The organism is Collimonas arenae (genome assembly GCF_000786695.1).
Taxonomy (GTDB): Bacteria; Pseudomonadota; Gammaproteobacteria; order Burkholderiales; family Burkholderiaceae_D; genus Collimonas; species Collimonas arenae_A.
In genome coordinates this window covers 2,535,741-2,593,411 of record NZ_CP009962.1, presented here as the reverse complement: position 1 = coordinate 2,593,411, position 57,671 = coordinate 2,535,741, and the positions used below count along the sequence as shown (strand labels likewise).

The following is a 57,671-nucleotide window of genomic DNA, read 5'->3' as shown; positions in this document are numbered from 1 at the left end:
ATGCCATTGCGTGACGATCGGCCGCTTTTCATATTGTCGCAGCAAGGTAAAGCTGAAATGGCTGCCGTCGCCGGCAAAGCCATGTTCGCGCAGGATATCCTCGATAATTTGCGGGAAAGTCTTTTCCAAAAACATGCGGCAACGCCTGATGTTGCGCAGCTGGGCGAGCCGCGATTCCAGCACCACTTCATAGGTGGTCACGTCTTTGTTGTTGTCGAGTTCGCCAAAGCTGGTGATGACGCCCTGAATCTTGCGGCCCGCACCTAACGCAGGGAGCCCGGCTAACTGAGGGGGATTAATCGTAAAGGTGGCGGGCATGCCGACAAAGCTGGCGCGCGGCAAATCGGCGAGAGGATGGGTTAAACGAATCGCAAAACGGCTGGGCTGGCCCAACTCTTCAGTGCCTTCAAAACTGACAACGCTGAGATCCTTGGCACTGGCGCCGGCGCGCGGCACATCGAGCGCATAGGGTTGTAAAGCACCTGACTTCAGCGATGACACTATATCGTTCATACCCATGACTACCTCTTCCTGAGACGCGCGTTCTTGTTTGTATTTGTATTCTTGAAGGAAATAAGGGCGATAGCCCTGCACCCGGCAGGACTATCGCCCGTTCATACAGACTTACCTTAAGTCTTTGCTTTAGGCATTTGCGAGACCAGAGACAGGCCGATGTCCATCCCTTCAACCTGGAAGTGCGGCACGATGAACAGCTTGATGCGGAAGAAGCCTGGATTGTCTTCGATGTCTTCCACGATCACATTGGCTTCGCGCAGCGGATGCGAAGCTTGCAGATCGTCGCCCGGGTCGGTCATCTCGGTGACGAGATTCTTGATCCAGTTGTTCAATTCCAGCTCCAGCAAACGGCGGTCCTTGGTCGTACCGATATTTTCGCGCTGGATCAGTTTCAGGTAGTGGGCGATGCGCGACAGCAGGAAGATGTACGGCAGGCGCGCATTGATGCGGCTGTTGGCGGTGGCTTCCTTGGTGTCGTACAGGGCTGGCTTTTGCGACGAGTTGGCCGAGAAGAAGCAGGCGAAGTCGTTGTTCTTGTAGAACGACAGCGGAATGAAGCCGAGATTGGCGAATTCGAATTCGCGGGTTTCCGGAATCAGCACTTCGGTTGGGATCTTCGGCTGGTAGCCGGTGCCCAGGTCGTACAAGTGCACTGGCAAATCTTCTACCTTGCCGCCGGCTTGCGGGCCGCGGATCTGTACGCACCAGCCGTTCTTGATGAAGCTGCCGACCATGTTGGCGGCGAAAGCAAACGAGGCGTTTACCCAAAGATAGCGATTGTGGTCTGGACCCTTGACGGCTTCGGTGTAGTTGAATGCACGTACCGGAACGGTGTCCGGGCCATACGGCAGGCGGCCAAGCACGCGCGGCATGGTCAGGCCGATGTAACGAGCGTCATCGGTCTCGCGGAAACTCTTCCACTTGATGTATTCAGCGCGGTCGAAATAGTTGGCGATGTCCTGGATCGCCGCTACTTCTTCCATGGTTTCCTTGCCGAAGAAGGCCGGGCCGACTGAGCCTACAAACGGCATGTGGGCGGCAGCGGCGACCTTGGAGACGTTACGCAGCAAGGCCATGTCTTGCGGCGAGTTGCTGAACTCGTAGTTGGAAATGATGGAACCGATCGGCTCGCCGCCCGGTGTGTCGTATTCCTGGATGTAGGTGTGGCGGTACAAACCGCTCTGGATCACTTCCGGCGTGTCTTCGAAATCCTGATGCAGGGCATCCTTGGATACGTCCAGCACTTCGATCTTGACGTTCTTGCGGAAATCGGTGCGGTCGACCAGGAAGCGCAGGCCACGCCAGGCCGATTCAATCTGCTGAAACTGCGGCGAATGCATCACTGCATCGAGTTGCCGGCTGATCTGCTGGTCGAGGTGATCGATGTGGAAATCGAGCAGCGTCTTGTCGAGACGGTCAACCTTCTTGCTGGCGTCGGCCACCATGTTGAGGAACACGCTGACCGCACGCGCCATGCGCTCATCAGCTGGGGACTCCGAAAGAATGTCGTTATCCTGGAATGCCTCTAGCGGACGCGCCTTGTCGATCGGCTTCAGGTTGATCTTGTCGCACAGCGATTCATAGACGCTGCGGTTGTCGAGAACGACGGTCTTTGCCGCTGCCGCGGCTGCTGCCGGTACCTTGCTTTGTGGAGTTTCGTTGTTAGCCATGTTATTCCCCGTAATCAGTGTGTCATCAATTTTTCAATCGCGCCGCTAGCCAATCAGCTATGGCCTGGCTTGGTGTCGATCGAGGCGATACGGCTCAGGTCAGCGCGCAGGCTGCTGGAGAGCTTGTCATCCTTGAGAATTTTCTCGAGTTCACGACGGAAAGTGCCGTTGTCGAGCAGATTGGATTTCAGGTCGCGCAGCAAATTGCGCATGGCCATCATCGCCTGCAGTTCCGGAATCTGGCGCGCCACCTGCTCCGGGGCGAAGTCTTTCATCGTTTTGAAGTTAAGCGCCACGCTCATCTCCGAACCATCGCCAGCCAACGTGTTCTCGGCCGTGATCTTGGCTTCCGGATTGATATCGGTCAGCACCGCGTCGAAGTTGTTCTTGTTGATGCTGACCTTCTTGCGCTCGGCAAGCGGCGCATTTTCTTTGCCTGCGCTGTAGTCACCCATCACCAGCAATTTGAGCGGCAACTCGACGCGCTTCTGGGCGCCGCCAGTGTGTAGATCGAGGGAAATATTTACCCGCGCTTTGGGAATTTCCCGTTGAAAACTTTCGGCCATTCTATGCTCCTGTGAGAAGTGAAAACATCGAATAAAGAGAACTTAAAAAAGCCTATTAGATGCCCACGAACTAGCTATTGTCAATTTTATCTCGCCATAAATTGTTAAATTTAGTGAATCACAGAAACTTATGGACACTTGGAAAAAACATGGTAAAAATGGCAGGATAATACGAATCGAGTATAGGCCAATTCGTTTTTAGCAACTCTGGCACTCCATAGACAACAATTACATTATTTGACAGATTTAAACATGTAAGTAACTGAATTTAAGAGAATTTAAAACATCAGTACGTATTAGTATCATAATTTTTTGACAACTAAAACCTGTCAAAAATGACAGGTTTACTTATTGGGATTTGTGCTTCTAAATGTAGCTGCTTTTATATCTTTTTCAGTAAAAATAAGATCTTGAAATTTGCTTGAAATGTTAAATGTTCTTTAATGTCATTTTTTTGATTTCTGGCATTGTTACCACGAGAAAACATCCTGAAATCTCATGAATTTCAATGGGTAATGAACGAGTAAATGATTTTTGTACATTGAATGACAATTTTTAGATGTCGTTTGGCAATACGGAAAATAGTGTCATTGACGCAATAATGAGATCGCCGTCACTGATGTTCTGTTCTTTTAGTCATCCAGCGCCATCGGCAATCACACACACGACGGGAAGTCATGCGGATTTTTAAACCACTCTTTGGAGAGGGGGTCATTCTTACCCCGCAACATTTCCAGCAGCAGGAACTCTGGTCGCATTTCAGCGGGCGGCAACTGGCTTCATTGACCGTTGCCGAGCCCTGGGGTGTGGTCGATGTACAGATCGACGAAGAAACGCTCAGCGCCGGACGATTGAAATTATCGAGCCTGAAAGTGCGCCTCCCCGACAGCACCGTCATCGATACATCGGTAGCCGATGCCCTACCGCCGGCGCGCGATCTGGCGCGGGATATTCCGGCCGACAAACAAAGTGCGGTGGTAGTCGCCGCCCTGCCCTTGCTCAATGCCGAGGGTGGCAATTGCCGTTACGACGATGAAAAACTGGCGCGGCCGCGGCGGTATTTCCGCGAATTTGTGAAGACGCCGGATCTCTTCGGCGAAGGCGTGGAAGAACTGGCGGTGCAACGGCACGCTGTGCACTTGCTGTTTGACTTCGAGACGCAAGCGGACAACATGGTGTGTCCGATTGCCCGGATTGTGCGTAATGTGAGCGGGCAATTCGAAGTCGACCGCACCTATGTACCTCCATGCCTGCTCCTGTCGGCGCATCAGCGCCACACGGAGCGCGTCGCCCGCCTGACCGATATTTTGCTGGCCAAGAGTACCGCCCTGTCCAGCCGGCGCCGTGAACGCGTAGATCAGATCGCGGAATTCGGCGTTGCCGATGTCTCGCTGTTCTGGCTTTTACATTGCATTAACACGCATTGGCCGGATCTGTCGTTCCTGGTGAGCCATCCAAACCAGCCGCCAGAAAAACTATACGCATTGTTGGCGCGCCTGGCCGGCGCCTTGATGACGTTCTCGACGGCGACCACCCTGACCTCCTTACCGGCTTACGATCACAATCAGCAAGAACAGGTTTTCAGCAAACTGGAAGCGTTGATTCGGGAACTTCTGGACGCCATCATCCCGTCTCGCGTCATTCCGATCGGCCTGACGCAAAAGAGCCCGACGATCTGGAGCGGCCAGTTCCTGGACGAGCGGCTGCTGAAAGGCGCCGATTATTACCTGTCGGTGCAAGCGGGATTACCGGCCCTGCAACTGATCGAACATATTCCGAAATTGTGCAAGATCGGCAGTCCCGACGACATTGGCCACATCGTCAATGCCGCGCTGGCCGGTATCCCGCTGCGCGCAGTGCAACGCGTTCCGGCGGCGATCCCGGTGCGCCTGGAAAACCAGTATTTCGCCCTCGACTCCACCGATCCGGCGCACGCCAGGATGCTGGCGGCGCGCGCGTGCCAGATCTATCTGCCGTCATCGTTGCGCGACGCCTCGCTGGAATTGTTTGCCGTACTTACATCGTGACCTTTACATCGTGACCTTTATCAGATGACCTTCACACCATGACATCACTTACCTTCAATTCCCCGCTGCCTATACGCGCACTGCTGCGCGACACCGCACTTGAGGTCTCGCTTCTGGCACAGAAAGCGACGCCGAACACGATTACGGAATTACGCCGGGATTGCCTGCAGCTGGTCACCGCGCTGGACGACGCGTTAGAGCAACGAAAGGTCGCCATCGACGTCAAGCAGGACGTCATTTATGCACAATGTGGCCTGCTCGACGAAACCGTATTGCGCTATCTGCCCGAGACATCCAGGCAGGAATGGGACGCGGAGCCCTTGCAAGTAGAGCGCTTCCAGAACCATGATGCCGGCGAACGGATATACGAGCGCATCCAGGCCCGCATGCGGGAAACTCCGCCCAATGTCGAATTGCTGCAATGCTACAGCACTGTTCTCGGCCTCGGCTTCAAGGGACGATATGTGCGTACTGGCGACAAGGAGCGTACTGCGCTGATGGCCGATCTCGACGCTCAGCTCAACAGATTGCAGCGACAACCGGAACATAGCCTGATTGTCGACGCTTCGCACGGCAACCGGCTATTCGATTGGCTGTATCGATTATCGCCATGGGCGCTGGCGGGATTGACCGCAGTAGCAGCGTTACTGCTGTATTTCATTCTCGGACAATCGCTTGATCTGCAGTTGTCCCATTTGCTGCAACAGAAGCTGCAATGACCGACTTGAGTTTCGGATATCCCTACCGGGCGATAGTCGCGTTTGCTGCCGGTCTCGCTTTGATTCTGGTGCTGGGCGTTTTTAACCTGGCGCCGGAATTGAAATGGATTCTGGTCGTCCTGATTCTGCTGGTCGCAGTGGGGATGATCGCGCTTTGGTCCATACGGATTGCGCGTGCGCGCGAACGCAGCGCCGCGATGCTGGGTGCGCTCGGGGCGGTGACCGCTGATTTGCCCCACAGCCTGCGCACGCAAATGCCGTTGCTGCTGGTCATGGGCGATGGCCTGCCTCAGTTGTTCCTCAACGGCCTGGATAAACGCATGGCCCACGTCGGCGACGGCGCCATCTGGGTGCGCGTCGATCGCGCACAGGATCTGTCGCCCCTGTCACTGATCCTGCGGCAGTGGCGCGATGGCCGGGCGCCGGACGGTATTGTCCTTGCATTGGCCCCCGCCTTGTATGGCGACGATCATGCAGTGACGCATGCCCTGCGTCTGATACGGCAGGCTTGCAGCGATACCACGCGCATGCTGGGAACACGCATTCCCGGCTATCTCGCGGTGTATCAGCGATTGACGTCCGATCAGCGCGACCATGATGACGCAGAGCCGCTTTGGTACGGTTTATCCAGCGGCAAACCGATCAAGGATACCAGTGCGTTTGAATCCATCATTAAAGCCGCAGAAGGTCAGGCTCAGCGCGCGCACGGACAATCCGGCCCAGCCTGGCGCGCGGCCAGTCTACCTGATTTAATGCGCTGGACCCGGAATGTGGCGATGGTTGCCCTGCAGGACCGCAATCAGCCCGCAGCCCCGTGGCCGCTGTGCGGAGTCGCCTGGGTCGATTGTGGTCCAAGCACCAATCCACATTCTCCGTGGCACCGCCATTTGCAGGAACGCACGCATCTGACCCCGCCGCGCTTCGCTGCCAGCAATTCGCGCTGGCCACTGCCGCAGCCGTTGATTGAAGCCATGCCACAGCGCGCCTGGATCTCGCCCCGTTTGCGCGCATTGGCCCACTTGTTGTTCCTGATCGCTGCGGCGCTGGCCCTGGCAGGCTGGGCGGCAGCCAGAAACAATCATGCCTTGCTGGCGCAGGCAAGTGACAACATTGCGCGATTCGTCGAGGTCCCTGCGGCTAACGACGCAGCGCGGCGCGATGCCTTGTCAGCGCTGACTGCCGATCGCGACCGGCTGGAGCGTTATCAGCGTACCGGCGTGCCCTTGCACCTGGGCTTCGGGATGTACCGTGGCGCGGCTGTTTTGCCTGCGCTCAATGCGGCGATCGCGTCCTACCAGCCGCCAGCCAAGGAACCTACTATTGTGACGTTGGACAGCATGTCATTGTTCGCTTCCGGCCAGGCACAACTGAAGCCGGGATCGACACGATCCATGGTGGGCGCATTGGAAATGATCAAGGCCCATCCCAACAATCGCATCCTGGTCGCCGGACACACCGACAACGTCGGCAATCCCGCCAGCAATCAACAGTTATCGATAGCGCGGGCCAGTGCGGTACGCGACTGGCTGGTGGAAGCCGCGGAGCTCACACCATCGCGCTTTGCCATTCAAGGTTACGGCGACAGCAAGCCGATTGCAGACAATCAAACCGAAACCGGACGCGCGCGTAATCGCCGCGTTGAAATCACACTGGTACCGGATTCCCCCGGAACCTGATCGTGGCGCCTCAGCATAGGGGCTTTTTTGTAGCATTGTTTATCAACAAGGAGTGAAACATGGCAATTCCAGCATATATGTGGATCAAAGACGACGGCGGCGCGGACATCAAGGGTTCCGTCCGTATTCAAGGTCGTGAAGGCAGCGTCGAAGTAGTCGAGTTCGACCATGCGGTTGAAATCCCGACCGACGGCAATACCGGCAAACTGACCGGTACCCGCGTGCACAAGCCTATGATGTTCGTTAAAGAGTTCGACGCGTCGTCGCCGTATCTTTACAAAGCAGTCACCAGCGGCCAGACGCTCAAGTCGGTCGAGTTGAAGTGGTATCAGATTGACGATGCCGGTACTGAAAAAGAGTACTACAACATGAAGCTGGACAACGTCAAAGTGGTCTCGGTGTCTCCTAAGATGCACAACATCAAGGACCCGGCACGCGAGAAATACAACCACCTGGAACAAGTCGCGCTGCGTTACGAAAAAATCACCTGGTCTTACAAAGACGGCAACATTATTCATACCGACAGCTGGAACGAAGGCCGCTAATCGCTGAAAGCGATAGCCAGGAAGAAGCCTCTCGATTGTTCAGCCTCGGCCGACAAGTCGAGAAGCAACTTACTCTTATCGGGCGCCAGTCGCCCGGTATTTTCCATTTTATTTGCAGACGACGGCAATAGCGCATGAGCTTGAAGGAGCGGCAGTCATGAATACAGACAATTTCACAGGATTGCTGCGCTCTGGCGCTCTTCAGCCTTATCGTCTCGATGTGCCGCGCGCCGGCGTCAGCGGCAAAGCCCTTAGCGTGGTCAGTTTCGATGGCGTCGAAGAATTGGGTGAGCCGAGCCGCTTTGTGATCCGCATGACGCATCCCCAGTCTGATTTGCCCCGCTCCGCCTTTGTCGGCATGCCGGCGACCTTCACCATCAGCCCTCCTGCCCTACCCGGCCTGCCCGCCTTGGGCGCAGGCCGCAAGACCCAAGGCATCATCACCGGCTTTCGGCAACTGGACAGCAACCAGGACATCAGTACCTACGAAATGGTGCTGGAATCGCGTATCGCGCAGTTGCGCAACGTTACGCGTTGCCGGCTGTTTTTGGAGCAAACATTTCCTAAAATTATTGAAACCATCCTGCGGGAGCATGGCTTTGCCGGCGACAACAGCCACTTCAGTTTTACGTTGCTGCGCGACTATGAGAAGCGCCCCATCGTCACCCAGTGGCATGAGAATGACCTGGCGTTTATTCAACGACTGTGCCGCCGCAGCGGCATCTGGTTTCGGATCGATGCCGGCGAGTATGGGGAAATTATCCATTTCGGCGATGACTTCACGCATTACCGGCGCAGTCCGGCATTGTCAGCGCCATTGAGTCGGGATGCCGGACTCGAAAGCGTTGGCAGCGAAGCAGTACGATCATTGGAAACCCATGCCAAACAGATCCCGCAATCCTATATCGTCAGAGACTACAACCGCCTTGCAGCACCCGCCCCGATAGAAACCGAAGTCAACCTGGCCCGTAACGACAAGACTACCTTCGGTCAATCGTATGCCTTTGGCTCACTGCACCTGAGCAAAGAACAGGCCGAATGGGAAGGACGCTTGCGCCATGAAGCCGCGTTGTGCGAACAAGTCGTCTACAAGGGTAAAAGCAATGTGCTTGGCCTGATACCCGGGGCGGTGTTCCGCTTCACCAATAAAGTCTTGCCGGATGCCGAATATGGCCAGCTGATCACCAGGGTCACCCATCACGGCGCCAGAGATACCGCCTATCACAACGGCTATACCGCCATTCCGTCCGACCGCATTTATCGTCTGCCATTGAATGAAGAAGAGTGGCCGACAATCGACGGCACAGTCAGCGCCCGCATCGCCTCACCCGATCGTTACCCCTACGCCTACATGAACAAGGCCGGTGACTATATGGTGCAATTCGACTTCGACCGCGATCCGCGTCAAGCCGGATTGAATAGCTGCTGGATGCGCCTCGCCAAGCCATTCGCAGGAGGATTGCAAACCGGCTTTCATTTCCCGCTGATCGATGGGGTTGAAGTCGCCGTCGCCTTTCATAACGGCGATCCGGACAGGCCCTACATCGCCCATGTCCTGCATGACAGTCAGAACACAGACCTGATCACCAATCAGAACCGATGGATGAGCCGCAATGAAATCCGCACCCAGAGCAACAACAAGTTGCGGATGGAAGACTGGGAGGGTGAGGAACACGTCAAGCTGGCGACCGAGCACGGCAAGAGCCAGCTCAATCTCGGCCATCTGGTCGACGCGAAGAAGCAAAAGCGCGGCGAGGGTCTGGAAATGCGTACCGATTTTTGGGGAAGCATCCGTGCCACCAAGGGACTATTTCTTTCTGCCGACGCCCAACCAAAGGCCAATGGCCAGCAACTGGAGATGCAAGCTGCCGTTACCCAGCTGGAGCAGGCATTGCAGCAGACGCAGGCATTAGGCGGCGCAGTCAAGCAAGCGCAAGCCATTGCAGCAGACTTCGATCAGCAGCAGGCACTGTTGAATAACACGCTCAAAGATCTGAAGCAATCCGGCGCACTGTTTAGCGCCCCTGCCGGCATTGCCCTCGCCTCTGGCGATCATTTGCAATTATCCGCATCAAAAAATCTGATCGCCACTACCGGCGGCAATGCCGATATCAGCGTGATCAAGAAATTCACCGTCGCTGCTGGCGAAGCTGCCTCCCTGTTTGCGCAGAAACTCGGCATCAAAATCTTTGCGGCCAAGGGCAAGGTCGAGATTCAGGCGCAAAGCGATGAGATGGCATTAACCGCGTTGAAGGACCTGAAGATTGTCAGCGTGGAAGGCAAATTGATTCTTTCTGCTGAGAAGGAAGTCTGGATAGGCGCTGGCGGTTCCTACATCAAAATCCGGCCGGAAGCCATTGAGAACGGTACGCCAGGGGATATTTATGAGAGATGTGCATATTGGGGTAAGCCGGGAGCAGCTTCGATGCACATCCCTGCACCGCCACTTCCTGTGAGCGAATTTAATTACAGCGATAAATTCCCGTTTTCCCGCTAATCAAGGCTATCCCCATGCTGATCAGTTTTCCCTTTCTGCCAGAACCGAATGCCGTCACCGGATACGAGCTTGCCGCATTGGCAGAAGTCGCTAAGCTCGATGACTGCGAATCCGTGCACGGTACCTATCCACTAAGCTATCAACGGAGCTGGCACGGTGGCATTCACTTGCATCCGCAGACTATCGGTCAGCCAGTGCGTGCGATTGCCGACGGCACGGTGGTGGCTTATCGCCTGGCGGGGACAGCAGTGGAAGAAGGTCAAGATAACGGTTTTGTGCTTCTCAAGCACGAAACAGAAACAGGCAATGGCCGGCCGATAACCTTCTATTCGCTCTACATGCATTTAGCCAATACAAAAGATATCGGCCATGAAAAAGACAAGAGCAGAAGCGTAATGATTCCTCTGCTGCGACAGCCGGGATCTGCCGACATTGTTGCCGATGGGAAGACCAAGGTGTACCGGAAAGACATTCTCGGTTATTGCGGCAAGATGTATGGCCACACGATGATTCATTTTGAAATCTTCATGGTCAATGACGACTTCAACGCTTATTTTAACCATACCCAACTTGGCAAAGAAACCGTCAGCACCGATGGCGATGCGGAGTTGTGGGGCGATTGCTATTTCGTGATTCCGGCTGGCGGCAGGCTCTACGATAAAACCCATACGGCAACCGGCTCGACAGAAAAGCGTCTGTTTGTACGGGTAAGCTATGACAAAGGCAGTAAAACCACGACCGTCTGGCAAGACGAAGGCAAGGATAAAACGCCTACGCTTATTCCCTATCAGGATGTCCAGTCCGGCTATGTGGAGTCGGACTATGAATACAATTTATATAAAACGGCTACCGATCGTTATCCCGCCTGCCCCAGCGCCGGATATGAACTGCTGCGCTTCGGCAGAGTCATCGGACCGGATAAAGATAAACTGTCGAAAGAGCAGTCTGTCAATTGGCAGCCCATTGTCTATGCCCCCGGCAAATTGGGGTATGTCGATCTGAGTGCAGCAAACATTCTCAAACTCTCCGATGCCGATTTTCCGTCGTTTATGGGATGGACGAAAATCAGTGAAGGCGACAGCGTATTTGCCAACGACGGCATATGCGACATCAAAGCGATTCTCGATGTGCTGGCGGAAGCGGAAAAGGCCGGAGCCAAAAATCCGGGCGAAACACACGATAGCCTGGCCCCCTACTTGCAGAACAACGAAGTGACGCGTAAAAAACTACGCGGCCTGATCTGTGAATCACCGACCGAGTGGGATAAAGCAGGTAATGCCACACGCTACGCAAGATTACTCAAGCCAGGCGAACATTACGACGGCAATCCAGATGGCTACAAGAAATTTCTGGATTTCGTCGAAAAATTCCAGTTCTGGGACAAGACCGGATTGCCTACCAAAATATGGCATTTCCATCCGCTGGCGTTTATTGAGCAGTTTAGAACGTGTAGGTGGTTGAGTGAAAAAGAATTTAAACAATTCCTGCCCAAGATGGTGCTACGAGGAATGGGAGGAAAAGCGGCATGGGAAGCTGTACCAAAACCGAACGCAGATGAAAAAACCAATCCTGTTTTTACTATTCACCGAATTCCGCTTAACAAAACTTTTCGCAAATACGGCATAAATACGCCTTATCGCATGGCGGCTTTTTTTGGCAATTCGATACAAGAAACTCAATGGTGGAGCAAGCTGCATGAAAACAATAAGGCAGCGTGGTATTACCCTTGGGATGGTCGCGGTTTTTTGCAATTGACACATATCTACAATTACATTACCTACTGGAAATTTCGGGGGAGAAAAATAGATGTAATTATTGAGAACAAACTCAAAATGGCACAAGGGGCGGCTGAAAAAAAACGGGAAAACAGTTTCTTGACTGATAGCGTGTCAGGGGTGACAACGCAGATGAAAGAGTGGCGAGAATTAGTCGGAACGAACAATCCAGATATGGAAAATTCTAGTGATGCTGCTGATAGTGCTGGTGTTTATTGGGCTTGGATCAGTATGGCACGCTATGCCGATGGAACCATTAATATTGAACGTTGCAAAATACCCACTTCATCTGGTGAAAAAATTTATTACCGTAGCGAGGCATTCTGGAAGGCATCGGCTAGTGTTAATTTGCCGGGCGTAATTAATCAACCATATGATCATCGATTAAATGGCTTTATTGATCGTTGTGTACCTTGGGCACAGGCATTGGCAGTATTAACAGACATGCGCTTCCCAAATGTGAATGGCGTGTTGGAACTGGATTACCCAGAAGGACATGAACCAAGGCGGGAAAAATGACTTATCTTAAGATGATTTTATTATTTGGGTTGTTTAATTTTTATCAAACTGTCTATGCTGATAGTGATCTCACACACAAAACTCCGAGAGAATTACGTAGTGAAGAATTTGGAGGCTGCCGAATTAAATTGACTGACCCATATGATGGTCGCCTATCGGGAAATACTGGCCCCGGGCGATTAGATGGAAAATTTACTATTCTATATGAAGCAAAAATATTGCCTTCATCTGCCGAGAGGTTTGTTCCTGATGAAATCGGATTTCCTTTAACTTGTTACGACATTCACAAAAATAAAATTCAAGACTGGGCTAAATATGATGAAAAAAAGCACATGTGGATGCCTAGAATCATAGAGGCTATAGAAAGTGAACCTCGAAGATTTTTAAAAGCAAAACTCATTTACTCAAACAGTCAAAGATTTATCGCTGTTACGAATAGAGATGAATATCAAGATATGTATTTTTGTGTTGCGCAGCCACCTAAAGCGGTGTGTGGTAGTACGTCCATCATGCGATTGAACATCCCCAAGAGTAATGTTCTACCTTATCTTTTAAAAATTTTGTACAGTATTGAATTTATTGAAGACGCAGAGGATGTGACTTCCAAATGAACGGCTTCGGCAGAGTCATCGGACCGGACTAAAAATAAACTGTCGAAAGAGAAATCTGTCAATTTATGGGATGGACGAAAATCAGTGAAGGTGACAGCGTATTTGCCAATGATGGCATATGCGACATCAAAGCGATTCTCGATGTGCTGGCGAAAGTAGAAAAGGCTAGAGCCAAAAATCCAGGCGAAACACACGATAGCCTAGCCCCCTACTTGCAGAACAACGAAGTGGCACGTAAAAAACTACGCGGCCTGATCTGTGAATCACCGACCGAATAGGATAAAGCCAGCAATGCCATACATATGAAGACGCATGTAAAGATTTTAAAAAAAATGAGCTTAATCTTTTTTTTCGTAAGTACTATTGCTTATTCGCAATCGGAAATACGAATAGAAAAATCACATCTAGTTTTTTTAATACCGCCAAAATTTGTGGCAAAAAAAACACTAACAAACGGCAGCGGTGAATGTTTTGATATTTTCTCCAAGGATGAAAAAGAATTTATTGGTCAATTTTGTGTTTACTCCAATATGGCCGACGTAAGAGATCAAGGGATAGTTCCTTATCTTGATATTTCGGAGAGTGGCCGAAGAGATGATGAACCAAAGTCAGGTCTCGTCGTTACAACGGGTATGTCGTATTACCCGATGCAGGAGTTCAAGACCAAAATTGGTAAAGGATATAGCGCAGATGTAGATTGCGATACTGAAAATGGTCCCGTTTATCGCGCCAATTCTACTTGCCAAGTGGCATTTATTTCTCTTGAGCACGATAATTTTTTATATGGAAACTTAGTTGAGAAAAATAATGTCACAAAAAACAAATCCTCTCCAAAAAGGAATTAATTAATTTATGGAATCAATTTAAAAAATACTAAAATTTATATAATATTATTATTACAAATAATTGGCATTGGGAAGCGACTCTTGTTTTGGTGGTTCTTCGTCTATAAATGATTTGTTTGAGCGTAAAAACACACACAACCCAAATCACTAAAATTTTACTAGACAAATAAGATGGCAATGAATTTTTACATAAAACAAAATTCCACGGTTTTATATTTTTTATTCATTCTTTTTTATCTATTCATCCCTGTTCAAGCTGCTACTGTCAAACAGGTTGATGTCGGGGTATTTTCGTTCACATATCCTCAAGAGTGGCTTCCCCAAAAAAATGATCTTGATGGGATTGATTTTTACGTCAAAGGTAAAAATAAAAATGTCGATCCGATTTTATCAATTTATCGAGAAGATTCTGATATTAAAAATGTCGCGGGACTGATGAGAGATGAAAAAACTGGACAGTGGATTATTGCTGGCAGTATGAGCGGCAATACTCTGGTACAGAGTTTTTCTGTCAATGATATTGAAATTATAGAAGGCGTTGTATCTTGCCCTACTTCGGATAGCGCTGGATTTCACGCGATTGGTGCTCAATGTTATAAAGCATTTTTTATATGGAACAATAATATTTTATCTCTCATGAGTAGAGGTGAGTCTATATATAAAAATAATGCTGCTGCGCTCAAGAGATATTGGGGCAAATTCCATGAATTTAGCCGATCAGTAAAAATATCGGAACCCAGCAACAAACCTATAAGTGAGAAAGTGTACGCGCCGTGACAAGAAAAATTAATGGTACAGAAGGTGCTTGGAATAATAGGATTTATCGTTCATAAAATATTTTTTAAATATTAAGAGACGCATTGTGAAAATACTAATTCTACTTTTTCTATTGTCTGTAAGCAGTTTTACGATTGCCAAAGAATCATTGGCAAATTACTCCATAAAAGACTTTAATTTAAAATATTCACAAATATTTTATTCATCAGCAACATCAGATTTAGTAAGAAATGAAAATCCCATTATTTATAATATTTCATTTAACATGAAAAAATCCATAATGGGTAATAGCGAGGATTTTGGAACTCTTTGCTTTTCAGATTTACAGACATGTGCTCAAATCGATGCGACATCTCCACTCTATTTTAAGACGGGGGATGGAGAAATTCACCTGAATTCAATAACTGAAAATGTTAAAAAAATTTCCTTTAGAAATTGGTATGGCTTCGAAGCCTTCCCGCTTTGTGGAATAACAAAAAACTCTATTTCGTCGAATTATGGAGGACAGTGTTATGCAATTGTTTTAACAAATAATCATAAGACAATAGCTATACAATTTTTTCTAGGGGAAAATCAAGGTTGCAAAGATATTCGCAAATGCTTTTCCTTGCGAATGGGAATAATTAATCAATTTCTAAAATCAATTTCCGATAAATTTTTGTTGCCGCATTAATATAAAATATTTTCACCGTGGATATTCTTCACTTTCAGAATGTAAGTGATCTATTGGCGTTGAATTAACTCCAATTAATTTTAAAGTGGAGCAACGTGATGTTCGATAAGTTGATATTAATGCTTGGTATTACTAGTCTTTTTTTTGCTGAACCCTCAAATGCTCAGTCAAAAATACGAATAGATGAAAAATCAAATTTACGTGAAATTTGTGGATTTTCGTTCCCTAAAAATTCGCAATTGGTTGTTACAGCTAATCGTATTTTGGAAAGTTCATTGAAGAATAGAATAGACAATGATCGTTATAATGCTTGTCCCTTTTATATATATTTAAAATATCACAATCAAACAGCGAAAATTGATTTTAATAACCAAATGATGCTGCAGGATATCAAAGAATCTAGTGGCTATCCTTTGTATTTCGGCACTTTTGTTTATGAAAATAAAAACTGGCACTCGCTAACGCCTTCCTACGAAAAAAATTCAAAGATAGCTTTTAATGAATCAATTAAAGGAATATTAGTTACAAACACATTCTTTAAAGAAAAAAATAAAGATTTTTGTGTCGATGCTCTTTGGATTAATGAAGAAAAATGGATGATTACTAGTCTTTGCAACAAAAGCAAAGAAAGGGTTATAGCTTTTAGAGAAATATTTAAGGAAGTTTATTCTTTAAATTTTACTACTCAAAAAAAATGAAAAATATAATAACTAAGAATTTTATTTTTATACTTCTTTTTTCCACATTAAATCCCTTGCTTGTTGCGAAAGAATATAAAAACCTTGAATACATCAATTTTTACGCTATTGCAATACCAAAAATATGGAAAACTCTTAGAGATCCAGTAGATGAGAATTGTATGCTTGTTGGTAAAAATGTAGATTATAAAAAATCAAAATTCACAGCTAGCATATGCGTTTTGCACTTATCTCCCAAAGATGCACTTCGTGAAAGTGGTTTTTTTGTAATTGATAATAACTGGATTAAAGGTGGCAGCATGGATTCAGGGATGGCAAAAATTGAGTATAAAAAAGATTTCACCTCTATTTCCGGTTCGGCATCTTGTGGAATTTCGGATAGCGCTGGCTTCCATGCTGCCGGAGGAACATGTTTCACCTATTTAGTTTTTGGAGCTGACTATTCTGTGAGAATTGACGGTAATGGTGATATAAATTTAAATAATGATATTCAAAAAATAATTAAAACTTTAAAAATAAAGTGTCGATTACCAGAAAATATTATTAAAGAAATATTCTCAAATGATCATTGAATGTTGAGGTTTATTAGCTTTTTTCCAGATCCAAGCGATAACAGCGATGCTGAGATAACGGCCTTGGAGGTCTTTCCGAGAGACGTTCGCAATTTGTAGTGCGACCCGCCAGCAGTGAAACTAGGCTGCATGCTTCGGCCTGACGCTTGATGACCCGGCCTGAGGGCAGCCCGGCTACCGTACCGCACTAATGCACCAATTACTTTACTTAGGACTACTATGACCCTACGCGATTCCACCCATCTACTCCGCAAGCTCAATCCGCAATGCGCCAGCGCGCTGGAAGCTGCAGCCAACTTGTGCCATGCGCGTGCGCACGGTGAAATCACGCTGGAGCATTGGTTATTGAAGTTAATCGAACCGGGCAACGGCGATATTCCAACGATTTTGCGTCATTACGAGATTGATATCGATCAGGTATGGAATGCGTTACTGACTTCGCTGGAGCGCCTCCCCCATGACATGCGCGGCAAGCCAGCGCTGTCCCATACCTTGATGGATGTGTTGCAGCGTGCCTGGCTGGCGGCATCGATGTCGGACGATGCGCGCACGATTCGCTCTGCACATATACTGGCGGCGCTGGTCGATGCACCCCACAGTTTGCGCGCCACGGATGCGTGGCCGCTTATCAGCATGACTTCGGCGCAGATTCAGCGGCTCGGCAACGTGCTGGATGCGCGGTCCGTCGAGTCGCAAGTTGACGAAGCCGATGACAGCTTGCCTGCGGCAACTGACCCTGCCGCTAACCCGCCCTCTCCCGCCGCATCGAATCAAAACGCAACTCAAAACACTAAACCGCCCAAGGCTGCTGGCAATGCCGCGGCAACAGGTGGCGAAGCGCTCGCACGCTTTGCCATCGACCTGACGGCGAAAGCCGGCCGCGGCGAGATCGATCCGGTGTTCGGCCGCGATCGCGAAATCCAGCAAATGGTCGACGTGCTGGCACGGCGTCGCAAGAATAATCCGATCCTGGTCGGCGAACCGGGGGTTGGCAAGACCGCACTTGTGGAAGGCTTGGCGTTGCGTGTGGCGGAAGGTACTGTGCCGACCGTGATCCGCGAGGTACGTATCCTGACACTGGATCTGGGACTGTTGCAGGCCGGCGCCGGAGTCAAAGGCGAGTTCGAGCAGCGCCTGAAGAATGTGATCGATGAGGTGCAGCAATCGCCGGTGCCGATTCTGCTGTTTATTGACGAAGCCCATACGCTGATTGGCGCAGGCAACGCTGCCGGCGGCGCCGATGCGGCCAATCTGCTGAAGCCGGCACTGGCGCGCGGCGAATTGCGTACGATCGCGGCGACTACCTGGTCCGAGTACAAGGAATACTTCGAACGCGATGCGGCACTGGAACGGCGCTTCCAGGTGATCAAGGTAGACGAACCGGACGACGCCAACGCCACCCTGATGCTGCGCGGCCTGGCGAAACGTTATGCGACATATCACAACGTGCATATCCGCGATGAGGCGCTGACGGCGGCCGTCAAGCTGTCGCGCCGCTACCTGACCGGGCGGCAGTTGCCCGACAAGGCAGTCGACCTGATCGACACCGCGGCTGCCCGGGTAAAAATGGGATTGGAATCACCGCCCGCCGAACTTGAACGCGCTCGCGCTCAAGTAAGTGCGCTGGAACTGGAGATCGGCAAGCTCGCTGCTGATCAGGAGGCCGGTATTACCGGCCTGCAGGAGCGGCATGAGGCCTTGCAAAACACGATTACCGAGGCACGCAACGCATTTGAGCAATTGCAACAACGTTATGAGCATGAGCTGGCCCTGGTAAAAACATTGCAGGAGCGGCGTACTCAATTCCAGGAAGCCGCCAGCGCCGAAGATCATGAAGCGCGTGAAGCTGCACGAAAGACGCTGGATGCAGCACAACTTGCCCTGACCGAAGCACAAGGAAAGACGTCCATGGTGTTTGTTGATGTGGATGCGCAGGCCGTTGCCCGCGTGGTGGCGGAATGGACTGGCGTACCGGTCGGCAATCTGGTGGAAGACGAGCTGATAGGCCTGCTTTCCCTTGAGCAGACCTTATCGAGCCGAGTGGTTGCCCAGAACGAGGCATTGGCGGCACTGGCCAGCAGCCTGCGCACGGCCAAGGCGGGCTTGAAGAACGAACATTCGCCATTGGGCGTATTTCTGCTGGCAGGGCCGTCAGGCGTCGGCAAGACTGAGACCGCTTTGGCATTAGCCGATCTGCTATTCGGCGGCGAGGCTGCGCTGACCACCATTAACATGTCGGAATACCAGGAAGCGCATACGGTATCGCAGCTGAAGGGATCGCCGCCGGGTTACGTCGGTTATGGCCGAGGTGGCGTGTTGACCGAAGCGGTCCGGCAGCGCCCTTACAGCGTGGTGTTGCTGGATGAAGTGGAAAAGGCGCATCGCGATGTGCTGGAGATGTTTTACCAGGTGTTTGATCGCGGCACCATGCGCGACGGCGAGGGACGTGAAATCAATTTCTGCAATTGCGTGATTCTGATGACTTCCAACCTGGGTAGTCAGGAAATCATGGATATGACAGGCGGCGACCCCGCCATCTCCACGGCGCAATTGATGGAGGTGGTGCACCCGATTCTGTCAAACCACTTTCAGCCGGCTTTGCTGGCGCGCTTCCAGCCGATTCTCTACCGTCCGCTGCAGGCGGATGCCCTGTCCAATATCTTGCGGATCAAGCTCGACGCTATCGGCGCCCGTCTGCATCGTCAATATGGCATTCAGCTGACATGCGATGAAAGCCTGGTTGACGCACTGGCGCAAGCCTGCCTGCTACGTGAATCGGGGGCACGCAACATCGACAGCTTGCTGAATCAGCAGATCCTGCCGGTGGTGGCGCGCGAACTGCTGGTGAGGCTGGCAGCTGGCGGCATGCCGAACGAGGTACGTTTGACGCAATCGGCAGAAGGCAATCTGGTCGTGGAATTTCTGCCGAACGACAACGCTCCGGCCATTGCCCAAACAGCAGCCGTAGCCGCATCCGACAATAGCGATTAAGCGGAGAACTGTATATGTCAACCGGACCTTCGCTATACGATAAGTTGCTAGGGCACATAGGCGATATTCCGCTGAATGCCTACGACGACAAGACGCTGGAAATCCTCAGCGTCATGGAAAACCTGCGGCGCATTCTCAATACCCGGGCCGGCTCGCTCAAGCATTTGCCGGATTTTGGTTTGCCGGACCTGACCAATGTCTACCGCAATCTGCCGGCATCTGCACATCAGCTCAAGAAAGAAATGGAAGCGACGCTGTTGATTTACGAACCGCGCATCAAAGGTATCGAGATCGACGTACTGCCGGCCGATCCGGGCATGGTTATCAGTTATTTGATGACCTGCCATCTGCGCAAGCGTGGATTGGTTCGTTTCGGCACCCACTTCGAGCCAGAGGGACGGACCTTACTGCAATTGCGGTGAATTCCTGGCGCTATGAATTTTGTTCGGCGAGTGCAAAGTTCGATCTGCAATTAATCAATGTGCCGAGAGCGCTGAAGACGGAGCCGCATGATTTCTCATATCAGCGCATCTCACGCATTGGTGCGATTCAAACGCCGATGAATTTAATGCAATTAAGCAATATTTTCTAAAAACCAACCAACTGCAATTTGGCATTATTGCAACGCTCAAAAATCACATGCTTGCGCATGTGGCCTGAGGAAGAAGGACAATTCTCCGTTAATTTGATAGTAGAAATGAAAAACCCCTTGATTCCATTACGAAATCAAGGGGTTATCACTAATCTTGGAGGAGGCGGTGGGAGTCGAACCCACGATACAGGTTTAAGCCCATATGCTTCCTTAGCAGGGAAGTGCCTTCGACCACTCGGCCACGCCTCCAAGCTTAAACGGCTTTTAGTAACGCCGCGTTAAGGACACGAATAATAACTTTTCATAGGGCATCGGTCAATAACGCTATGCCAAATTAACAGCTTTTTTTGAAAATTTTTTTAATACCTCTAAAAACCTGATGTGCGCCCCCTGACGTGCACCCCCACCTCAGGCCGCTCGACATGGTTTTGAGAGGCTCACACGATTTAAGCGCTTTCCAGTCCAAAAGCCTTATGCAGAGCGCGCACTGCCAGTTCCATGTACTTTTCATCGATCAGGACCGAGATCTTGATTTCGGAGGTCGAGATCATCTGGATATTGATGCCCTCTTCCGACAAAGTACGGAACATTTGCGATGCGATGCCGACATGACTGCGCATGCCCACGCCGACCACCGATACCTTGGAGACCTTGGCGTCGCCGGTGATGCTGGCTGCACCGATACTGGCCTTCACCTTCTCGTTGAGCACGTCCATCGCTTTGGCGTACTCGCCGCGCGGCACGGTGAATGTGAAGTCGGTTTTACCGTCGACCGACTGATTCTGGATAATCATGTCGACTTCGATATTGGCGTCGGCGACTGCGCCCAGAATCTGATAGGCGATACCAGGGCGGTCAGGCACGCCCAGCACGGTAATCTTGGTTTCGTCGCGATTAAACGCGATGCCGGTAATGGTGGCTTGTTCCATCTTGGTATCTTCCTCAAACGAAATCAGGGTGCCGGAAACTGCTTCTTCTTCCAGCGGCATTAAAGGGTCGGTCAGCGACGACAGCACGCGGGTAGGCATCTTGTAGTTGCCGGCGAATTCGACTGAACGAATCTGCAGCACTTTCGAGCCCAGCGACGCCATTTCCAGCATTTCTTCAAACGTCACCGTGTTCAGGCGGCGCGCGTCGGATACAACGCGCGGGTCGGTGGTATAGACGCCGTCAACGTCGGTGTAGATCAGGCACTCGGCAGCTTTCAATGCCGCGGCAACCGCCACCGCCGACGTATCGGAACCACCACGACCGAGCGTGGTGATATTGCCGGCCTCGTCGACGCCTTGGAAGCCGGTGATGATCACGACTTTGCCGGCATCCAGGTCTTGCCGTACTTTGGCGTCGTCAATCGAACGGATGCGCGCCTTGGTATGGGCCGAATCGGTCTTGATCGCGACTTGCCAGCCGGCGTAGGAGACCGCTTGCTTGCCGATGGCTTGCAGCGCCATTGCCAGCAACGCGACCGAAGCCTGCTCGCCGGTTGATGCCAGCATGTCAAGTTCGCGCGGATCAGGCTGTGCGCTAATTTCCTTTGCCAAGCCCAGGAGGCGGTTAGTTTCACCGGACATCGCGGAAGGCACCACGACGATTTGGTGGCCGGCGTCATGCCATTTGGCGACGCGTTTGGCGACATTCTTGATGCGCTCGGTCGAGCCCATCGAAGTGCCGCCGTATTTGTGGACGATTAAAGCCATAGGGATTTTTGGTGGGTGCTAGTAACGGGCGTAGTGCAGGAAAAATAAAAAATCAACCCTTTAATGTACCCGCTACAGCCCATTATGACAAGTGCGTTACCGGCAAGAATTCCAGATAGCGTCTATGCGTCAAACCGAATATCTTGACTCAAGGGCAATATATTCGATTCCCAACGCAAGCTAATGTGCGAACCGGGTTCAACCGCCAGCACATGGCAATCAAAACCAACACCGGATGCAAACACGATTTGCTTGCCGCTACGCACCAAGGGCAGCCGTTCACGCTCCCAGGGCGGTACGTCAAAGGCTTGATAATGATATTTCAACGCCTTGGTGGGCCGGTTGAAGGCCAGCTTGAGCTTTTCTCCGCCAGCGCGATATTGGATTTGCAAGGCTTGCTCGCGCAGCCATTCGGCTGCAACGCCCTGCTCCGCCGGCTCAAAATGCATGATGCCGCCAAATGCGGGAAAGGCGATTTCAGTTTCGCCGCTCCAGCGAAAATCCTGCGGCTCGATTTCAGAGCGATCGGTATCGTCGCGCGGCGTCAGGAATACGCGGTTGCGATGACGCCGGATATGGCAATCGGGATGGGTCACGCACAGTTGGGCGTCGGCTTTCGCCTCCAGCAATTGCTGGCGCATTTCACTCAACCAGGCGCTGGAAGGCATGCGCAGATGATGCAGGCCGAACCAGTAGCGCAACAGGTTATCGATACGCTCCGAGTTGAGTTGGCGCAGGCGATCCATATCGAGACAAGCGCCGTCGGCGCACAGGGCCATGTCTTGCGCCGCCAGCGAAACCAGCAATTTTTGCGTGGTCTGCATGTGCCCGGCGCTGCGCGAGAAACGCTCTTGAAAACCGGGAAAATATTGCGCCAGCACTGGCATCACTTGCTGGCGCAAGGCATTGCGGGCATAGCGAGGATCGTGATTCGATTCATCGTCGACATAAGCCAGCTGCTGTGCAGCGGCATATTCTTCCATCGCCGCGCGCGAGACTTTCAGCAGCGGACGCACCATCAGCAAGGTGGCATCACCAAGCAAGGTCGGCGCTGTATTCCAGCTATCCATACCGGACAAGCCAGCCGCGCCGGAGCCGCGCAACAATTGCAGCAGCACGGTTTCCGCCTGGTCATCCAGATGATGCGCAGTCAACAACAAAGGAATTTGATGCTGGCGGCACAAAGCGCCAAGCGCCGCGTAACGGCCAATTCGGGCAGCTTCTTCTACGCCGTTTTTATCGCTGTCATGCAGCGCAATGGTTTGTGCATGGAACTCAACGCCCAGCCGCGCGCAAGTCTCGGCGCAATGCGCCTGCCATTGATCCGCGTTGGGACTGATGCCGTGATGGATATGAAAAGCCAGCAGCTTGACGCCATGCGCAATGGCGTAACTTGCTGCCGCGTGCAGCAGGACGCTGGAATCGAGGCCGCCGCTGTAGGCAATCGCCAGTCTGGCTGGAACTTGGGGATCACCGGCAGCGCGCGTGACTGCCAGCGCCGCCAGTGTATTTTCTAAGTACGCGTAGATACTTGATGCATGAAGATTCGACACGAGAATTATTCAGCAGCCAGCACTTCCTTGAATTTACCGTAGCTCATCAGCTTTTCATGGCGTGCATGCAGCAAATCCTTGGTTTTGACGCCTTGGAACTGGCGCAAGGTATCGGCCAGTGCGCGCTTCAACAGCGACGCCATCTGTTTCGGATCGCGATGGGCGCCGCCCAAAGGCTCGCTGACAATCTTGTCGATCAAGCCAACTGCTTTCAGACGGTGCGCGGTCAGGCCCAATGCATCGGCCGCATCAGCCGCACGCTCGGCGGTTTTCCACAAAATCGACGCACAGCCTTCTGGCGAAATCACCGAATAAGTTGCGTATTGCAACATCAAGACCGCATCGCCAACCGCAATCGCCAGCGCGCCGCCGGAACCGCCTTCACCGATGATGGTGGCGATCAGCGGCACCTTCAATTCCGCCATGGCGTACAGGTTATGGCCGATCGCTTCCGACTGGCCGCGCTCTTCCGCATCGATGCCGGGGAAAGCGCCAGGGGTATCAACAAAGGTGAAAATCGGCAAGCCGAATTTTTCCGCGACTTTCATCAGGCGCAAGGCCTTGCGATAACCCTCAGGTTTCGGCATGCCGAAATTGCGCAAGGCGCGCTCTTTGGTATCGCGACCCTTTTGATGGCCGATCACCATGCAAGCCTGGCCGTTGAAACGCGCAAGGCCGCCGATGATAGACAGGTCATCTGCATAACTGCGGTCGCCGTGCAGCTCATGAAAATCGGTAAAAATTTCGTTCACATAGTCCATCGTGTATGGACGTTGCGGATGGCGCGAAATCTGCGAAACCTGCCACGGAGTCAACTTGGCGTAGATATCTTTGGTCAGTTGCTGGCTTTTTTTCGACAAACGGTCGATTTCTTCCGAAATATCGACGGCGGAATCGTCCTGGACGAAACGCAGCTCTTCGATTTTGGCATCCAGCTCGGCGATCGGTTGTTCGAAGCCCAGAAATGTTGTCTTACTCATATTATTCCTTTATTAAACCATCACTACTGACGCACTACCAGCTAACTCACGGACAAACCACAGCCCAGCAATGACTTGTCTTTTTGTCAGTCGCCTGCTACTCAGTAATGCCTTGATATTCTGTAGATACCGGATCCAGACTACGCCAAAGATACCACGTTGCCACGGTACGCCAGGGCTCCCAGTTTGCAGATACCTCGCGTGCATCGCTACGCGAAACCGGCTCGCCCGAAAAATAATTGACACTGATGCCTTTAAGCAACCCCGGGTCATCCAAAGGCAAAATATTGGGCCGGAGCAAATTAAATATCAAAAACATCTCCGCTGTCCAGCGTCCGATGCCTCTGATTTGCGTCAGATCGGCGATGACGTCCTCATCTTCCATCTCTTGCCATTGCTCGGCATCGACCCTTTTTGCCTTGAAATGATCAGCAAGATCAAGAATATAGTCTGCTTTACGTTTCGATAAACCGCAAGCCGCCAACTGTTCAGGGCCTGCTTTCAATACCTGCGCCGGCGTGGTCTTGGGACAAACCAGCAAGAGTTTCTGCCATACCGATTCTGCCGCCTTGACCGTAATCTGCTGCCCCACCACAGAACGCGCCAGCGTGGTAAACGCCTCGCCGCGGCCAACCAGATGCAGATCGCCAAACTGCGGAATCAATTTACGCATGATGCGGTCACGCTTCATCAACTCGGCCTTGGCGTCTTCCCAATACGAAGGCACAAAAAAGCTGGAGTCGGCAGCTATCGTTTTTTGCATAGGTTTACGCCCTTCGCCATTCGGTTTGACCGCCGGGCTTATCTTCCAGCAAAATGCCATCGGCCAATAAATCCTTGCGGATCTGATCGGCCGTAGAAAAATCCTTGGCTATTTTTGCTGCTTGACGAGCTTGAATTTTGAGTAGGATATCTTGCTCCGACAATGCCGCTTGCGCAATGCCATTTCCGTCAATTTCACCGCCTGCAGTTAAATTGCTGCGCCCCTTCAAAAAATCTTCCGGCGTGCGCTGCAGCAAACCGAGCGTGCCCGCCAGATGCTGCAACTGACGCGCAGCTGCTGCAGATTTATTTTTATTCACTTCGTTGGCCAGATCGAACAGACCGGAAATCGCCATCGGCGTATTGAAATCGTCATTCATGGCGGCAGCCAGCCGCTGTGCGTGAGCGTCATCCCAATCAAGCGGCAAGGTATCCGCCGGCACTTCCTTCAAGGCAGTATATAAACGCGTCAAGCCTTGCTTGGCGTCATCCAGATTGGTATCGGCATAATTCAGGGGGCTACGATAATGCGCGCGCAGAATAAAAAAGCGCACCACTTCAGCATCGTACTTTTTCAGGACATCGCGAATCGTGAAAAAATTTCCCAACGACTTCGACATCTTTTCATTGTCGATGCGGACAAAGCCGTTGTGCATCCAGTAATTGACAAACTGATGGCCATGCGCGCCTTCTGACTGCGCGATTTCATTTTCGTGATGCGGAAACTGCAAGTCCTGGCCGCCTCCGTGAATATCAAACTGCTCGCCCAGCAATTGTTCCGCCATTGCAGAGCATTCGATGTGCCAGCCAGGCCGCCCCTGGCCCCAGCGTGAAGTCCACTTGACCTCTTCCGGTTCGCTGGCCTTGGCGGCCTTCCACAAGACAAAGTCGAGCGGATCGCGCTTGCCGACGTTAACGTCAACCCGTTCGCCTGCCCGCAGATCGTCGAGCGATTTGCCCGACAATTTTCCGTAGCCGGAAAAGTCGCGTACCGAATAATTGACATCGCCGTCGCCGCCTTGATAAGCCAGCCCTTTGTGCTCGAGCTTCTCGATCAGGGCAAGCATCTGCGGCACAAATGCCGTCGCGCGTGGTTCGTGGTCAGGCTTTTGAACGCCGAGCGCCGCCGCATCTTCATCCATCGCCTGGATGAAACGGCCAGTCAGCTGAGAAATGGTCTCACCATTTTCCACCGCACGCTTGATGATTTTGTCGTCGATATCGGTGATGTTGCGCACATAAGTGACGTCAAAACCGGACTGCCGCAGCCAGCGTTGCACCATGTCGAACACCACCATGACGCGGCCGTGACCAAGATGGCAATAGTCGTACACCGTCATGCCGCATACGTACATGCGGACTTTGCCCGGTTCGATCGGAGAAAACGGCTGCTTCTCACGCGCCAGCGTGTTATATATTTTCAGGTCGCTCATGGGAAGATGCGGCAAGGGGTACAAAAATAAAATGAGGACTTACGCAAAACCCCGCCAACGGCGTTATGTCCAACCTTGCCGCCTTGCCGTACAGGTATCCTGTTGACGTTGGCGTGCCTTGCTGGCGAAATTTTGCGTCAGTCCTAACAATACAAAAATAAAGCACAGAAATATTGCATGCCGTTCCACGCATCCACGCACTTTCAGTACGCAACGCCAATACAACAAGGCCGTCAAAACTCTTTTGCAGTGTTTAGTTTGATAAAATGTTGCTTTTCGCCGCAGTATATCATTACTGAAAAGCGAAAATGCACCACTTGAAGTATGAAAACGGCACCCCTTACATGAAGGATTTTTATGACCGCACCTCTTGGTTTGTCCCGTCGCAAGTTCACTTTGGCGCTTGCATCGGCGTTAACAGCTGCCTCTTTAGCAGTCAACCCGGCGCTTGCCGGTGTTGTCGCCAAGCCGCATGTTTTGTTGAAAACCAATATGGGCGACATCGTCATTGAACTGAATCCGGAAAAAGCGCCAAAGACAGTCAATAACTTTTTAAGCTACGTCAACAGCGGCCATTATAACGGTACGATCTTCCATCGCGTGATCGACAACTTCATGATCCAGGGCGGCGGCATGAGCAAGGACATGGTTGAGAAGCCTGCTCCAAACAAGGTCGAGAACGAAGCAAAGAACGGCCTCAAGAATGTGCCATACAGTATTGCCATGGCGCGTACCGCAGATCCGCAATCGGCCGGCGCGCAGTTTTTCATCAACGTCAACAACAATGAATTCCTCAACTATCCAGGCCGCGACGGCTGGGGCTACGCGGTATTCGGCCGGGTTATCAAAGGCATGAACGTGGTCGACAAGATCAAGAAGGTTAAAACTGCCTATCAAGATGTGCCGACCACGCCGGTGATCATCGAATCCGCCACTGTGACTAAATAAATAATTTAAATAATTTAAATAATTTTCAGATTCTCTCTCTATCAACCCTTTCAACCCTCTCAACCATTTATAGGAAATACCATGGCTGTCATCCTCACCACCAACCACGGCAAGATCAAGATCGAACTGGACGCTGAAAAAGCACCGAAGAGCGTTGAAAACTTCCTGGCCTATGTTAACGCCGGCCATTACAACGGCACGATTTTTCACCGTGTGATTCCAGGCTTTATGGTGCAAGGCGGCGGTTTCGAGCCTGGCATGAAACAAAAACCGACCAACGATCCAGTTGAAAACGAAGCCAAGAACGGCCTCAAGAATGCGCCATACACCCTCGCAATGGCACGTACTTCGGCACCGCATTCGGCGTCGGCGCAGTTCTTCATCAACGTCAAGAACAACAGCTTCCTCGACTATCCTGGCCAGGACGGCTGGGGTTATTGCGTATTCGGCAAGGTAGTTGAAGGCATGGACATCGTCGACGCTATCGAGAAAGTCAAGACCACACGCAGCGGCATGTTCGCTGACGTACCGGAAACCGACGTCATCATCGAAAAAGCCGAAGTAGTCGCTTAACAGTTCCAGGCAACATCCTCCAGCCATCTTATGACAGCCACAGACTCGAACCCGCCAGCCGCTACCGTTGCGCTGTTTATCTCCGACCTGCATTTGCAGACGGCGCACCCGCGTACGACGCAGGCTTTCCTGGACTTCCTGCAAGTCCAGGCAAAGGCGGTGCAGCAACTGTATCTGCTAGGGGACCTGTTCGAGTACTGGGCTGGCGACGATGATCTGGAGACGCCCTACAACCATGAAATTGCCGAAGCCATCCGCCAGGTCAGCAACGGCGGCGTCCAGGTTTTCTGGGTCGCTGGCAATCGTGATTTCCTGGTGGGCGACAGCTTTGCCCAGGCAGCCGCTCTGACGATACTGCCAGACCCTTCGGTCATTACGGTAGCCGGTCGCCGCCTGACGGTCGCACATGGCGATGCGCAATGCACCGACGACCTGGCTTATATGGCTTTTCGGCAGCAGGTCCGGCAGCCTCAGTGGCAAGCGCAATTCCTGGCGCTGCCACTGGAGCAACGCAAGACGATCATCGCCGGCGTACGCAAGGAAAGCCAGCAAGAGCAGCGTCACAAATCGATGGAAATCATGGACGTCAACGCAGAGGCTGTGAACGCCCTGTTTGACGCCACTGGGACCGACACCTTGATTCACGGCCATACACACAGGCCTGCACGCCATCAAACCTCAATCGAAGGCGGCACCCGGACTCGCTATGTATTGCCGGATTGGGAATACGACGTCAAGACGCCACGCGGCGGCTGGATTGCCATTGATACGGCGGGCGTGATCCACCGCTTCGGCCCGGACGGCCAGGAGATCATTGATTAACGGCACGCAGGCAAACCGATCGGCAAGGCATCGAAGAAGGCTCAGTCAAACTGTCGCTTGAATTCGGCAAACTGCGCCGACAGATCTTCCATCTGTCGTTTTAGATTCACCACTTCACCTTCCAGCTGAGCGATGCGGTCCTGGCTGCCACTGCGCACCACCGAAGCACTACCCGATATCGCATCTGCCATCGCCTGTTGCTCCAGTATTTCTTCCCCAGCCAGCAAGTGAGCGTAACGCGATTCCTTGGTCCCGGGCGATTTCGCCAGACGCGCCACCAGCGGCGGATATTTGTCAGCCAGGAACTGCAAGGCGGTTTCGATCTCCCCTACGGATGCGAATTCATGGAGCCGGCCGCTGCGACTACGCAACTCGCCGGCGGTCTGCACGCCACGCAACATCAAGGTCGTCAGCGCCGCCAGCTTGTCTTGCTCAAGCACCCACTTGACGCGCATCCGATGTTCGTATTTGGAAACCCGCGCACCGGCCTGCTTCACCTCGACTACCAGCTTGCGTTGCATCAGGCGCTGCAAGATATCCAGGACGGTCGACTCGCTGATCGACATCACCGGATCGCGGCTGGACAGTTGGTTGCAGCCGTTGGTCAGGGTATTCAATGACAATGGATAGTTATCCGGCGTCAGCGCTTCTTTTTCAGCCAGAACCGCCAGCACGCGAATTTCAAATTGATCGAGAAAATCGTCGTTTTTCTTTGTAGCATCAACCGGCTCATCACCTGCTGAAATGGCATTCACGTCCTGATTCATTCGCACTCTCCTTGCACACGGCCTTACTCAACCAGTTTATTGAGTTGGTCCGGATCAAATTTTTCCAGCTCGGGCAGACTCTCGCAAGCCATCCCGGATTTCTTCAGCAGCGCAATGATGCGGTCGATCTGGTGCTCTTGCGCAGCGGCGTTATCGATCAGGCCATGCAGCGCCTTGGACAAGGGATCGTCGCCATTCGGCGTGACACCGTAGGCTGCAAACATCCGCGCCGCGGCCTCATCCTTGCCGCTGCCTGCTTCTTTCTGAACGATGCGTGCTGGATTGCCGACAGCCGTCGCGCCGGGCGGCACTTCCTTGACCACCACCGCGTTGGAGCCGACCTTGGCTCCCTCGCCGACGGTAAAGCCACCCAGCACTTTTGCGCCGGCGCCGATGATGGCGCCGCGCGCCAGCGTTGGATGACGCTTGGCGCCCTTGTTGAGCGATGTGCCGCCCAAGGTTACGCCTTGGTAGATGGTGCAATCGTCGCCGACTTCCGCGGTTTCGCCAATCACCACGCCGAAGCCGTGATCGATGAAAACACGGCGGCCGATAGTGGCGCCGGGATGGATTTCAATTCCGGTAAACATGCGCGCCACCTGCGAAATGAAACGCCCCGGCCATTTGAAACCGTTGTGCCAGCAATGGTGCGCCCAGCGATGCAGGATGATGGCGTGCAGCCCGGGATAACAAGTCAGCACTTCCCACTGCGTGCGGGCGGCGGGATCGCGCGCCATGATGTTGGCAATGTCTTCACGAATGCGGCTGAACATAAGGATATCGAATGAATGCGGAGGCGTAATGTTATTCCAAATTACGCCAGCCGTCTTTTACACAGGAACTTCGGGAACGGCCAATACCGCAGCGACCGGAAAGGTGGCTGGCCCTGCACCATCGTCGTACGACGACACGACGACGGTGCAGCAAAGCTCAGCACATTGAATGCAGAAGTAAAATCAACAACCCTTGACCATGCGCTGACGACGCGCTTCATACAGGCAGACGCCGGAAGCCACCGAAACGTTCAGACTTTCGACAGAACCGAACATCGGCACGTTGACCAGCACATCGCAGGTTTCACGCGTCAAACGGCGCATGCCCTCGCCTTCGGAGCCCATGACAATCGCTGCAGGGGTGGAGAAATCGGCTTCGTACAAGCCTTTTTCGCCATCTTCGTCGGTGCCGATCAACCAGATTTCCCGCTCTTTCAACTCACGCAAAGTACGCGCCAGATTGGTCACGGTAATATAAGGAACGGTTTCTGCCGCGCCGCTCGCCACCTTGGCGGCAGTGGCGTTCAGGCCAACGGCACGGTCTTTCGGGGCGATCACGGCATGCGCGCCGGCGCCGTCGGCTACCCGCAGGCAAGCACCCAGGTTATGCGGATCGGTAATGCCGTCGAGGATCAGCAGCAGCGGCGGCCCGACAATGGCGTCCAGCAACTCGTCCAGGTTACGCGCCAGCGACAGCTCGCCGGCCTTGGCGACAACGCCCTGGTGACGACGGGTGCCGACGATATTCGACAAGCGCTGGTCGTCCACAGGAATAACACGTACGCCAACGGCTTTCGCAGCCTGCAGCAAATCCTGCATGCGACGGTCGACGCGGCTGGCATCCACGTAAATCTCTTCCACCGACGATGCTTCATGACGCAAACGCGCGGTGACGGCGTGAAAACCGAAAATCATTTTACTTTTCATATTCTATCTATCTGTTTGAATCTAATTTGAATCTATATAAATCTAAAATCTAACTATGTGAGGCAATCTATCGCTTGCGCTTGCTGGACTTGGTGAACGCCTTTGGCGCCCGCGCCTTCTCCGCAGGACCGGCGGCCTTGACCTTCTTGGCTTTGGTCGCCCTACCTGCAGGCGTGGTTTTAGCAGCCGTCGTCACCCTCGCGGTTTTCTGGGGCGTGCCTTTGCCGCCAGCCTTGGGCTTGGCGCCACGGCCTTGTTCATTGTCCGCACGTCGCGCTTCGTTCTTGAGCACGGTTTTGATGCCTGGCTCGTTGACCAGACGCAAATCGATCTTGCGCGCATCCAGGTCGACCCGGCTGACTTGCACCGTAACCCGATCGGTAAGTTGGTAACGGATGCCAGTGCGTTCCCCGCGCAATTCATGGCGCGCCTCATCGTATTGGAAATAATCCGCGCCAAGTTCGGTCACATGCACCAGCCCCTCGATATACAAGGCATCCAGCTGGACAAAAATACCAAAAGTTGCAACACCGGAAATCACGCCAGTGAATTCCTCGCCCAGCTTGTCACGGATGAAATAACACTTGAGCCATGCTTCGACATCACGCGATGCTTCATCGGCGCGTCGCTCATTGGCAGAACAATGCACTCCAAGCGCTTCCCAGATCGCCAGGCTGCCCTCGTTTTTCTTCTTGCCTGCAGCCTTGTCTTCCGCCTGCTTCTTACGGCCGGCTGGCGACAGCATGGTGTTGAGCGCGCTGGTATCCATGCCCTTCGGCTCGTAACGCTTGCCTTGCAGGATGGCCTTGATCGTACGGTGCGTCAGCAAATCGGGATAACGGCGGATCGGGCTGGTGAAGTGCGCATACGACTCATACGACAAGCCGAAGTGACCAATGTTTTCCGGGTTGTAAACCGCTTGCTGCATCGAGCGCAGCATCATGGTTTGCAGCAGGATCGCGTCCGGCCGCGCCTTGATCTTCGGCATCAGCTCCGCGTAATCCGATGCGGACGGCGTATCGCCGCCACCCAGATTCAAGCCGACCTGCTTCAGGAAGGTGCGCAGTATGGTCAATTTTTCCTTGGTCGGATGCGCATGGATGCGGAACAGACCCGGATGCTTGTGACGCTCCATCAGATCGGCGGCGCAGACGTTGGCTGCCAGCATGCACTCTTCGATGACCTTGTGCGCATCGTTACGAGTGCGCGGCAGGATTTTTTCGATCTTGCCGGCGGCATTGCAGACGATGTAAGTCTCGGTGGTCTCGAAATCGATAGCACCGCGCGCCTGACGCGCTTGCAGCAACGCGTGGAACACTTCGTACAAATGCAGCAAATGCGGCACCAGACCCGGGCGTTTGGCCGCTTCCGGCCCTTTGGTGTTACCCAGAATCGCTGCAACTTCAGTGTAGGTGAGGCGTGCAGCGGAATGGATCACTGCAGGATAAAACTGGTAAGCCTTGATTTCGCCCTTGGCGCTGATCACGGCGTCGCACACCAGCGTCAAACGGTCGACATCCGGATTCAGTGAGCAGAGACCATTGGACAGCTTCTCCGGCAGCATAGGAATCACGCGACGCGGGAAGTAGACCGAGGTGCTGCGCTCCAGCGCATCGACGTCCAGCGCATCGTTCGGCTTGACGTAATGGCTGACGTCGGCAATCGCGACGATCAAGCGATAGCCGTTGGCGCGGCCGATCTTGACCGGCTCGCAATAAACGGCGTCATCGAAGTCGCGGGCATCTTCGCCATCAATCGTCACCAGCGGCACGTCGCGCAGATCGACGCGATCGGCCAGGTCGGCGGCACGCACTTCGCCCGGCAGCTTGGCGGCCAGCTTTTTTGCGGCTTCGGAAAATTCGTGGGGTACGCCGTACTTGCGTACTGCGATTTCGATTTCCATGCCCGGATCGTCGATATCGCCGAGAATTTCGACAATCTTGCCTACCGGCTGGGTAAAACGCGACGGTTGTTCGGTCAATTGCACGCTCACCACCTGGCCAGCCTTGGCCTTGCCTGGCGATCCGGCGAGAATGATGTCCTGGCTGATGCGCTTGTCTTCCGGCGCAATGACCCAAACCCCGTTTTCATTGAGCAAGCGACCAATGACGTGGGTATTGGCGCGCGAGACAACTTCGACAATCGTCCCTTCAGGACGACCGCGGCGGTCGGTGCCGATAATGCGGGCCTGGACACGGTCGCCATGCAGCACTTTCTGCATTTCTTTCTCAGGCAGGAACACGTCGTCGCCGCCGTCATCGGAGATCAAGAAACCGAAACCGTCGCGGTGACTGCTGACGCGGCCTTCGATAAAGCCCGGTGAATTGGTCAGTTTGTAGATGCCGGCGCGGTCAGGTTTGACCTGGCCATCGCGCTCCATGGCGTTCAGGCGGCGCGTCAAACCTTCCATTTCATCAGGTTTGACACTTAGTGCTGCTGCCAGAGCGGCGGCGTTTTGCGGCTCGGAAGAGGTCCGCAGAAGGCCGAGAATTTCCTCCCGGCTGGGGATTGTGTAGGAATATTGGCTCAAAAGGCTCTTCAACTGGTTGTTATTCATCGACGCTTAGTGTAACGGAGGATTGTGACATTCTCCTAACCAAGCAGCTTATATCTTCCGTATATCATCCACTTTAGCGGCCCTGCTTTATCTTCCTTCAACAGACAGTTGACTTATTCCGACATTAGCTTATAATCTCGCTCTCTCAAGCCCACGTGGCGGAATTGGTAGACGCGCATGGTTCAGGTCCATGTGCCGCAAGGTGTGGGGGTTCGAGTCCCTCCGTGGGCACCATATACCATAGATCAGATCCCTCTCGGATCTGGTCTCCGCAAGATTCCTGGCCTCCCGGAAAAGCAATTCAGCAAATCCAGGAGCGCCAGAGAACTTCTCAACATACCCTCCCCGCTTTACTTCGCGCCAATCATTGCATTTCGGATTCGGCCGGCACGCTGCATATTATCAGTTTCCATCACCTCAGACGCAACAAACCCGGCCTGGAACTACGACCGGGTTGTCACGCGCACTCAGAAAAAACTTGCCGAAAAGAATTAGCTCGCGCCTCAGCTCACTTGAATGGATTGATAATGACCTTCTGCGGGTTCATCGTCGCTCCGGCCTGAATCTGGGCGTCAATGACCTGATAGAACGCATTGCCGGTATCGGCAATATTCCAGGTGCTCAGGATGACGTGGTAACCGCTGCGATCGGCGGGAATATTGCACCGGTGTTTTGCGTGGGTATTGCTGCCCGGCGCGAAACCGCCTTTGATCACGCAGAACGGTTGCAGGTCGAACGCTTCCCGGCTCAGTTTCTGACTCGGATTCCAGCCTTGCTTGGTAATGTAGTAACGCCAGTCTTGCGTCATGTGGCCGGCGGTAAAGTACCAGTTGAAGTCGTTGGCGCCGGTCGTTAACGCCACTTTTTTCCAACGCGTAGGCGTCTGCTCATTCAATTCGGCAAATTGCGCCAGGCCGCCTGCTGCAATCGCGCCATCAGCCGGGCCGGCATCGGGAAAGCCTTTCGCCCCCTCCACGCTTTGTGGCTCATATTGAATCGCACCGCAAGCAGTATTCTCCTGTGCCTTGCACATGAAAGCGCGCGATTTCGGCGCATCGACGTAGCCGTGCGCCTGAGCCGTCAGCGGCGACGCCAGCGCCAGCAGAACGAGCAGGCTGGACGATATCTGTTTCATTGGTTCTCCTGAATAAATTGAGATGGCGGGACAGTCGCTGCCCCAAAGCCTGTTCACACCTCCTTTAGGACTGTGAACAGGCTCCAGACAAGCAAGTTAATTGTGAGACTTAGACGGGTCGCGGCGTAACTGGCAAGGTTGACAGCTGCTTGCCGCTGTCCGCCAGCCCGGACATAGTGGTTGGCAGTCAAATAATTGTCGGATTCATCCTATAATGTGCACCACCTCAAGCGCAGCCTTCAGCGCGCGAAGCACCAAAGCCGCAAACCCGATAAGGACATCAATAGTGAAACTGACCAACCAATCTGTCGTCGCGCTGCTTTGGGGCTTGCTTTACCTGATCATGGGCTATACCTCGCACCAGCTCAACGGACCGATTGCAGCAACCGGCTATATCTGGTTGCCGGCCGGCGTGACGGTAGCGGCCTTCATGTTGACCGGGACTGCGCGCTGGCTGCCGGTGATTATCGGTTTCGTGCTGGCGCAATTGTTTCTGGGCTGGACCGAGAATCGTGACTTGCTGCGCGTCGCACTGTTTTCCCTTGATGAAATCGGCGTCGCCGCGATTGTCGTAGCGCTGGTGCGGATGACGCAATTGCCGATGGAAGGCTTGTATTTCGTGCGCGGCCTGTTGATTGCGGGCGTTGCCTGCAGCACGGTCAGCGCCGCCATTGGCGCGGCGTGGTTCCTGATCGTGAAAGACGTGCCGTTCTGGCCGACCGCACGCGTCTGGGCCGCATCCGACCTCGTGGGCATCCTGATTGTCACACCGGTGCTGGCAGGCTGGTCGCGCTTTCACGCGATGCGTTCGGGCGGCATGGACCGCAGCGATTTTTTACTGGGACTGGCGGCGTTCATTGCGCTGGGCATAACTGCCTATATGATTTTTGATGGCCACAGCCTGAGCAATTTCTCTGCCGGCGTCAATTTTGCACTGACCTATGTGCCCCTGTTTTTCGTCGCCGTAGTGACCCTGCTATGGGGCGGCCGCGGCGGTTCGCTGGCGGTGGCCGCGCTGGCCTTCTTTGCGCTATTGAATACAGCGCAAGGCGAAGGTCCGTTTGCCGCTTTTGCCGACACCTATTCCAAGCACTCCTTGCTGGAAGCCCAGCTTTACCTGGCCGTGGCTGCCCTGCTCAGCCTGCTGATCAGCGCCCTCAAAACTACCCGCGAGCAATTGCATGAAGATGCCGCGCAATGGAAAAGCGATGTCGAACTGGCCCTCACGGTTAGTCGGCAACTAGTCTACAGCATCGATCCGTACAGCAAAAAACTGTGCTGGAACGGCGACCTGCAAGGATTGCTGGGCGTGCCGGTCACAGCTTTCAGCGAACTCGACCAGGTTTTGGCGCATGTCCATCCTGACGACCGTGCGCAATTGCGCAGCCGCTGGTTAGACGATATCGATGACGATGCGCGGCCGGATTTGTGTTTTCGCTTGCTGCTGCCAGCCGGGCAAGTCACTGCCATGACAGACATGAGCGCGGTACTGCTCGACGCTGACGAATCGGTGGCGATGGTCGCCGGCGCCTGGCGGCTTGACATTCCGGAAAAAGAACGGCAACGGGATGCGGGGCCCGCTGCCCTATGAGCGTTCGTACCGGCGCCCTGCTGATACATGGCTTGGGCGGCACTCAGTTCGATCTCGGTTCCATGCACAAAGTATTGCAGCGTGCGGGAGTGGAAACGCACGCCGTTACCTTGCCTGGCCATGGCGGCCAGCCAGAAGACCTGGTGAACGTGCGCACAGAAGACTGGCTGGATGCGGTCACTGCCGCCTATCGAGAACTGGCGCCGCAATACGATACGTTCCATGTGCTCGGTATGTGCCTGGGTTCCTTGCTGGCTCTGGCTTTATGCGAGCGCGTGCAGCACACCAAGGGCAAACTGGTAACGCTTGCGCCTCCGGTGTACATCGACGGCTGGTCAACGCCCTGGTATCGCGCGCTACGGCATGTGGTGTACTGGATTCCGGGGATGCCGGACCGGATGAAAGTGGAAGAAGACGAACCGTTCGGCATCAAGAACGCCACCGTGCGGGCAATCGTCAAAGCCAAATTTGCTCGCGGTGATAACTTCCATTACCGCTGGGTGCCACTGGCCTGTATTCGCCAGGTCGATCGCCTGCGCCGCCAGGTGCTGGCCGGCGCGCACAAAATCTCCTGCCCGACGCTGGTGGTGCATGCCCGTGAAGACGAATTGACCAGCCTGAAATCCGCCGAATTCCTGCAGGCGACTTTGCCGGACACGTCCGTGGTGGTGCTGGAAAACAGCTATCACATGATTTGCGTCGACAATGATCGCGACCTGGTCACTAATAGCGTACTGGGATTTTTCGGCTACCCGCCGGCGCCGGCGCGGCGGGTTCGCGGCGTCGGCAAGCCTGCATCTGATTCTTAGAAAACCCGGCCCAACTGCAGGTACAGGTTCCAGATGCCGCGTGGCGCGATCGCAGCGCCAAAATAAAGCGGGCCGAGGAAGCTGTTGCCACCTAAAAACATGCTCACGCTCTTCTTGAACGGACCGCTGGCAAACGCGTCCTTGGTTTGCCAGACGTCACCCACTTCCAGACTGGTTCCCAGCACCGCACTGCGCAAACCAGGCAAATCCAGTCCTGGCATATCGCGCAAGTAGGTCATACGCCCATACAACAGGTAATTACCGGAAAATTGGTCAGGAGCGTATGCAGATAAATGCTGGAACCCTCCCAATGTGAATCCCAGGCCGCCGTTCTGGCTTGCGCCGCTCTGTTCGTTACCATAGGTGCCAGCCGCTTCCAACGCCAGGTTAAGTGTATTGCCGCCACGACTAATCGCCCACAGCGCCTTGCCCTGCGCATCGCTGTAGCTGTTATCAGCGCCACCAAAAGCCAGATTACTGATTGCGGAAAGATAGTAGCCCTTGCGCGGAAACAACGGATCGTCAAGTTGGTCGACGATCAGTTGGGTGCTAACCACGGGTTGCTTTACGCGAAAGCTACTGAACACCAGGCCCGGGGCGATCTGGGTAAAGTCCATGGGTAAATTGTAGGTAGGTCGCGCCTCGAGCCATTGGTAATAAACACCCGTACGCAACTCACCGAGCCGGCCGATAGGCATGCCGAGATCAATCCCTACTTTGGTCGTGTCCACCCGATAGGCCGTCACAGGTACCGTGCTTGAGGTTACCGAACCCTCATCCAAATACAAGTCAATATGCCTGCGCGCATACTCGGCGTAAGGCGCCACATACAGTCCGACCGTGTTCCATATGGGTTGCCGCAATTCGGTATGCAGGCTAGCTTGCTTACTGCCTAGCACAATGTCGTTGCGCCACTCCAGGCCGCTATCGGTAATCCAGGGCAAGCGATGTCCCACCTGCAGATTGAAGTCGCCGCGGCCATTGAAACTATTGGAGACACCCAGGCCGAACAAGAGAAAATTGGGGCCCCAGGATTTTTCCTCGGCGTCCACCTTCAACACATTGCGACCATTCTCCGTCACCAGTTCCTGCGTCACGCTTTTGAAGTCGCCATTAGTCGACAAGCTTGCCATATCCTTGTTGAGCGCGATCGGGTTGTAGAAATCGCCTTCCTTGACATTCAGCGAGCGCCGCACCACCGCCGCCGGTACTCGCCCCTTGCTATTGATTTCTATAGAGTCGATACGCGTATCCTGGGCCAGTACCGGGCCACCGCTGCGGGCGGCGAGATAAGCCTTCCATTGCTCTGGCGGCAGGGCCAATGGCGCCAGCTTGGCGCGTTGCCGCTCTGCGGCGTCGTAGCCCGCCTTGACGCCATCGTTGCCGCGTGAAAAATCGGCAAAGCCCAGGTCGCCCATATCCGGCTCAATCAATATGTCGTCCTTCTTGAGCGAATCGACCTGCCGCTTGACGTTTTGCCGGATCAAAATCGTTACCATCTGCTGCGCCACCGCTGTTGGTGATTCAAGCGTGGTCGGATCTTGCAGATCCGCAGCGATATTGACGGCAATAATGATGTCGGCACCCATGGCGCGCGCCTGGTCCACCGGCAAATTGCGCACCAGGCCGCCGTCCACCAGAGTACGTCCATCCAGCTTGAGCGGCGCGAACAAGCCCGGCACCGCCATGCTGGCGCGAATCGCACGCGGCAGGGAGCCATGATCCAGTATCACTTCTTCGCCGCTGCCGAGATCGGTCGCCACCGCACGAAACGGGGTGGGCAGCTTATCGAAGGAAATATTGGCGGGAAGCTGCGGCATCCAGTTTTGCAGCAACGCCAACAGATTGTTTCCCTGCACCAGACCGGCCGGCAGCTTTAGCTTGCCGTCGCCGTAGCCGGCGGAGAGGCCGATAGGATATTGGTAATCGTCTTCGCGCTGTCTTTGCGGTAGATCGGCCCGCTCGTTGCGGTCAAAAGCGATGTCGCTGAGGTTGGTGCCAGAAAGAATGTGATCCAGCTCATCCACCGACAAGCCGCTTGCATACAGGCCACCTACCACGGCCCCCATGCTGGTAGCCGCAACATAATCAATCGGAATATGCATTTTCTCCAATGCCTGCAACACACCCAGATGGGCATAGCCGCGCGCGCCGCCGCCAGACAGCACTAGGCCGATGCGAGGCCGGGCAGGAACATGTTCGCTTGCACTTTTCACACCATCCACGGCCGTTTCCGGCGCTGCCGATATGGCACCGGAAAGTGTCAGACCTAACAACAGACAACCAAGAAAGACGCCAACGCTGTGCCGCGGACGTGAATTCACCATATTTCGCTTCAAAAGGGACATGACTGACAGGAAAACACCTGGTAAATGAGGATTATTAAACAAACATCTGCACGATTATATTGGAATAAGTCGGCATGCCTGCCGCGCATAGCATGTTTATCTCGGCACTTCGCTATTGAAGCCGGCATACGCGCCCTAATATGGTTGGAAAGCGCCATCGCCAAGGTGTTTCCGCCCGGCCAATTGCGCTCTCCCTCTCTTTTCACAGGTTTCCTCATGCCATCCCGTTTTGCCATTCTGACAGTCCTGTTCTTGCTGGGCGTGCTACACGCTCTGATCGGCTGGCTGCTGATGCCAGCCTTGAGCGCCATACCACTTTTGCAAGCCTTGCTCGGTCTATGGTTGCTTCTGTCTTTTTTACTGATTCCCGCAGGCATGCTGGGTCGCGTTATCAAGCAACAGCCTTTGTCGGACCGACTGGCGTGGGCCGGCATGCTGGCCATGGGGGTGTTCTCATCTCTATTCGTCGGTACTTTGCTGCGCGAATTGTTCCTGCTGGTGCTGCCTTGGTTCGGCCTGCACAGCGATCGGCTTGCATCGTGGAGCGCGCTGGCGGTGCTGCTCATCGCAGCGCTCTCGAGCGTGATTGGCTACTTCAATGCGCGCCGCCTGGCGGCAGTGATTAATGTCGACATCCCCATCGCCGACCTGCCTGCGGCACTACAGGGATTCACCATCGCGCAAATCAGCGATATTCATGTCGGCCCGACCATCAAACGAGGCTATCTGGATGCCATCGTCAACAAAGTGAATACCCTGAAACCGGACCTGATCGCGATTACCGGCGATCTGGTGGATGGCAGTGTGGAGCAGTTGGCGCCGCACACCGCGCCGTTGGCGAATCTGCAATCGCGCCACGGTGCTTACTTCGTCACCGGTAATCATGAGTATTATTCGAACGCACCGGAATGGGTGACGGAGGTGCGCAGGCTGGGGCTGACAGTCTTGATGAACGAACACGTTGTCGTGAAACATCAGGATGCATCCCTGCTGGTCGCGGGCGTCACCGACTTCAGCGCCCATCATTTCGATGAAGCCCAGCGCAGCGACCCACAAGCGGCGCTGGCGGGCAGTCCGCAGCATGTCGACGTCAAGCTTCTACTGGCGCATCAGCCGCGCTCCGCTACTGCAGCGGCCGACGCCGGGTTTGATCTGCAACTGTCCGGCCATACCCACGGCGGCCAGTTCTTTCCCTGGAATTTGTTCGTGCCATTGCAGCAACCGTACACGGCTGGCTTGAATCGCTTGCGCAATTTATGGGTATACACCAGCCGCGGCACCGGATATTGGGGACCACCGAAGCGCCTTTTCGCACCTTCTGAAATTACCCGCTTACGTCTGGTCCTGGCATAACCGACCAGACCTGCTAAAGCACCACTTTGCCGCGCATGGCTTTGTCTTTGCCGCGGCGGGTTTTGCTGTCGACACGCTTTAACTGTGCGCTGCGGCTGGGCGCTGTCGGCCTTCTCTTTTTCTGGATGACGGTCACGCCCAGCAACAGTTCCTGCAAGCGCAGCAAGGCCTCAGCCTTGTTTTTTTCCTGGCTGCGCGACTGCTGCGCCTTGAGAACCAGAACCCCATCCTTAGTAATTCGCTGGTCCTTCAAAGCCAGTAATTTTTCCTTGTAATACTCCGAGATCGATGAAGCCGGAATATCAAATCGCAGATGTATTGCCGATGAGACCTTGTTGACATTCTGGCCGCCCGGCCCTTGTGCGCGGACGGCGCTGATCTCAATTTCGCTCAGAGGAATAGCGAGCGAATCGGTAATGCGCAGCAGTTTGTCGTCATTCAAGGGAGGCATGCGCATTATTATAGAGACAATATCAAGCCACGCTACGCAAATCCTCCAGCAAGACACCTGCGGCCTTCGCTTCCGCTTCGTGGCCGGGTTCACGCCAGGTCTCCGCCAGGGCATCGGCTTGCCATTGCTGCATCGCGGGTAAACTCAGCAGATGAGTTGCATACGCTTGCGCTACCGGGCTCAGGACCAGGCCATAAGTCTGCGCGCGAAAAGCGACCGGCGCAAAAAATGCGTCGACCGCGCTGAAGCTGCCGCCCGCGAGGAAAGGTCCGCCAAAACGCTGCAAGCCGTCGCTCCACAATTCGTCCAGTCTTGCAATGTCGCGCACGAGCGCCGCCGGCATCTGCCCCAGCTTTATCCGGACGCCGCAATTCATCGTGCAATGCTCGCGCAATGCGCCAAAACCGGAGTGCATCTCGGCGGCTGCACAGCGTGCCCAAGTCCTGGCATGGGAGTCAGCAGGCCAGACGCCTGCATGGCGCTCAGCCAGATATTCGATGATCCCCAGCGAATCCCAGACGGCGGTCGTCCCATCTTTCAGCGCCGGCACTTTCCCGGTCGGTGAGAAACTGCGGAAGGCATCCCAGTTGGCGTCTATGCCCTCATCGGAAAACGGCACAAGGTGTTCGTTAAACGCCAATCCCAGTTGACGCATCAGCACCCAGGGGCGCAATGACCAGGACGAATAATTTTTATTGGCAATATACAGCTCATACATAACAAGTGCTCCGCGAGTTGGATGGATTTGTGTACATCATGGATTGATATTTTATATGTTGCCGCATAAAAATATCGACGATATCTGTATCGCGCACGACTGACCTGATGCAGACTGACGAAAACGGCCCAACTGCTGCTGAGATAAAATCAACAAATATTCAACGAATATATAAATCACTTTGCAATCATGCCCTACAACCGGATCATTCCCCTGCAAAAACTGTTACGTTCTTCGCTGCTGCTACTGGCGTTTGGCAGCAATGCCAGTTACGCCGCTGACCGCTATCTTATCGATAGCGAACACACGTTTTCGTACTTTGAATACAATCATTGGGGATTGTCGATGCAGCGCAGCCGCTTCGACTTGACGACCGGTTCAATTGAGCTTGACCGCGATAGCCAGAGCGGCAATATTGAGATTGACATCGACGCGGCGTCGATCAGCACCGGCAGCGATAACTTCAACCAGATCATGCGCTCCAGCGATTTTTTTGACGCGGCTAATTTTCCCAAGATCAGTTTCAAATCCTCGAGCCTGCATTTTGAAGGGCCGCAACTCACGGCGGTGGATGGCGACCTGACAATCAAAGGCATCAGCCATCCTGTCACACTGCAAATCAGCAATTTCAATTGTCGCTTCATGCTGATTTACGGCAAGCAAACCTGCGGCGCCAACGGTTCCGCCAGCATCTTGCGTAGTGATTACAAGCTGGGGCGCTATGTACCGTTCGTCAGCGATGCAGTAACGCTGCACATTAGTGTCGAGGCCATCAAGGAATATTGATTCTTCGACAGAGCTCTCCGGTTGTCCCTGCCTGTCATTTTCCAAGTACCCAAGCGCCACCTGTATTCTTGCTGGCGACCCGCCACGCCCTCGGGGAAACGACCAATCCCGAATCACGACCTGACGATCAGCGATAGCAGAAATCAATTCAGCAATTACTCAATGGAAACGCGCATTCCCGAATTGAATTCACTATTCGAAAAATACAATTGAATGTGATTTTTTACGAATAGCCTTATATGAGTTCGCCGTCCCGCCCGCTTGCTTATATGTTTACTCATATGATATTAATCAATTAACATCAATGTGAATGTATTTTCAACTATTTCTGCGGCGAAATAATGAGCAAACCCAAACATCCGGGCCGCCCCAGCCCGCTGCAACTCGATCTGGCAAACCGGTTGATTCAGCAAATCACTACCGGCGAATTGGCGGTCGGCACACACCTGACCGAAGAAGGACTGGCAAGCAAGTTTGACGTGTCGCGAACGCCTGTAAAAGCGGCATTACGCCTGGTGGCGGCGCAAGATCTGCTGGACTATCACGTCAACAACGGCTATTTCGTCTGCGCCAACACAACGTCCAAGCCGGCACTGGATAACTCCGTCACGGGAATAAGCGGCGATGATCTGTATCGGCAGCTGATCAGTGACCGCGCGCACAATCTCTTGCCAGACACCATGACTGAAACGCATTTCCTGGAACGCTACTCCGTCTCGCGCAGCCTTTTAAGAGGAACGTTGGTGCGTATGGCAGCAGAGGGTTTAATTGAAAAGCGGCGGGGTCAGGGCTGGAATTTTCCGGCCATTGTCAACACCTCCGAACTGACCCAGGAAAGCTATCAGTTCCGGACCTTGGTGGAATGCGGCGGCCTGCTGGACAGCAGTTTCAAAATCGATGCCGGTCAACTCCGGAATAGCCGCCTGGCGCATGAGAAATTACTGCAACAGGCCGAAGTAGATGATTCGCTCAGCACCTTCTTTTCACTCAACGCTGCATTCCACGAAATGCTCGCGCGTTTTTCCAACAATCGTTTCGTGTTACAGGCGATGCAACAGCAAAACCAGTTAAGGCGCCTGGACGAACAGATCACGCGATATCACGGCCGACGCCGGATTGACGCATGCAAGGAACATTTGCAAATCATCGAGGCCCTGGAAAACGGCAACCGGGAATGGGCATCTGCCCTAATGCGCCATCATTTAGCAACCGCCCGCGACATGAAATAGCGGTGTATTTTTATTTTCAAAAAAGCCGGTTCAGACGGGATGCGGCAAGCGCGCATCCGCTGCAGCAAGTTTGGCTTCCAGCATCTGGATACGCTGCAGCAGATTGAGCGCCATCGCCAGGCCTTGGGTATCCAGTTCAAAGTCATCCCGCAGCCGCCGCGCCTTCCTGGCTACCACAATGGTCTGTGAGCGAAATACGTATTCCGCCGCCATGTCGCGACCGGGCTCAACTTCCGGCTCAATCGCACCCAACGCCACCAGTTCCGCCAGTTCGGCGTGACTAAGGCCTGAATACTCCACCAATTCATCCAGTGAACATCCGCTCGCCTCGTTTAACCAAACGGCTTCTACTAACAGACTAGCCATTCCCGTTCTCCTTAATTCAAATGCTGACGAGGGTTGAAAGTCGATTCCGCAGCGAGTTGCTCAAACAACTCGCGCTCGCGCGCCGTGGCGGCCTTCGGCACCTCTATCCGGACGACGGCAAACAGATTACCCTGCTCGCCACCGGCGGATGGCAGACCGCGCTTGGCCATCCGGAACTGACGGTTGGCAGCAGTGCCGGCGGGGATGCTCAATTCCACCTTGCCGCCTAAAGTGGGCACCTGGACCGTCGCACCCAGCACCGCCTCCCACGGCGTCAGCGGCAAATCGAAATACAAGTCTTTGCCAGTGACACGGTACAAAGGATGCGGAATCAGCTTCATCATCACATACAGGTCACCGTGCTTGCCGCCATCGCTGCCCTGTCCGCCCTTGCCAGCCAGGCGTAGCCGCTGGCCGTCTTCAGCCCCTTTTGGTATGCGAACCCGGAAGGTACGCGGCACACGGTGCAATTTACCGTGCTCATCGTATTCCGGCATGCTCAGGCGGACATCGGTTTCGCCGCCATCGTAGATCTGCTCAAGTGTAATCGGGGTATTGACTTCATAGTCTTCGCCTCTGCTCGGCCGCGCTCTGCCACCCTGCCCACCCTGACGCGATGCGGCAAAGGCAGCCAGGATGTCGGCCATATCGACGTCGCCGAAGGTGGTGCCGCCATCGCTGAAACCCTGTTGCCAAGAATGCGGCGGTTCGACGTTTTCGCCGGGCTGGTGACGTCCCAGCTGATCGTAGGCCGCGCGCTTCTCCGCATCCTTCAACGTAGAGTAAGCTTCAGCGATATCCTTGAATTTCTCTTCGCCGGTTGGGTCCTTGGAAACATCTGGATGATATTTATGCGCCAGCTTGCGGTAAGCCTGCTTGATTTCGGCAGCCGAGGCGGTTCGCTCAACTCCCAACGCGCTGTAATAGTCTTTATATTTCATCGCATCCTTCGCCAGGCCTGTTTAATTTTTCAGGAATTCAACGAAATTCCGATTGAATTCACGCAATTGATCGCGTACTTGCTCATCCACCAGCTCGCCGCTTTCATTGAATACCTTGCCAGCGCGCGACACCATCAGGCGGCCGCCAAACCACGGCTGCATGCCAAGCGTGCGCAACACCGGCAGCCAGGCGTTTTGCGACAGAATTGTGCCGAACCCGCCCGGCGAAGCGCCGATGACAGCGACTCGCCGGCCGTTGAAAATACGCGCGCTGTCAGCCGGCGGCCGCGATAGCCAGTCGAGCGCATTCTTGAATACGCCCGGCATTGAATTATTGTATTCCGGGGTCACCAGCAACAAAGCATCGGCAACCGCTATCTGTTCCTTCAATACGGTTACGGCGGCCGGAATGCCTTCAGCCTGTTCCAGGTCGCCGTCATACAAAGGAATGCCTTTAATGGTGCCGATTTCCAGCGAGGACCCGGCCGGCATGAGATCGACTGCCGCGCGCAACAGTGCGGCGTTGAGCGAGCCGCTGCGCAAACTTCCGGCGACTCCGACTATTTTCGTCATGGTTTCCTCCTCGATAATGATTGGCTATATTTAGCTGTGTTTAGCTGGACGCATCGAGCCTGGTCCGTTGCAAGACGGTAGCAATCGGCGTGCCCTGGCGAATGGTTTTGGTGACAGGTGTTTTTTCGCAGATTTCAGCCAGCCTGGCAATCTGCTCTTCGCTCAGCGCCGCGCCGAAAGCGACCGTGCGATCAATCTTTTCCTGCCCTTGATCGTCGCGGGAAAAGCGCAGGCGGACATCGATCATACCCAGTTCCCACTGCTTGCGATCAGCATACATGCGCAGGGTCAGCGAAGTACACGCGGCCAATCCGGCCAGCAGCAATTCGTAAGGAGCGGGACCGCTATCGGTGCCGCCGTTATCAAGCGGCTCATCGGCACGTAACTGGTGCGTCCGCGCCTGGATTTGCTGGCCATAACCGGTACTGCTTTGTAAATGTACAGACGCCATACGTTCTCCATATCAAGTCGGATTACTGATGCCTGATTCGAACGCGCTGCTCACGCGGCATGGACGAATCCGATATAGAGACTATAGCTGTTTTAGACGATAAGGATAAGTGCCATGCCGCAGCAGTAGCAGCAACATCGCAGAACCGGATGCTGCTACGCCTGCAGCCATTCGATCAGGAGCGTTCGATCAATTCGCGCAGTACATTGCACGCCACCGTCAACTGCGCGTGATCAACGTCCAGGCCGGTATTCAATACCGCTTCAATGCGCTGTGTAGCGTTGACGGTTGGATTCATGCGGAAAATCATCGCCGCACCTTTCAAACTGTGCACTGTGAGCTGTATAGAGTGATAGTCCTGACGCGCAAGCGCCTGTTCGATAGTGATGATGTCTTGCCGGGCGCTAGCCAGAAACAAATCACCAAGTCCGATCTCGGAGTCGTTCAAAGGCAATAGCGGATCCGAGTGCTGCGGCCTGTGCTTGCTTTTGTTCATTTCATCCACTTCTAGTGATTATCCCAAGACGCCGCCACTACCTCCTGCAAGCCATGCAGGACAAGGTAAAGCGACCTTCCGTTCATCTTTGCGGCAAGATGAACAGGAATAGCCTAGATTTGGAGATTAATTGCAGCAATAGCAAATTTATATATTTAACAATCGTTCACAATGGGTAACAACTGATAATTGTCATAATTGCAGAAAATCGACGAATTTATAGCAAAAACCTTCTTAATTACAATTGATTTAATGTCATATTAACCTCAGCCATGCCCCAACGCAGATCCAACATCGTCGAATTCGCAGCGTCAAGGCAAAAACATCAAGCCGCAGCCAACCGCCACAAGGATGTCAGTTCCGCAGCGCGTGCGGAGTGCAAAGGGTCAGCCTGGTCCGATACCTTAGGATGCTGCGGCCTGACGTCGATCTTCCCCACGACCTTCAAACCGCCCGCAGCAATTGCTGCCAGCAATTCGTCGCGCGAACGCAGCCCGAGATGCTCAGCCAGATCGGACAAGATCAGCCAGCCCTCGCCGCCTGGCTCCAGATGCGCCGCCAGGCCGCTCAGGAAACCGCGCAGCATGCGGCTTTCGGGATCATATACAGCGTGCTCGATGGGCGAGCTGGGCCGCGCCGGAATCCACGGCGGGTTGCAAATCACCAGCGGCGCCCGGCCCTCGGGGAACAGGTCAGTCTCCATCAGCTTTACCTGGCCGTCCAGGTTCAGCCGCAACAGGTTTTCCTTGGCGCAGGACAGCGCGCGCGGATCCATATCCGTCGCCACGATGCTTGTTACGCCGCGCTTGGCCAACAATGCCGCCAGCACGCCGGTGCCGGTGCCAATATCGAACGCCAGCCTGGTCGATGGCAGCGGCGCCTCGGCCACCAGGCCGATGTACTCGCCGCGCACCGGTGAATAGACGCCGTAGTGCGGATGAATGCGATCTCCCAACGCAGGAATGTCGACGCCCTTCTTGCGCCATTCATGGGCGCCAATCAGCCCCTGCAATTCGCGCAACGAGGTCACGAACGAGTCTGTCGGTGCGCCATAGGCTTCATTGCAAGCCTGTTGCACATCCGGCGCACGCCGCAAGGGAATGCTGTAATCGGCTTCGAACGGCAACAACAGCATGCCAAGAGTGCGGGCACGCTGCGATTGTGCCTGGCGATGCAGATTGAAGGCATCGGTCGGCGTGGCCGGCAGCTTGGGCCGCTTCTTCGGCTTGGGCTCGGCCCGGCGCGCCAGCGCTTGCAGCAGCTGGCGGGCATTCTGGAAATCACCGCGCCACAACATGCCGGTGCCTTCGCAGGCGAGCCGGTAAGCAGCGTCGGCTGTCATCCTGTCATCTGCAATCACCACCCGTTTCGGCGCCGGATTGCCGCTTTCCGAGCGCCAGCGCGCCGAGCGCGGCTGATCTTCCTCGACCCAGTGGATCATCGGCTGTTCGAGCGCAGTCATCGCAGTCATGAACAGCCCAAGGGACGGTCGGCCGACATCGATTCGGCGGAGAGGAAATTCAAACGCATGGAGTAGTCTCGATCAATAGGTAGGTAGGTGGGACGCAAACAGCAGTCTTTATTACTAAAACAGCATGTGCACCGGCTGTTTGCGATAGTCCCAAGTATACATCCTGAGCATCCTGAGAGGGACGCAGAATCTTTTCTTTCTACCAGGATGTCCACGGCGGCGAGCCGAGGATAATTCAAATCTTAAATTCAAATTCTAAAACGATTCCCAGTCGGCCGCGTTTGACGCCGCCAGCTTGACCACCGGCGCCTTGCGGCTGGCGGCTGGAGCGGGCCGGATCGCTTTCAGTACTGGCGTCGAGCTAAGCACTGGCTTGACGAGCGGCGGTGCTGCTCTGCGTTTGACGATCGCCCTGGCCCGCATCGGCTCGCCCACCTGGAACACCGACACGGCATCCTGCAACCGTTGCGCCTGTCCTTCCAGCGATTCGGCCGCGGTTGCCACCTCTTCCACCAACGCCGCATTTTGCTGCGTCACCTGATCCATCTGCATCACGGCCTGGTTGACTTGCTCGATGCCGCCGCGCTGCTCTTCCGATGCCACCGTTACCTCGCCCATGATATCGGCGACGCGCTTCACTGCCTGTACGATTTCATCCATGGTGCGGCCAGCCCGGCTGACCAGTTCCGAACCGCCATCGACCTTGCTGACCGAATCGCCAATCAGCTCCTTGATTTCCTTGGCTGCCTGGGCGCTGCGTTGCGCCAGGTTGCGCACTTCGGACGCCACCACCGCAAAGCCACGCCCCTGCTCACCCGCCCTGGCAGCCTCGACTGCGGCATTCAGCGCAAGGATATTGGTCTGGAATGCGATACCGTCGATCACGCCGATGATGTCGGCGATGCGCTTGGAGCTGTCGGTGATGCCTTGCATGGTGTGCACTACCTGCCCCACCACCTCGCCGCCTTTGGCAGCGATGCCTGAAGCGCTTTGCGCCAATTGCCCTGCCTGCCTGGCGTTGTCGGCGTTTTGGCGAACGGTCGCCGTGAGTTGCTCCATGCTCGCGGCGGTCTGTTGCAGAGAAGCTGCTTGCTGCTCGGTGCGCGCCGACAAATTGCCGTTGCCCGCAGAAATTTCCTGGATCGATGCGCCAATCTGATGCGTACCGTCGCGGATTTCTCTGATCGCTGCAACCAGTTGCTGCTGCATCTGCCGCATCGCATAGAGCAAACTAGCGTTGTCCCGGCTATCCACCTGCACTGATATGTCCAGCTCGCCGGCGGCAATCCTGGTCGCTATCGCGGCGGCGTAGCCCGGCTCGCCACCCAGGCTACGCGTGACGCTGCGAATGATCAAAAGCATGGTAGCCGAGACGGTAGCGCCGATCACAAACATGATCAGCAACTGCTTCAGCAGATTGTCATAGAACGCAAGCTGTACGTCATTCACAAAAACACCTGACACCAGGAACCAGTCCCAGGGAGCAAAATAGTTGACCTGGCTGATCTTTTCGGCTCGGGTATCGACCGTACCCGGCAAACGTCCCATGTAATGGACGATACCCTGCTTTTGCTCCTTGCCGACCTTGACCATTTCAACGTAATACAGCTTGCCTTCCGTATCCTTGCGCTCGCCGACGTTCTTGTCGACGATATCCTTGCTGGTCGGATGCATCAGCACCACCGGCCGTGAATCGAATACGAACACGTAGTTATCCTGTGCATAACGCATCGTGCTGATGCGCCGCAGCGCCTGGCTTTGCGCATCGGCCAGGCTTATCTTGCCGGCGGCGGCATCGTCAGCATAACCTTTGACGACACCTGCCGCGGTCTCCACCACATTCTTCAATCCGGCTTCACGTTCGCTCATCATGGTGTTACGTGTATTCAAGGCCGACCAGCCGGCCAGCAACAGCAAGCCGATCCACATGACCGCCAGCACCAGCCACAGTTTTGCTTTCAGACTCAGGGTTTTCATCTCTTGCACACTTTCGCTATGAGGATAAATCTAGGCCGCCGCCCGTTGCGTTGCATCCCAGGCGGCATGTTGCCGACGTCCTGGCGCGATATCGGCGGCGTACCTGTCCGCAACCGCATGCGAGGCATGATCGCCATCGGTCTTGAACACGCTTACCGTTTGCGCCAGGCTGGCTGCCTGCTCCTGCAGCGAAGCCGCGGCCGCAGCAGCTTGCTCTACGAGCGCAGCGTTTTGCTGGGTCACCTCGTCCATTTGCGTAATTGAATGATTGACTTGTTCAATCCCGATGCTCTGCTCTCGGCTGGCGGTGGCGATTTCTCCGACGATATCGGTGACGCGCTTGACGCTATTGACGACTTCTTCCATGGTCGTCCCAGCCTGTTCGACCAGCTTGCTGCCGCTGCCGACCTGATTGACGGAGTCGTCGATCAATACCTTGATTTCCTTGGCAGCCGCTGCGGAACGCTGCGCCAGGTTGCGCACTTCGGAAGCGACTACGGCAAAACCGCGTCCCTGCTCGCCCGCGCGCGCGGCCTCCACCGCCGCATTCAAGGCCAGGATATTGGTCTGGAAAGCGATGCCGTCAATTACCCCGATGATGTCCACGATTTTGCGTGAAGAATTGCGAATGCTGCCCATGGTATCGACCACCTGCGCCACCACGACACTGCTTTGGGTCGCTACTTGCGAGGCTGTGGTGGCCAGTTGATTGGCTTGCTGCGCATTCTCTGCATTTTGCCGGACAGTTGAGGTGAGCTCCTCCATCGCCGAAGCGGTTTCCTCCAGCGATCCGGCTTGTTGTTCGGTACGGCTGGACAAATCCAGATTACCGCTGGCAATCTGCGCCGAGGCAGTAGCAATCGTATCGGCCGAACTCTTGATATTCGAAATGGTCTGCAGCAACGAAGCGCGCATGCATTTCATGGCGTAGACCAGGCTGCTCTTGTCGCCCGGGCGCGTTGCTATATCCAGGCTGAGGTCGCCGCCGGCAATCCGGTTAGCGATCTCGGCCGCAATTCCAGGATCGCCGCCGATCGCCTGCAGCATGCTGCGATTGGAATAGGCGACCAGCGCGCCCAGCATCAGTCCAACCGCCAGCAATATGCCGCCAGCCTGATACAGCGACTGCATGAAAGCCTGGTTCAGGTCGTCGACATAGATGCCGGTGGTGGATATCCAGTCCCACGGCTGGTAGCCGATGGCGAACGACATCTTGGGCACCGCTTCAGCGGCGCCGATGCGCGGCCAGACATAATTGATGAAACCGCCGCCTGGCTGCCTGCCTGCCTTGGAAATCAAGACAAATACCGGGTTGCCTTCAGGGTCCTTGAAATCACTCATGCTCTTGCCGTCCAGCTCAGGCTTGATCGGATGCATGACCATCATTTCATTCGACGTCGATATTGAAAAATAACCATCCTTGCCGTAACGCATGGCCTTGATCCGCGCCAGCGCCTGCTGTTGCGCCTCGCTCTTGGCCAGTGCGCCGCTGGCGGCCAGTGCCCCATACTCCTTGATGACGCTCAATGCCGTACTGGACACATTAATCAAATCGCTTTTGCGCTCATCCAGGCGAATCTGTCGCGCCTGATAGGCGTTAAACAAGGAGACGGCAAATAACGCCAGCAAGCTGACCAGCAGCGGCAGCCAGAGTTTTTGCGTAAAAGATAGTTTATTCATGGGGGAAGTCTCCGTTTTGCCATCGCTGTTATCGGTAACGTGCGACGTCGACGCGCCGGCACGGACACATGGCGGTTACGCATTATTTGCCACGTTGCCCTTTGGGATAACGGCAGTACATCGGGAAAACTGAAGGTTTGAACAGGAAATACGCGATCAGATATATAGATTTTTTGCAACCAGTGCTTAAGCGTTCAATACCACGCTCGCCATCGTTAAACACATTGGTATAAATGTGATCTCGATTGTTACCATCGATATTTAACAATGCTCTACAAATTTGATATTGAAAATCTGCAATAATCGCGCCCAGCCCACGCTTGCCAAAGCCGAAATTTCCACCATTTTCGATCTGGCTGGTTTATTGTATCCGGTTAGAAAGACATCATTTCGGCGCAATTGCCACATAAGCAACTTTCAAACGCATGCACACATCTGGCGTGCAGCAGGCATCATTCATCAACAGGAGAGAAACACGTGAAGCAATGGACTATTCGTCAACGGATGCTGGTCAGTTTTGGCGTGATTCTGCTACTGATGGGATTCATGGCAGGTATCAGCTATCTCAAGCTGCAAGCCATCGAACACGAGACCAACAGTTTCCAGGCTGATTCCATGCCGGGACTGGAACTGAGCACCGCTATCCGCTCGACCTGGTTCCAAAGCTATTTGCTGGTACTGCAACTAGTCACCGTCGATATCCAGCCGGAACAACACAAGCAAGATCTGGCGACGCTGCTGTCCGACAGGGAAAAAATGGACCAGTTGATGGCGGACTACGACAAGACCATTTTTCAAGACCAGGACCGCAGCAATTTCAATGGATTCAAAGCAGCGCGTATCCAGTATGAGCGCCTCACGTCTGAAGTCTTGAAACTGGACGAGGCGCAAAAGAACCCCCAGGCTCGCAGCCTGCTGATTGAGCAACTGCAACCGGCGTGGCAGCAGGGACGCGCTGCCGCTACCCAATTGCGCGACTTCAACCAACAGTCTGAAGTGCATTCGGTCGACAAGATCGTAGCCGCGGTGATCGTCGCCAAGAGCACATTGCTGACGGCGCTGGCGATTGCCTTGATAGTCTCGCTGATTTGCGGCTTCTTCTTGCTGCGCGCCATCACACGGCCGATGGAAGCACTGGTTGCAGCGCTGGAAGTGATCCGTTCCGGCGATTTATCGCAGCGCCTTAACCTCAATCGCCATGACGAATTCCAGGCATTGGAAGTCGGCCTCAACCGCATGTCGGACGAGTTGACGGGCCTGGTCGGACAAGCGCAAAAATCTGCCATCCAGGTGACTACCTCGGTCGTCGAAATTGCCGCCACCGCCAAACAGCAGCAGGCCACCGCCAACGAAACCGCCGCCACGACCACCGAGATCGGCGCCACTTCTCGCGAAATTTATTCGACCTCGCGGGAACTGGTCAGCACCATGAATGAGGTATCTTCCGGTGCCGAAGAAGCCGCGCGGCTGGGCGGCGCTGGCCAGGCTGGTCTGACACAGATGGAAGACACCATGCATCATGTGATGGATGCCGCCGGTTCGGTCAACGCCAAGCTGGCGATCCTCAACGAAAAAGCCAGCAATATCAACCAGGTGGTTACTACTATCACCAAGGTGGCGGGACAAACCAACCTGTTGTCGCTGAACGCCGCCATTGAGGCTGAAAAAGCCGGCGAATATGGCCGGGGATTTTCGGTGGTAGCGATTGAAATCCGCCGCCTTGCCGATCAAACCGCCGTGGCTACCTACGATATCGAACAAATGGTCAAGGAAATCCAGTCAGCAGTGTCGGCCGGCGTGATGGGCATGGATAAATTCTCGGAAGAAGTCAGGCGCGGCATCGCCGATGTGCAAAACGTCGGCGCCCAGCTCTCGCAAATCATACTCCAGGTGCAGGCGCTGACGCCACGCTTCCAGTCGGTGCATGAAGGCGTGCAGGCGCAAGCCGTGGGTGCCGAGCAAATTAGCCAGGCACTGGGGCAATTGAGTGAAGCCGCCCAGCAAAGCGTTGAATCGCTGCGCCAGTCGAGCCAGGCGATTGACGAACTGACGCTGACGGCAAACGGCTTGCGCAATGGCGTATCGCGCTTCAAGTTGAAGACAAGCTAACGCAGATCTGCCATTTTTCTCACGCACGGACAAAGACAAGATATAGACGCCACATGCTTTTTTTACTGTTCCAGATCGGTCGGGATCACTACGCGCTGGATACCAGCCAGGTCGCGGTAGTGTTGTCGCTGGTCAAACTAAAACAAATCCCGGCGACCGCACCGTGGGTGGCCGGCGTGTTCAGTTATCACGGGCAGTCGGTACCTGTCATCGACCTCAGCCAGCTCGCTGTCGGCAGGCCTTCGCAGCAGCGCCTGAGCACGCGCCTGGTTCTGGTGCACTACCCTGCGCCCGGCGCGGATAGCCGCTTGCTCGGACTGGTGCTGGAAAAAGCCAGCGAAATCATGCGCCGCGCTCCGTCAGAATTCCGTGACAGCGGCCTGGATCATAGTGCAGCGCCTTATTTAGGGCCGGTGACAGATGATGTCCGCGGCCTGATTCAATCGGTCAAAGTGCAAGACTTGCTGCCGCCTGAAGTGCGAGCGCAGCTATTTCCGGCTCCGGAGCAATAATGCCTCTGGCGAAATTTGAAATCATGCTGAAACGCACCATGGGGCTGGATATCCAATCCATCGGCCGCCCCATGCTGGAGCGTGCCCTGCAGGAACGCCAAAACCATTGCGGCGTCGATGATCTTGACGCCTACTGGCTGCTGCTGCAAATGTCGGAGCCGGAGCAGTTGCAATTGATTGAGTCAGTCATCGTGCCGGAGACCTGGTTCTTCCGCAACCGCGAAGCGTTCCAGGAGATGGTGCAATTGCAACAGCGCTGGCCGCGGCTGATCAGCGGCAGCCAGCCCTTGCGCATACTGAGTCTGCCTTGCTCCACCGGCGAAGAGCCCTATTCAATCGCCATGGCTTTGCTGGACGCCGGCATGCCGCCACAGCATTTCCAGATCGACGCGATCGATATCAGCCCGCAATCGCTGAACGTGGCGCGGCAGGCGGTGTATGGCAAGAATTCGTTCCGGGGCGATTTCCTCAGTTTCAGGGACCGCTACTTTGCGCTCAATGAGCAAGGTTACGCCTTGTCGGAAACGGTGCGGCAACAGGTGCGGTTCACGCACAGCAATCTGTTCGCCTACGATCTGCTGACGGGCCAGGCGCCGTATGACATTATTTTTTGCCGCAATTTACTGATCTACTTCGATCGTCCTACCCAGCATACGGCGGTTACCCTATTGACTCAGCGGTTAGCGCCTGAGGGACTGATGTTTGTAGGGCCGGCTGAAAGCGCCTTGATGATGCAGCATGAACTGACCCCGATCAAAGCGCCGATGGCTTTCGCCTTCCGTAAAGGCGTGCCAAAAAAGGACATCGTTAAAGCGGCCGCATCACCGGCTGCAGCCTATACCCCGCTTACGTTAACGCCAACGCCACGGCGGCGGTCCGTCCCGAACCAGGGCCTTTCTCGAGCCGCGCAATCCAAAGCAACACCAGCCGGCGGCGCCACAGAATCGGTATCGCAAGGAAATCTGGCAAAAATACAATTACTGGCCGACCAGGGGAAGCTGGAACATGCCGCCGTCTTGTGCGAACAGCACATCAAACAGCATGGCGCTTCGGCTGCGGCTTACTATCTGATGGGTGTGATCCATGATGCGGCGGATCGCAAGCAGGCGGCAGCAGATTGCTATCGGAAAGCCTTGTATCTGGAACCGATGCATGCCAACGCCATGACGCACCTGGCCGCTCTGCTACAAACCCAGGGCGATCTCGCCGGCGCCCGGCTGCTGCAGCAGCGCGCGCGACGTTCGACCGAAAACAACCAGCCCTGACATGAACCCAGCCCTGAATTTTTTCTCACCACTGCGTTGCCGGTCCGACGCGCCCAGATGTAGCCGCAGCATGCACGCCTGGGATTGGCAATCATGAGCAATGCTGTCAACCATTCTGCCGATCTTCCTGAGAGCGCCGGTGCGCATATGATCGACGATTGCTGGAACCGCATTGGGGTCCGCGGCGACGGTTCCTGCGAACGACTCGCGCAGTATATCGATTGCCGCAATTGCCCTGTGCACGCACGCGCCGCCGCAGAGTTGCTGGATCGCCTGCAGGTTGAGGAAATCGCCGATGGCTGGAGCGAACCGGAACAACCGCAGCAAGAGCAATCTGCCGGCCTCAGTTCCGTGCTGCTATTCCGTATCGGTGAGGAATGGCTGGCGCTGCCTACTGCATTGCTGGAAGAAATCACGGAATTGCGCAGCATACACGCCATCCCGCACCGTAAAAACGCCGTAGTGCTGGGCATCACGAATATTCGCGGTGCCCTGGTGACTTGCATCTCGCTGGCAGCCATGCTCGGCATCACCGGCGACAGCAAATCGATGGCGCGCCAGGAATTGCTGCGGCGCATGCTGATCATCCGGCGTAACGGCCAGACTACCGCTTTCACCGCCGATGAAGTGCATGGCACTTTACGTATCGCGGCCTCCGCACAACAACCGGTACCGACCACGCTGGCACGCGCCACCGGCCATTTCACCTATGCCGTCATCCAGTGGAATGGCCATAGCGTCGGCCTGCTGGATCCGGAGCTATTGTTTCACACGCTGGATCGGAGCCTCGCATGAACGCAGACGACATGCGCGACGCCTCGATGCTGGACCTGTTCCGGCTGGAAGTCGAAACCCAGGTCCAAGTCATGAGCAGCGGCCTGCTGGCGATTGAACGCAGCGCCGCGCCCGAGGAACTGGAAGCCTGCATGCGGGCTGCCCATTCGATCAAGGGTGCGGCTCGCATCGTCGGTATACAAGCGGGAGTCGATGTCACCCATGTAATGGAAGACTGTTTCGTCTCTGCGCAGCAAGGAAAGATTCGGCTCGGACCGCGCCGCATCGACCAGCTATTGCAAGGTGTCGATCTGTTACAGCGGATTGCCAAGAGCGCCGAGGATTTACAACTCTGGCAAACCGGTAGCGGCCGCAAGGAAATCGAGGTTTTTCTGCAAGGTTTGCATGACAGCTTACTGCAGGATGACGACCATGTTCGCGAGCCGGAAACAATGCAGGCCGTGGCAACCGGACAGCCGGAATCATCTGCCGCCGGCGACATGCAAGCCCAGGAAAAAATCGAAACCTCGGATCGCATGCTGCGCGTCACTGCCGCACATCTGAACCAGCTGGTG

The 57,671-nt window shown here is 54.3% G+C and carries 52 protein-coding genes and 2 tRNA genes (2 of these 54 cut by a window edge); 29 read left to right on the top strand and 25 right to left on the bottom strand.

Going from position 1 to position 57,671, the window contains the following annotated elements; translation table 11 throughout:
- From LT85_RS11535 to tssB, 3 genes are all read right to left on the bottom strand, one after another.
- On the bottom strand, window positions 1–519 hold the beginning of the coding sequence (locus tag LT85_RS11535) for a type VI secretion system Vgr family protein (protein WP_156117498.1). 1,857 nt of this gene lie to the left of the window's left edge; 519 of the gene's 2,376 nt are visible here — the first part of the coding sequence; the start codon lies at window positions 517–519; its stop codon lies off the left edge, out of view.
- A 110-nt stretch (window positions 520–629) separates the two neighbouring features.
- Window positions 630–2,186 (bottom strand): type VI secretion system contractile sheath large subunit, encoded by a 1,557-nt coding sequence (gene tssC / locus LT85_RS11530; RefSeq protein ID WP_038488827.1) that lies wholly within the window; start codon window positions 2,184–2,186, stop codon window positions 630–632.
- A 53-nt stretch (window positions 2,187–2,239) separates the two neighbouring features.
- Complete coding sequence (tssB, locus tag LT85_RS11525; protein WP_038488824.1) at window positions 2,240–2,752, bottom strand: type VI secretion system contractile sheath small subunit; 513 nt, start codon at window positions 2,750–2,752, stop codon at window positions 2,240–2,242.
- 677 nt (window positions 2,753–3,429) lie between these two features.
- On the opposite strand from tssB, the gene tssK reads away from it, so the two are divergent.
- From tssK to tssE, 15 genes are all read left to right on the top strand, one after another.
- A complete protein-coding gene (gene tssK / locus LT85_RS11520) occupies window positions 3,430–4,779 on the top strand; it encodes a type VI secretion system baseplate subunit TssK (protein ID WP_038488821.1) in 1,350 nt (449 codons plus the stop codon).
- Window positions 4,780–4,817: 38 nt separating this feature from the next.
- On the top strand, window positions 4,818–5,498 hold the full coding sequence (locus LT85_RS11515; RefSeq protein ID WP_052135093.1) for a DotU family type IV/VI secretion system protein: 681 nt from the start codon (window positions 4,818–4,820) through the stop codon (window positions 5,496–5,498).
- On the top strand, window positions 5,495–7,174 hold the full coding sequence (locus LT85_RS11510; protein ID WP_038488816.1) for an OmpA family protein: 1,680 nt from the start codon (window positions 5,495–5,497) through the stop codon (window positions 7,172–7,174). Before LT85_RS11515 ends, LT85_RS11510 begins: the two co-directional genes overlap by 4 nt.
- 59 nt (window positions 7,175–7,233) lie before the next feature.
- Window positions 7,234–7,719 carry an Hcp family type VI secretion system effector gene (locus LT85_RS11505; protein ID WP_038488813.1) on the top strand — a complete coding sequence of 162 codons (486 nt, stop codon included), beginning with the start codon at window positions 7,234–7,236 and terminating at the stop codon, window positions 7,717–7,719.
- 157 nt (window positions 7,720–7,876) lie between these two features.
- On the top strand, window positions 7,877–10,216 hold the full coding sequence (locus LT85_RS11500) for a type VI secretion system Vgr family protein (RefSeq protein ID WP_052135092.1): 2,340 nt from the start codon (window positions 7,877–7,879) through the stop codon (window positions 10,214–10,216).
- A gap of 14 nt (window positions 10,217–10,230) precedes the next feature.
- The gene (locus tag LT85_RS11495) at window positions 10,231–12,510 is read left to right on the top strand and encodes a M23 family metallopeptidase (protein ID WP_052135091.1); all 2,280 of its coding nucleotides are present in this window, start codon (window positions 10,231–10,233) and stop codon (window positions 12,508–12,510) included.
- Complete coding sequence (locus LT85_RS11490; protein WP_038488810.1) at window positions 12,507–13,121, top strand: hypothetical protein; 615 nt, start codon at window positions 12,507–12,509, stop codon at window positions 13,119–13,121. Before LT85_RS11495 ends, LT85_RS11490 begins: the two co-directional genes overlap by 4 nt.
- Window positions 13,122–13,186: 65 nt before the next feature.
- Window positions 13,187–13,399, top strand: a complete 213-nt coding sequence (locus LT85_RS11485; protein WP_038488807.1) for a hypothetical protein — start codon at window positions 13,187–13,189, stop codon at window positions 13,397–13,399.
- 24 nt (window positions 13,400–13,423) lie between these two features.
- Window positions 13,424–13,966, top strand: coding sequence for a hypothetical protein (locus LT85_RS11480; protein ID WP_038488802.1), 543 nt, complete (start codon window positions 13,424–13,426; stop codon window positions 13,964–13,966).
- Between the two features lie 171 nt (window positions 13,967–14,137).
- On the top strand, window positions 14,138–14,743 hold the full coding sequence (locus LT85_RS11475; RefSeq protein WP_038488798.1) for a hypothetical protein: 606 nt from the start codon (window positions 14,138–14,140) through the stop codon (window positions 14,741–14,743).
- Between the two features lie 85 nt (window positions 14,744–14,828).
- Window positions 14,829–15,416 carry a hypothetical protein gene (locus LT85_RS26550; RefSeq protein WP_156117497.1) on the top strand — a complete coding sequence of 196 codons (588 nt, stop codon included), beginning with the start codon at window positions 14,829–14,831 and terminating at the stop codon, window positions 15,414–15,416.
- 98 nt (window positions 15,417–15,514) lie between these two features.
- Window positions 15,515–16,114: a hypothetical protein gene (locus LT85_RS11470; RefSeq protein WP_038488795.1), complete on the top strand. Its 600-nt coding sequence runs from the start codon at window positions 15,515–15,517 to the stop codon at window positions 16,112–16,114.
- On the top strand, window positions 16,111–16,686 hold the full coding sequence (locus LT85_RS11465) for a hypothetical protein (RefSeq protein WP_038488792.1): 576 nt from the start codon (window positions 16,111–16,113) through the stop codon (window positions 16,684–16,686). The genes LT85_RS11470 and LT85_RS11465 overlap by 4 nt, the downstream gene beginning before the upstream one ends.
- Window positions 16,687–16,905: 219 nt before the next feature.
- Window positions 16,906–19,677 (top strand): type VI secretion system ATPase TssH, encoded by a 2,772-nt coding sequence (gene tssH, locus LT85_RS11460; RefSeq protein ID WP_038488789.1) that lies wholly within the window; start codon window positions 16,906–16,908, stop codon window positions 19,675–19,677.
- 14 nt (window positions 19,678–19,691) lie between these two features.
- Window positions 19,692–20,099, top strand: coding sequence for a type VI secretion system baseplate subunit TssE (gene tssE / locus LT85_RS11455; RefSeq protein ID WP_038488786.1), 408 nt, complete (start codon window positions 19,692–19,694; stop codon window positions 20,097–20,099).
- Window positions 20,100–20,424: 325 nt separating this feature from the next.
- Here tssE and LT85_RS11450 read toward each other — a convergent pair.
- The 6 genes from LT85_RS11450 to cysS all read right to left on the bottom strand — a co-directional run bounded on the left by LT85_RS11450 (window position 20,425) and on the right by cysS (window position 26,694).
- Window positions 20,425–20,518 (bottom strand) — tRNA-Ser (locus LT85_RS11450).
- 197 nt (window positions 20,519–20,715) lie between these two features.
- Window positions 20,716–21,966, bottom strand: coding sequence for an aspartate kinase (locus LT85_RS11445; RefSeq protein WP_038488783.1), 1,251 nt, complete (start codon window positions 21,964–21,966; stop codon window positions 20,716–20,718).
- Between the two features lie 122 nt (window positions 21,967–22,088).
- Window positions 22,089–23,519 (bottom strand): tRNA lysidine(34) synthetase TilS, encoded by a 1,431-nt coding sequence (tilS, locus tag LT85_RS11440; protein WP_038488780.1) that lies wholly within the window; start codon window positions 23,517–23,519, stop codon window positions 22,089–22,091.
- Window positions 23,520–23,524: 5 nt separating this feature from the next.
- Window positions 23,525–24,499 carry an acetyl-CoA carboxylase carboxyltransferase subunit alpha gene (locus tag LT85_RS11435; protein WP_038488777.1) on the bottom strand — a complete coding sequence of 325 codons (975 nt, stop codon included), beginning with the start codon at window positions 24,497–24,499 and terminating at the stop codon, window positions 23,525–23,527.
- A 97-nt stretch (window positions 24,500–24,596) separates the two neighbouring features.
- Window positions 24,597–25,262: a DNA-3-methyladenine glycosylase family protein gene (locus LT85_RS11430; protein ID WP_038488774.1), complete on the bottom strand. Its 666-nt coding sequence runs from the start codon at window positions 25,260–25,262 to the stop codon at window positions 24,597–24,599.
- A gap of 4 nt (window positions 25,263–25,266) precedes the next feature.
- Window positions 25,267–26,694: a cysteine--tRNA ligase gene (gene cysS, locus LT85_RS11425; protein ID WP_038488770.1), complete on the bottom strand. Its 1,428-nt coding sequence runs from the start codon at window positions 26,692–26,694 to the stop codon at window positions 25,267–25,269.
- 357 nt (window positions 26,695–27,051) lie between these two features.
- Between cysS and LT85_RS11420 the strand changes: the two genes are divergently transcribed.
- From LT85_RS11420 to LT85_RS11410, 3 genes are all read left to right on the top strand, one after another.
- The gene (locus tag LT85_RS11420) at window positions 27,052–27,642 is read left to right on the top strand and encodes a peptidylprolyl isomerase (protein WP_038488767.1); all 591 of its coding nucleotides are present in this window, start codon (window positions 27,052–27,054) and stop codon (window positions 27,640–27,642) included.
- An 81-nt stretch (window positions 27,643–27,723) separates the two neighbouring features.
- Window positions 27,724–28,215, top strand: coding sequence for a peptidylprolyl isomerase (locus LT85_RS11415; RefSeq protein WP_038488764.1), 492 nt, complete (start codon window positions 27,724–27,726; stop codon window positions 28,213–28,215).
- Between the two features lie 30 nt (window positions 28,216–28,245).
- Entirely contained in the window at window positions 28,246–29,037 is a 792-nt protein-coding gene (locus LT85_RS11410; RefSeq protein ID WP_038488760.1) for a UDP-2,3-diacylglucosamine diphosphatase, read from the top strand.
- A 41-nt stretch (window positions 29,038–29,078) separates the two neighbouring features.
- On the opposite strand, the gene LT85_RS11405 is transcribed toward LT85_RS11410, so the two are convergent.
- The 4 genes from LT85_RS11405 to rnr all read right to left on the bottom strand — a co-directional run bounded on the left by LT85_RS11405 (window position 29,079) and on the right by rnr (window position 34,034).
- On the bottom strand, window positions 29,079–29,804 hold the full coding sequence (locus LT85_RS11405; protein ID WP_052135090.1) for a YceH family protein: 726 nt from the start codon (window positions 29,802–29,804) through the stop codon (window positions 29,079–29,081).
- Window positions 29,805–29,827: 23 nt separating this feature from the next.
- Window positions 29,828–30,577, bottom strand: coding sequence for a serine O-acetyltransferase (cysE, locus tag LT85_RS11400; protein WP_038488757.1), 750 nt, complete (start codon window positions 30,575–30,577; stop codon window positions 29,828–29,830).
- Window positions 30,578–30,760: 183 nt separating this feature from the next.
- Window positions 30,761–31,504 carry a 23S rRNA (guanosine(2251)-2'-O)-methyltransferase RlmB gene (gene rlmB / locus LT85_RS11395; RefSeq protein WP_038488753.1) on the bottom strand — a complete coding sequence of 248 codons (744 nt, stop codon included), beginning with the start codon at window positions 31,502–31,504 and terminating at the stop codon, window positions 30,761–30,763.
- A 67-nt stretch (window positions 31,505–31,571) separates the two neighbouring features.
- Window positions 31,572–34,034 carry a ribonuclease R gene (gene rnr, locus LT85_RS11390; protein ID WP_038495906.1) on the bottom strand — a complete coding sequence of 821 codons (2,463 nt, stop codon included), beginning with the start codon at window positions 34,032–34,034 and terminating at the stop codon, window positions 31,572–31,574.
- A 176-nt stretch (window positions 34,035–34,210) separates the two neighbouring features.
- Here rnr and LT85_RS11385 point away from each other — a divergent pair.
- Window positions 34,211–34,295: transfer RNA gene (locus tag LT85_RS11385), tRNA-Leu, on the top strand.
- A 274-nt stretch (window positions 34,296–34,569) separates the two neighbouring features.
- On the opposite strand, the gene LT85_RS11380 is transcribed toward LT85_RS11385, so the two are convergent.
- Complete coding sequence (locus LT85_RS11380; protein WP_081992280.1) at window positions 34,570–35,196, bottom strand: lytic polysaccharide monooxygenase; 627 nt, start codon at window positions 35,194–35,196, stop codon at window positions 34,570–34,572.
- A 286-nt stretch (window positions 35,197–35,482) separates the two neighbouring features.
- On the opposite strand from LT85_RS11380, the gene LT85_RS11375 reads away from it, so the two are divergent.
- A complete protein-coding gene (locus tag LT85_RS11375; RefSeq protein WP_038488749.1) occupies window positions 35,483–36,787 on the top strand; it encodes an MASE1 domain-containing protein in 1,305 nt (434 codons plus the stop codon).
- Window positions 36,784–37,596 (top strand): alpha/beta hydrolase, encoded by an 813-nt coding sequence (locus tag LT85_RS11370; RefSeq protein ID WP_038488746.1) that lies wholly within the window; start codon window positions 36,784–36,786, stop codon window positions 37,594–37,596. The genes LT85_RS11375 and LT85_RS11370 overlap by 4 nt, the downstream gene beginning before the upstream one ends.
- Here LT85_RS11370 and LT85_RS11365 read toward each other — a convergent pair.
- Window positions 37,593–39,923, bottom strand: coding sequence for a patatin-like phospholipase family protein (locus LT85_RS11365; protein WP_052135089.1), 2,331 nt, complete (start codon window positions 39,921–39,923; stop codon window positions 37,593–37,595). The genes LT85_RS11370 and LT85_RS11365 overlap by 4 nt on opposite strands.
- Before the next feature lie 237 nt (window positions 39,924–40,160).
- On the opposite strand from LT85_RS11365, the gene LT85_RS11360 reads away from it, so the two are divergent.
- Window positions 40,161–41,297 (top strand): metallophosphoesterase, encoded by a 1,137-nt coding sequence (locus LT85_RS11360; protein ID WP_052135515.1) that lies wholly within the window; start codon window positions 40,161–40,163, stop codon window positions 41,295–41,297.
- Window positions 41,298–41,310: 13 nt separating this feature from the next.
- Here LT85_RS11360 and arfB read toward each other — a convergent pair whose 3' ends face one another.
- A complete protein-coding gene (gene arfB, locus LT85_RS11355) occupies window positions 41,311–41,748 on the bottom strand; it encodes an alternative ribosome rescue aminoacyl-tRNA hydrolase ArfB (RefSeq protein WP_216595061.1) in 438 nt (145 codons plus the stop codon).
- A 22-nt stretch (window positions 41,749–41,770) separates the two neighbouring features.
- Window positions 41,771–42,466: a glutathione S-transferase family protein gene (locus LT85_RS11350; RefSeq protein WP_038488740.1), complete on the bottom strand. Its 696-nt coding sequence runs from the start codon at window positions 42,464–42,466 to the stop codon at window positions 41,771–41,773.
- Between the two features lie 189 nt (window positions 42,467–42,655).
- On the opposite strand from LT85_RS11350, the gene LT85_RS11345 reads away from it, so the two are divergent.
- Both LT85_RS11345 and LT85_RS11340 read left to right on the top strand, forming a co-directional pair.
- Window positions 42,656–43,252 carry a YceI family protein gene (locus LT85_RS11345; protein ID WP_038488738.1) on the top strand — a complete coding sequence of 199 codons (597 nt, stop codon included), beginning with the start codon at window positions 42,656–42,658 and terminating at the stop codon, window positions 43,250–43,252.
- A gap of 341 nt (window positions 43,253–43,593) precedes the next feature.
- The gene (locus tag LT85_RS11340) at window positions 43,594–44,481 is read left to right on the top strand and encodes a GntR family transcriptional regulator (protein WP_038488735.1); all 888 of its coding nucleotides are present in this window, start codon (window positions 43,594–43,596) and stop codon (window positions 44,479–44,481) included.
- A gap of 30 nt (window positions 44,482–44,511) precedes the next feature.
- Here LT85_RS11340 and LT85_RS11335 read toward each other — a convergent pair whose 3' ends face one another.
- From LT85_RS11335 to LT85_RS11300, 8 genes are all read right to left on the bottom strand, one after another.
- Complete coding sequence (locus LT85_RS11335) at window positions 44,512–44,847, bottom strand: chaperone modulator CbpM (RefSeq protein ID WP_038488732.1); 336 nt, start codon at window positions 44,845–44,847, stop codon at window positions 44,512–44,514.
- Between the two features lie 11 nt (window positions 44,848–44,858).
- Window positions 44,859–45,788, bottom strand: a complete 930-nt coding sequence (locus LT85_RS11330) for a DnaJ C-terminal domain-containing protein (RefSeq protein ID WP_038488729.1) — start codon at window positions 45,786–45,788, stop codon at window positions 44,859–44,861.
- A gap of 21 nt (window positions 45,789–45,809) precedes the next feature.
- Complete coding sequence (locus tag LT85_RS11325; RefSeq protein WP_038488726.1) at window positions 45,810–46,361, bottom strand: NADPH-dependent FMN reductase; 552 nt, start codon at window positions 46,359–46,361, stop codon at window positions 45,810–45,812.
- A gap of 40 nt (window positions 46,362–46,401) precedes the next feature.
- On the bottom strand, window positions 46,402–46,812 hold the full coding sequence (locus tag LT85_RS11320; protein WP_038488723.1) for an OsmC family protein: 411 nt from the start codon (window positions 46,810–46,812) through the stop codon (window positions 46,402–46,404).
- A gap of 175 nt (window positions 46,813–46,987) precedes the next feature.
- A complete protein-coding gene (locus tag LT85_RS11315) occupies window positions 46,988–47,308 on the bottom strand; it encodes an Hpt domain-containing protein (protein ID WP_038488696.1) in 321 nt (106 codons plus the stop codon).
- Between the two features lie 325 nt (window positions 47,309–47,633).
- On the bottom strand, window positions 47,634–48,770 hold the full coding sequence (locus LT85_RS11310; RefSeq protein ID WP_038495893.1) for a methyltransferase: 1,137 nt from the start codon (window positions 48,768–48,770) through the stop codon (window positions 47,634–47,636).
- A gap of 264 nt (window positions 48,771–49,034) precedes the next feature.
- On the bottom strand, window positions 49,035–50,756 hold the full coding sequence (locus LT85_RS11305; protein ID WP_038488693.1) for a methyl-accepting chemotaxis protein: 1,722 nt from the start codon (window positions 50,754–50,756) through the stop codon (window positions 49,035–49,037).
- Between the two features lie 30 nt (window positions 50,757–50,786).
- Window positions 50,787–52,436 (bottom strand): methyl-accepting chemotaxis protein, encoded by a 1,650-nt coding sequence (locus LT85_RS11300; RefSeq protein WP_081992277.1) that lies wholly within the window; start codon window positions 52,434–52,436, stop codon window positions 50,787–50,789.
- 477 nt (window positions 52,437–52,913) lie between these two features.
- Here LT85_RS11300 and LT85_RS11295 point away from each other — a divergent pair, with 477 nt between their 5' ends.
- From LT85_RS11295 to LT85_RS11275, 5 genes are all read left to right on the top strand, one after another.
- Entirely contained in the window at window positions 52,914–54,545 is a 1,632-nt protein-coding gene (locus LT85_RS11295) for a methyl-accepting chemotaxis protein (RefSeq protein WP_038488690.1), read from the top strand.
- Window positions 54,546–54,598: 53 nt separating this feature from the next.
- The gene (locus LT85_RS11290; protein WP_038488687.1) at window positions 54,599–55,057 is read left to right on the top strand and encodes a chemotaxis protein CheW; all 459 of its coding nucleotides are present in this window, start codon (window positions 54,599–54,601) and stop codon (window positions 55,055–55,057) included.
- Window positions 55,057–56,322, top strand: a complete 1,266-nt coding sequence (locus tag LT85_RS11285) for a CheR family methyltransferase (RefSeq protein WP_038488685.1) — start codon at window positions 55,057–55,059, stop codon at window positions 56,320–56,322. The genes LT85_RS11290 and LT85_RS11285 overlap by 1 nt, the downstream gene beginning before the upstream one ends.
- A 93-nt stretch (window positions 56,323–56,415) precedes the next feature.
- Window positions 56,416–57,117 carry a chemotaxis protein CheW gene (locus LT85_RS11280; protein WP_052135088.1) on the top strand — a complete coding sequence of 234 codons (702 nt, stop codon included), beginning with the start codon at window positions 56,416–56,418 and terminating at the stop codon, window positions 57,115–57,117.
- Window positions 57,114–57,671: the 5' end (the start) of a hybrid sensor histidine kinase/response regulator gene (locus LT85_RS11275; protein WP_038488682.1), read on the top strand. The gene runs 1,704 nt beyond the window's last position; the window shows 558 of its 2,262 coding nt (coding positions 1–558); the start codon lies at window positions 57,114–57,116; its stop codon lies off the right edge, out of view. The genes LT85_RS11280 and LT85_RS11275 overlap by 4 nt, the downstream gene beginning before the upstream one ends.

Excerpts from the sequence above, each read along its gene's own strand:
- tssC (WP_038488827.1), bottom strand. The coding sequence starts at position 2,186 with ATGGCTAACAACGAAACTCCACAAAGCAAGGTACCGGCAGCAGCCGCG.
- tssB (WP_038488824.1), bottom strand. The coding sequence starts at position 2,752 with ATGGCCGAAAGTTTTCAACGGGAAATTCCCAAAGCGCGGGTAAATATT.
- tssK (WP_038488821.1), top strand. The coding sequence starts at position 3,430 with ATGCGGATTTTTAAACCACTCTTTGGAGAGGGGGTCATTCTTACCCCG.
- LT85_RS11515 (WP_052135093.1), top strand. The coding sequence starts at position 4,818 with ATGACATCACTTACCTTCAATTCCCCGCTGCCTATACGCGCACTGCTG.
- LT85_RS11510 (WP_038488816.1), top strand. The coding sequence starts at position 5,495 with ATGACCGACTTGAGTTTCGGATATCCCTACCGGGCGATAGTCGCGTTT.
- LT85_RS11505 (WP_038488813.1), top strand. The coding sequence starts at position 7,234 with ATGGCAATTCCAGCATATATGTGGATCAAAGACGACGGCGGCGCGGAC.
- LT85_RS11500 (WP_052135092.1), top strand. The coding sequence starts at position 7,877 with ATGAATACAGACAATTTCACAGGATTGCTGCGCTCTGGCGCTCTTCAG.
- LT85_RS11495 (WP_052135091.1), top strand. The coding sequence starts at position 10,231 with ATGCTGATCAGTTTTCCCTTTCTGCCAGAACCGAATGCCGTCACCGGA.
- LT85_RS11490 (WP_038488810.1), top strand. The coding sequence starts at position 12,507 with ATGACTTATCTTAAGATGATTTTATTATTTGGGTTGTTTAATTTTTAT.
- LT85_RS11485 (WP_038488807.1), top strand. The coding sequence starts at position 13,187 with ATGGGATGGACGAAAATCAGTGAAGGTGACAGCGTATTTGCCAATGAT.
- LT85_RS11480 (WP_038488802.1), top strand. The coding sequence starts at position 13,424 with ATGAAGACGCATGTAAAGATTTTAAAAAAAATGAGCTTAATCTTTTTT.
- LT85_RS11475 (WP_038488798.1), top strand. The coding sequence starts at position 14,138 with ATGGCAATGAATTTTTACATAAAACAAAATTCCACGGTTTTATATTTT.
- LT85_RS11470 (WP_038488795.1), top strand. The coding sequence starts at position 15,515 with ATGTTCGATAAGTTGATATTAATGCTTGGTATTACTAGTCTTTTTTTT.
- LT85_RS11465 (WP_038488792.1), top strand. The coding sequence starts at position 16,111 with ATGAAAAATATAATAACTAAGAATTTTATTTTTATACTTCTTTTTTCC.
- tssH (WP_038488789.1), top strand. The coding sequence starts at position 16,906 with ATGACCCTACGCGATTCCACCCATCTACTCCGCAAGCTCAATCCGCAA.
- tssE (WP_038488786.1), top strand. The coding sequence starts at position 19,692 with ATGTCAACCGGACCTTCGCTATACGATAAGTTGCTAGGGCACATAGGC.
- LT85_RS11445 (WP_038488783.1), bottom strand. The coding sequence starts at position 21,966 with ATGGCTTTAATCGTCCACAAATACGGCGGCACTTCGATGGGCTCGACC.
- LT85_RS11435 (WP_038488777.1), bottom strand. The coding sequence starts at position 24,499 with ATGAGTAAGACAACATTTCTGGGCTTCGAACAACCGATCGCCGAGCTG.
- LT85_RS11430 (WP_038488774.1), bottom strand. The coding sequence starts at position 25,262 with ATGCAAAAAACGATAGCTGCCGACTCCAGCTTTTTTGTGCCTTCGTAT.
- cysS (WP_038488770.1), bottom strand. The coding sequence starts at position 26,694 with ATGAGCGACCTGAAAATATATAACACGCTGGCGCGTGAGAAGCAGCCG.
- LT85_RS11420 (WP_038488767.1), top strand. The coding sequence starts at position 27,052 with ATGACCGCACCTCTTGGTTTGTCCCGTCGCAAGTTCACTTTGGCGCTT.
- LT85_RS11415 (WP_038488764.1), top strand. The coding sequence starts at position 27,724 with ATGGCTGTCATCCTCACCACCAACCACGGCAAGATCAAGATCGAACTG.
- LT85_RS11410 (WP_038488760.1), top strand. The coding sequence starts at position 28,246 with ATGACAGCCACAGACTCGAACCCGCCAGCCGCTACCGTTGCGCTGTTT.
- LT85_RS11405 (WP_052135090.1), bottom strand. The coding sequence starts at position 29,804 with ATGAATCAGGACGTGAATGCCATTTCAGCAGGTGATGAGCCGGTTGAT.
- cysE (WP_038488757.1), bottom strand. The coding sequence starts at position 30,577 with ATGTTCAGCCGCATTCGTGAAGACATTGCCAACATCATGGCGCGCGAT.
- rlmB (WP_038488753.1), bottom strand. The coding sequence starts at position 31,504 with ATGAAAAGTAAAATGATTTTCGGTTTTCACGCCGTCACCGCGCGTTTG.
- LT85_RS11380 (WP_081992280.1), bottom strand. The coding sequence starts at position 35,196 with ATGAAACAGATATCGTCCAGCCTGCTCGTTCTGCTGGCGCTGGCGTCG.
- LT85_RS11370 (WP_038488746.1), top strand. The coding sequence starts at position 36,784 with ATGAGCGTTCGTACCGGCGCCCTGCTGATACATGGCTTGGGCGGCACT.
- LT85_RS11365 (WP_052135089.1), bottom strand. The coding sequence starts at position 39,923 with ATGGTGAATTCACGTCCGCGGCACAGCGTTGGCGTCTTTCTTGGTTGT.
- LT85_RS11360 (WP_052135515.1), top strand. The coding sequence starts at position 40,161 with ATGCCATCCCGTTTTGCCATTCTGACAGTCCTGTTCTTGCTGGGCGTG.
- arfB (WP_216595061.1), bottom strand. The coding sequence starts at position 41,748 with ATGCCTCCCTTGAATGACGACAAACTGCTGCGCATTACCGATTCGCTC.
- LT85_RS11350 (WP_038488740.1), bottom strand. The coding sequence starts at position 42,466 with ATGTATGAGCTGTATATTGCCAATAAAAATTATTCGTCCTGGTCATTG.
- LT85_RS11345 (WP_038488738.1), top strand. The coding sequence starts at position 42,656 with ATGCCCTACAACCGGATCATTCCCCTGCAAAAACTGTTACGTTCTTCG.
- LT85_RS11340 (WP_038488735.1), top strand. The coding sequence starts at position 43,594 with ATGAGCAAACCCAAACATCCGGGCCGCCCCAGCCCGCTGCAACTCGAT.
- LT85_RS11335 (WP_038488732.1), bottom strand. The coding sequence starts at position 44,847 with ATGGCTAGTCTGTTAGTAGAAGCCGTTTGGTTAAACGAGGCGAGCGGA.
- LT85_RS11330 (WP_038488729.1), bottom strand. The coding sequence starts at position 45,788 with ATGAAATATAAAGACTATTACAGCGCGTTGGGAGTTGAGCGAACCGCC.
- LT85_RS11325 (WP_038488726.1), bottom strand. The coding sequence starts at position 46,361 with ATGACGAAAATAGTCGGAGTCGCCGGAAGTTTGCGCAGCGGCTCGCTC.
- LT85_RS11320 (WP_038488723.1), bottom strand. The coding sequence starts at position 46,812 with ATGGCGTCTGTACATTTACAAAGCAGTACCGGTTATGGCCAGCAAATC.
- LT85_RS11315 (WP_038488696.1), bottom strand. The coding sequence starts at position 47,308 with ATGAACAAAAGCAAGCACAGGCCGCAGCACTCGGATCCGCTATTGCCT.
- LT85_RS11310 (WP_038495893.1), bottom strand. The coding sequence starts at position 48,770 with ATGACTGCGCTCGAACAGCCGATGATCCACTGGGTCGAGGAAGATCAG.
- LT85_RS11305 (WP_038488693.1), bottom strand. The coding sequence starts at position 50,756 with ATGAAAACCCTGAGTCTGAAAGCAAAACTGTGGCTGGTGCTGGCGGTC.
- LT85_RS11300 (WP_081992277.1), bottom strand. The coding sequence starts at position 52,436 with ATGAATAAACTATCTTTTACGCAAAAACTCTGGCTGCCGCTGCTGGTC.
- LT85_RS11290 (WP_038488687.1), top strand. The coding sequence starts at position 54,599 with ATGCTTTTTTTACTGTTCCAGATCGGTCGGGATCACTACGCGCTGGAT.
- LT85_RS11285 (WP_038488685.1), top strand. The coding sequence starts at position 55,057 with ATGCCTCTGGCGAAATTTGAAATCATGCTGAAACGCACCATGGGGCTG.
- LT85_RS11280 (WP_052135088.1), top strand. The coding sequence starts at position 56,416 with ATGAGCAATGCTGTCAACCATTCTGCCGATCTTCCTGAGAGCGCCGGT.